The sequence below is a fragment of the Chamaesiphon sp. VAR_48_metabat_135_sub genome, from assembly GCF_031418915.1.
GTDB lineage: Bacteria > Cyanobacteriota > Cyanobacteriia > Cyanobacteriales > Chamaesiphonaceae > Chamaesiphon.
Map to the genome: position 1 here is coordinate 1 of NZ_JANOJV010000110.1, position 49,182 is coordinate 49,182.

Consider the following 49,182-nt stretch of genomic DNA (forward strand, 5'->3'; position numbering starts at 1 on the left):
AGCGGTCTTATCATCCTCTTCCAACTCCTAACTTAAAAAAATTGCCAGGAACATTTACATCCCCAGCAATAGTTAAATTTATTTCGAGTTGATGGTGTAAACCCGCCCCGATGGGTTATCTCAGATCTGCTGCAAGATGTGTGTGATTACTGTTTATTTTCCCAGAGATCTAGTAATGTGGCTTCACTAGTTTGATTGACGTAGTGAGGATAGACAATCTCTTTAAAGAGCGTTTTGGTATGGGGAAAGATTTTAGCTTGTACGATCGGATTATAGTCTCGATCGAGTGTCGCTTTCCGCATGGCTTGGCGTTCGGCTTCAGGATATTTCCCGACTTGTAGTTCGGGAATCCAGGTGGAGTGGATTGTCAATCCTAGGCTGATATCGGGATGGCTCAATCGGTAAATTGGCTTCCCTGTAAAACTATCTGCATGGAATACCCAGACTTCATCTTTAGCCACGCTATGGGGATTTTTTGGTTCGGCATCGGACATGATTATACAGACAATATAACCGTGAGTAGCGGGATCTTTGTCTGGGGGACAAGGATCTTTACTGGGGATAAATTGGGGACTGCGAGCCAAATAACCGATGGGAAATTCAAAACTATCGACGATTTCCATCTTTTCTGTATCGAGACGGAGTAGACTGATGGGCATATCAGTTTTCGGTAAACCCTCGATCGGAATGACATGATTGTCTCGATCGCGGTATGCTCGATAAATACGTTTGGGGATGACTTCCCACGAGAAACCCCAACCCATCCAGTACAGACTGGTGATTTTTTCGCCTGTCTCAGCTTCACTATCGCGGTTGAGATTGCGGTGAGTATTGACAGATAACGACCAAGTATTTCGTTTAGTAGGATTATCACCAGCATCGCTGAGGAAATTTGCTTTCAGAACCGCACCTGTTTTACCATCGATCGTATATCGTGCGACGCTATTGAGATCGACTGGTGCGGGTTGCATTCCCTTCAGTTCTTTGCGGAGATGTTTTACCTGCGGCAGCTTGTCTAAGCCTTTATTTACTCCTGCTAACATTTCAATCCCTCTGGTGATTGTTGAGGTATTTTCGTCAGGATTAGGATTGACAGATTCATCGTATTCACCAATCCATTCGGTCACATCCCAACCACCATTATGGGCAGACATTAGGGTAATTTTATCATCGGGATTGCGATAATTGGTGACAAAGTGGGTAACTTCGCGAGGGAGGACGATTTGAATTGCGGTGAGCGTTCGCAGTTCGCCTGGATCGATGGATTTGTCTAGATCCGATCGTTTAACCAGATATAAGTTAGCATAGGGCAATGGTTGAATTAATTTCAGGAATACTAGCGATAACCAGTAGCCAATTTGCACCGAATATTTACGGATACCACCAAACAGAAATGGGGCAAAAATTTGAGATAGTTCGATCTTAAAAGCAATATCACCGACAATAATATAATGCTCGGTCAAAGCCATCTGGTGAACTGCTTGTTGAATAATTACAGGTTCGCCATTGGGTAAAATTAACCGCCACCGCTCGAAGCTTTTACTATCGAACTGATACCGCACGATATAAGTAAAAGCACCCCAGGGATTGGTGAGGACAATTCCATCTTGAGTTAGTTTATTCTTATACCAGCGACGGAATCGATCGATCCAACTAAGTAAACTCAATCCGGCGGAATAATTGCTGGTCACAAATTCGCCTGCTGGCTCTGGATTTAGCGGACTGAGCGATTTTAAATGATCGCAAACGGGGTGAGCGGGGTTAGAACAGGGTTGAAAAACTTGAGTCAGGAAAGCAGGTAATCTCGGTGCTAATCCATCCCAATTACTTACCGCCCCAATCGGCTCTAACAGCTCCATCGAGTCGGGGTCAATGATGTGCGGTCGTGCGGCATCAAAAGTGACTAAAAGATGCTCTTTAGTCGCCATAAAAGCTGTATTCATCTGGTTGCGAGTGCCTAAAAACAGACTGTGACGCACCATGCCGCCATCGAGAAAACGGTAGCCAAATTTATCGAATTTCGGGACTAATTGCGCGGCAAGATCGGCATAATAACAGGGCGTTTTCATCATCCGCGTTTTGAGGATCGCTCGTCCATCCTCAAAACCGAGCCGATAGAGCATCCCATCGCCATTGAGCACCATTCTATCCCCTCTGGCATATTGATCGGGGCTGAAGGTCGTTACAGGGGGCAATGGACAGGCTAAAAAGGCATATCCCCAGATATCGGCGGGAAGTTTCCAGTCGGTGGGAATTTGTGCCTGAATTTCTGGAGGTAATCGATCTCGATATTTTGCTAGAGTATTAGCATTAGTATTTAATAATGTGCCATATACAGGCTGCGTATCTGCACTCAATTCAGCCAATACTTCAGGAGCTAATGCAGCGGCTATTTCTGGCTTCAGATACCAACATAATTGCAGATTGAGGTCAGTCGGATCGTGTTCTCGTCGGCGTTTGCGAACATCTGCTAAATTGGTACCGATCGATGAATAGGGAATAAACCCCACATTGTCTGAATTAGTTACCGCTTGGACTTCGGGCATTGATAAAACCTCCGCAGATGAAATAATCCGGCTTGAGATCTGTCGTTCAACTTTTGAGATGTTTGTTGTTTTTAATTGTAAGTTATCGGGGTTCGGGATTCGGAAAATATAGCAACCGCTATAGCAATTAGGGCATTTCGACCATTACTGCAATACCTTATCGATTAGGAATGGAGATTGCAACAGTTTTATTTTTAAAAACTAGCATCGAACCCCGAACCCCAACAATTCATCCCATCGGATTAGTTAAATTAGTTGGCGGATCTGCTTCAATGGTCTGAGTCTCAGTTCCAGCATTGGCTAGTTGCAAAAAGGTATTGAGCGGGCCAAAATTTGTAGCATGAACGATCGCCGGAACATCATAACCCTTGAGTTCTACCGAGCATTCTTTAAATACTCGATGTTTGCCCAGTACAGGTGCCAAATATCGATAGGTAGAAGATCCAATGGCAATTTCGGCGTTAAGTTCTTTGGTAATTGATTCGAGGCGAAAAGCTGCATTTACAGTATCGCCCAAAGCAGTATAGTCAGGTTGATCGCCACTACCCGCATTACCGATCATCGCGTGTCCAGTATTGATTCCGGCTCCAATTTTTAGCTCAAATGGTAAGGGATACTGTTGGCTCAACTCTTTAGTCATTTTATTGAGGTCGTCCAACGCCAAGAGAATATTGATCATCTCTTGTTTGGTGACAGTTTCCCCATTGTGGAACCACAAAGCCATCAATGCATCGCCAATATATTTATCTACCCAACTGCCCCGATTGCGGATGATCGCGCCTGCATTGCGGAACCAGGTACTCATGACCTCAGATAGCAGATTTTCATTAGTTTGACGAGTCAGAATTGTAAAGTTCCGCATATCTACCACCATCACCGACATCAACTTGCGGAGGTGGAGAATTGAGGTAACTGTACCATCAAGTGTGCCTTCTGGATCTAACCCAAGCGGATCGTCGCTAGCACTGGGACAATGAAATTCAAATTCAGTTTGGCCGAAAGTAATCGTATCGCCATCATGAATAGTGACAGGAATACTGACTCTACGTCCATTTACAAACGTGCCATTGCTACTACCTAAATCAATTAGGTAGCGATCGCCAGCATCGGTATATTGAATCATCGCATGGTTGCGAGAAATACAACGGTCTTTGACGACAAAATGATTGTCATCACCTCGACCGACAGTCCAGCAGTTACCATCAGTTAATGATAGCTGGCGTTGACCGTTGTCAGTTTTCAGGAGTAGATAAGGCGATATTCCCTGGTTCACGGTTGGGTAAAAATATGACGGTGAACTAGTATGTGATGGATGGGGAGGTGCTAACTAACTTTAGATAATTCATGCACAGCTAGCAAACCATAGAAACAAACTATCAACGACGATAGTGGTTAAGACTGCGCCACTAAAAGCATACCAGTGCAACTGTTTCGTTCCTAAAGACATTATACCCACACCTAAGAGTAAATTGACCAGTACAACTGCCCATGCTGTTCCCCAAGGGGTACGAACTTGAGCGATCGCTTGCTGTAAGATAGGCATGGCTAAGGTTGGCTCGACCTCCATCAATTGTCGCCAGTAGTCAATTAAGCCAACTTGATAAAAATATAAGTCAGTAATTGCTGTCCCCAGGAGGGAACCGAGGTAGAACAGACTACCAATTTTGCTGACACCCTTCCACAGTGCCCATAGCGCAAATGGTACACCGATCGACTCGATCGGTAAATGAATCGCTGGTTCCCACCTAAACCAACCCCAATAAATCGCTCCAGCCAACCAACTCCAACTAAATCCCAGGAGCAGGTCCCCCCAAATTTGGCTGTGGGGACGTTGAATCAGGATTAACCCCAGACAAATCCAGAGCAGCGTACTGACGACACTGAGAACTGGATAATGCCGCACTAGCGGAGCTTCGATGAAGACAGGAACAGATACCAAAAATGCTGCTGCTGCAAATGTACCCCAAGCTCCTTGAAGTTGCCATTGCCACGCACCGCTAGTTTCACTGGATTTATAGCTAGGATTAACCAAAATAATTATTGATATTGTTGACTTAATGTTTATTTATATAAAGCTATTATATGGGTTCCTTGTCGATCGAGCAAGCCAGTAAACCTTGTAGAATAGGGATTCTGGCAGTTAATTTTGGCTCTCGATCGATTGCTGTGATTATGAGAGGCAACTCTTTCGGGCATTAATATTTGTTACATGGAACGGTAAACAGTGAGAAAATATCGCTGAAAGATTTATTTTTTCGATCGAGTAAAATGTTACTATCCTTCCGCAAATCTCTGACAAAACTCACTGACAACCTTTTCGAGTTAGGGCTTGCACTAGGCAGTGGCATTTTGATGGGAATCACCCTCGCGCCATTAGAAGCTTGGTATTTTGCCTGGATTGCCCTCGCACCATTGTGGTACTTAGTCTGCCGAGATCGTCACTCTCCCGCAGTTCTCTATGGCTTATGTTGGGGTATTGGTTTTTATGGCTTAGGGTTAAGTTGGATCTTTGGAATCCATCCGATGACGTGGATGGGAGTACCTTATTTAGCGAGTTTAGGAATTGCTACTTTTTGCTTGACTTTTATCACCTTGTGGGGAACTAGTTTAGCTATTCTGTGGTCGATTTGTTTGAAGTTTATTAATTATAAACCTCAACTAAATCCCTCTATCCGTGTAATTTTAGGTACAGCTTGTTGGTGTGGATTGGAGGAATTGTATAGCCTGACTGACTTATGGTGGACATCACTAGCACTGACTCAAAGTCCACACAATTTAGCCATTCTCCATCTCGGACAATTATCAGGGCCGACTACTGTTACTGGATCGATCGTTTTAATCAATGGTTTAATTGCTGAAGCATATTTAGCATTTAGTCGCAATCGTCACCAGCTTAAACTGATGAAAAGAATTCGACCAGCAATACCTTATATTAGTACGGCGATCGCGTCAATTATCATTTTACATCTAATTGGATCTAATCTAGCCGATCGACCATTGATACAATCGATCGAATCCAGTCTGAAGATCGGGATTATTCAAGGAAATATCGGTAACGAAGTCAGACATTATCGATCTGGATATGACCTTGCGATCGATAATTATACCAAAGGTTATTTAGAATTAGCCGAGCAAAGTGTAGCTGCTGTTGTCACTCCAGAAACCGCTTTCCCCTATCGAGAAAGTCAAATTAAGCGCACACCCTTTTATCAAGCAATTTTAGCTAAAAAAGTTACTGCACTAATTGGTGGGTTCGGAGAAGTACCCAGTGGAATCACAAATAGTATTTTAACTATTAATGGTAAAGGTGAAACTATCAGTCGCTATGACAAATGGAAATTAGTACCACTAGGTGAATACATTCCCTTCGAGCAGTATCTCGGTAAATTAATCGATACAATTTCACCCCTAGACTCACACTTAGCCGCTGGTAAATTTGCACCGTCAGTAATTACCCCATTCGGAAATACAATCTTTGGAATCTGTTATGATTCCGCTTATCACGAACATTTTCGCCGTCAAGCACAGACGGGAGATCTAATTATTACTGCGGCGAATGATGCCCATTATGGCAGTGCAATGCCCGCTCAACATCATGCCCTAGATTTGATGAGAGCAATTGAAACAGATCGCTGGGCTGTTCGTGCTAGTAATACTGGTTATTCGGCAGTTATCGATCCACATGGGCAGACACAATGGATTTCTAAACTCGATGAATTTGCCGCTCATGCCCATCAGGTTTATCGTAGACATACTCAGACATTATATGTTCGCGTTGGTAATTGGCTGACACCTTTGTTGTTTGCGATCGGGTTAATCTTATTTTTCAGATCTTATTCATCGATAAAAAGTGAAGTCTAAATTGCTACGATATCCCCGACTTCTTGAAAAAGTTGGGGATATGCGACTACTTAATTTATAAACACATTATCTGTCCAACTTCCATGTAAACCATAGGGAATATAATGAGTCAACCATAAAGTCGCGACAGCCCCCTTTGTCAGATCTGCAGCATCGAGAATGACCACAGCCGATCGATCTCTAGATCCATCATAAATCATCGCCATCAACCAGCCATCGTCTTCCTGAGTGCCCCCAGGACGCGGCACGAAGACAGGTTCGTTGACGTATCCTGTCGGTGCCGCCGTCCATAATTGCTGTGAGCCAGTTTCTCGATCGAGTTTGATGATACTTTGGAGTGGAGCATTACCGTCCAAAGTTTGAGCCGCACCCATGTAGACATAGCGATAGGGATTGCCAACATTTGCGGGGTTAATTGTCGGAAATTCACAACAGCGGGGTTCGACGAGATTGCTATTTACCTGTTGAGTTTTGAGATCTAATTCAAATCGCCATAGTTGCCCTGGAGTGAGAGAATTAAAATCAAGATCGCGAAAATCTGTATCGGGTTCGGGTTCGGGAAAAGTATCGTAGGCAATTGAATCGATCGATATTTTATCATCGTGCTCGAAGGCATTAGCATGGTGGAAGACAAATCCCGATTTAGTTTCAAAAATTTGGATACCTTCGCCACTGCGAGGATTGCGGGGAATAAGGATAATTTTTGTCGGCTTTTCGGGTTCAAATTTAACGCATTCAGCCGCACCTTTCAATCCCAAGAGGAAGGGAACGGGATTAAAACTGACAGGGTTTTGGAAGAAGATACAGTAGTTAGGTGTAATCGCAAAGTCATGAATGAACGCAAAGCCAGAAATTAGATGTGAATGCTGTTCGACGACTTCGCCATCTAGATCTAATTCATAGACAGTAATTTCAGTTAAGAGTCCAGTTCGATCGAATTTACCAGCCTTTAAGCCAAAGTTTACCATTCTCCCTTTGGGGTCGAATAATGGATGAGCGGCAAAGGCATCGCCAGGTTTTAAGGTATTATTTAGATACTCTATACCTAATGTATCTAAAGTTTTGGGATCTAAACGATGGGGTTCGGCTGCTTCCCACAATGCGAGTAATTTTCCACCCCAGTAGACTACTTGGGTATTGGCAATATTTTTTAAAGTGACATCAAAAGCATTACTCAACCAACCCCCAGTTTTCTTGGTACCAAATACGCCGCGATAGAGAAATTTACCAGCAATTTGTTCGGCGAGGTAGGATTCAGTTTGCACGAACCGATTGAGAAAATATGCTCGACCATCTTGAAAGGTAATTCGACAAATCATCCCATCGCCATCAAAAGGATGACGGACTGATTCATTATTTATATCTAGCAATCCTGGGCCATTTCTAAATAATGTACCCGTTAAATCGTGAGGTATTTGTCCTTCGATTTCAGTGATTTGATAATCATATTCTTGTTTTTGCGATCGATATCCCTGTTTCCACTGGGCTAGATTATAGGGAAGTTCTTTAATTTGAGTTTTCATATTATATAAAAATAAACTTCGATTGAGATGAAAAATCCCCTCCTAGGAGGGGTGCTCATAGGGCGGGGTGGGTAGAATCTACGCAGCACTTACTCAAATTTTTGGCTTAGTTTCTAATAATTCTGGAGACATATTGGGAATAAAAGATTGATTCCCAACTATACCAGTTTGTGGATGTTCAAGCGCACTAGCTGGCGGAATCGATCGGTGGGTTTCTGCTGCTAATTGAGGATCTTCATTCGGCAATAACTTGATAAACACTAATGGCAACACACTACCGAGATTAGTAATCAAAACTAACAACCATAACTTATCGAAATTAGTATCAGTTACTCCGAGTAAATGTGTAAGAATCGCGCCGCCTTCCTTGGATACCAACCCCGATAAATTCAGCACCGACATCAACATCGCAAATAGAGTCGCCTCAATCCCTGGCGGACATAATCTTGCTGCTAATATGAGTACAGGCATAAATGTTAATTGTCCCATCACAGTCAGAATTAAACTATCCCCTAATGCAAACCAATGGTCGTCAATGCCTAACGCTCGATTAGTATGAGTAACTAATAATAGTGCTGTCAAACCTAATAGGGATGAGAATAATGTCGTCCAGACAAAAATTTGCCGAAACGGAATGGTTTTTAAAAAGCGTTGGAAAAACCACACGCCAAATAATGATGCCAAACTCGTCACTAGTCGCACCCGCCCTAAAAATTCGGGCGTAAATCCCAACTCATTAGTACTAAAGTAGAAAAAAGCTGACTCGGCTGTCGGTGTGCATTGCCACAGAAACAGAAATAATGTCGGCATCCAGATCGCTTTCTGGCTTAAAGCCGCCCACAATTGCTGGATTTGATCTGTGACAATTGCTTTGCGTTCGCCGTCGGCTGAGGTAACTGGTTCCTCTGAAATTAACCAAGCTGCAGCCGAAACGAGCAGCGGGAAGACAGCGGTAATTGCAAAGACAGTGCGGGTACTGAAGTGTTCTAATAATAAACCACTAAAATAGGCGGTGAGTAGCCCCCCAACGGCTGCTGCGCCCCAGCAGAGAGATTGAATTGAACCAGAGTCAACTAATGATTCGCTCCTGGCGCGTTCGACAATCAGAGAATCGACAATGACATCACTAACCGCTACCGAAAGTGATGTCATCACAATTGCGAATGTAGCAGCCACCGTTGTATGTACGAGACCTGCGAGACTCAACCAGGCAAACACACCTAGTAAACCTGATAAAATTAAATAGGGTCGTCGTCGATAGCCGAAAATTGGTAAGCCATCGGAAATAAAGCCAAACACGGGCTTAATGACCCACGGTAAGGCGGCTATTCCCATCAATGCAGCTACTTCGGCTGGCGATAGTGCTAGTTCATCCTTGAGGAAAAAACTTACCGCCAACCTGGAGATTCCCAAAATACCCTGTACGGCGTATACCAGCAAAATCGCTAGCAATTCGGGAGTAGGCTGATGTCCGAACAGAAGCTTGGTGAGGAAAGGATGGGACTCGATTTCTGATGACTCGGAACGATCGGTCAGCATTGTTAAAAAATGTTACGCAGTATCCAACTCTATGTTAATCGATGATAGGTGTTTTAATCCAATCCCCGAGCTACTCGATTCTGCGACACAGAGGCTTTGCCAACGAGAATCCAGTGACTCTCAAGCGAATCTAACGGTTGTCAGAGATAATATCCATGCCTAAATTAACAACTTTCCATGGTGGCTGTCACTGTGGAGCAGTCCGCTATCAAGTCCAAATCGCAAAACTCGAAGCAGTTGAATGTAATTGTTCGATTTGTGCTAAAAAAGGCTTCATTCATCTCATCGTTCCCGCAGATCGATTTACGCTACTTCAGGGACAAGATACGCTTAGTACTTATACCTTCAACACAGGTATCGCCAAACATCATTTTTGTCGCCATTGTGGAATTCACTCTTTCTATCGTCCGCGATCGCACCCAGACGGATATGATATTAATCTTCGTTGTTTAGATGGCAATTCAGTCGATCTATTTGATATCACTTTGTTTGACGGCAAACATTGGGAAGAACAGATCGACCAAATTCGCGATCGATATAGCTGAAATATAATGAGCAATACATATGTTATTCTGCTCGATCGATCAACTCCGATACCAAGTACTCGAAACTCCAGCTTTATCAATCACCACAATCTTATCTTCGGTCAATTTAGCGCGGATGCGATCGCTTGTGGCAAAATCTTTATTCGCTCTGGCAATTTGACGTTCGGTTAATAATGCTTCGATCTCCGCATCGCTCAAAGTATCCAAAGCTTTACTGATATTTTGATTGATTGCAGTACTACCTAATTCATTGGGATTAACTTCCAAACCAAATACTCCTGCTAATTTTTCTAAAGTTTGCCACTTGTCTCTTAGTAAAATAGGGTCTACGTTTTGCTCACTATCATGAGTGATAATATTGCCTACTTTTCGCAATTCTTTGGCGAGTTCAAATACTACCACCAAACCCTCTGCAAAGTTGAAATCATCATCTACCGCTGTATTAAACCGTTCTACTTCAGTAGCTGTGGATGCTGGAAGTTCTGATGAAATAGGATCTAAATTATCCCAGCCTAGTTTCTTACCGAACTTATCACTAAATATCAATCCATCTTTGATTGTCTGCCAGCTTTGTCCAGCCGCAGTAATTGATGCATCGCTAAAATCCATCGGTTTACGATATTGGGCGGTGAGGACAAATAATCGCACCGTCATCGGATCGATTTGTTGGTCATTTCCATCGCGATAATCGTCCAGTAACTTGCGGATTGTGATAAAGTTACCCAATGATTTGGACATTTTTTCACCACTGAGCTTGACCATGCCATTGTGCATCCAGTAAGTGGATAATGGTCGATCGTGAGCACACTCAGATTGAGCGATTTCATTTTCATGGTGAGGGAAGACTAAATCTCCGCCGCCGCAATGGATATCGATGGTTTCGCCCAACTGTTTTTGGATCATCGCAGAGCATTCTATATGCCAGCCTGGACGACCATTTCCCCACGGAGACTCCCAGGAGGGTTCGCCTGGTTTTGCTGCTTTCCACAGGGCAAAATCGAAGGGATCTTCTTTCTTGATTTGGTCGGGATCTGCGGCTTCGACACGTTCGCCAGCACCAGCGCGGAGATCGTCGAGGTTGCGTTTGGAGAGTTTGCCATAGTCATCATCTTTCCGCACGCGGAAGTAGACATCGCCGTCTACTGCGTAGGCAAATCCTTTGGTTTCGAGATCGGCGATTAAGTCTTGGATCTCTTGAATATGTTTGGTGGCGAGGGGATAGCTATCTGCATCGCGGACATTAAGACGGTGAAGATCCTCAAAATAAGCATCGGTATATTTCTCGGCTACGGCTGTCATCGAGCTTTGTTCGATATCGGCGCGTTTGAGAATTTTGTCGTCGATATCGGTGAAATTTTGGATATATTCGACAGCATAGCCGCGCCACTGAAGATAACGCCTGACGGTATCCCACACAATATACGATCGAGCGTGACCGAGATGGCAGTAATCGTATACAGTCACCCCACAGCAGTACATTTTCACCTGATTGGGTGTCAAGGTTTGGAACGGCTCTTTTGTTCTGGAGAGGGTGTTGTATATGGTTAGGCTCATTGTGCGATTAAATTAGGGGAAAATTGACTTCGACTGGAATGGCGTTACCCCCAACCCCCTTTACAAGGCGGCAGGGTGGATTAATTGTCAGGGAATAAAATCTAGAACCCTAGTATTTAGTCTTCACCCGCCCTGAAATGAATTTCGGGCTAACGGCAAAAGTCCATTGAAATGGACTGAAGAAAATTTTCTAGCGACAATTAATCCACCCTGCCCAACCCCCTTTACAAGGGGAGGGCTGGGGTGGGGTGAAGATCTACGCAGCAACTCAAACAGACTTATAGCAGGCAGGAAATTAGACTCCCGAATAAAGGTTAAAATGACTAGTGGCTCGATCTGCTCTATTCTAAGTTTGCCATCTATTGACTGCGAATTCCCGTACAATCCCAACTCATACTTTTATGACTTCAACTACAATCGCTCCCACTCTCGAAATCATCGATGTAGACCAGAAGCTAGTACCTGTGACGATTATCACGGGGTTTCTCGGTAGTGGGAAGACTACGCTGCTCAATCATATCCTCCAAAATCAGCAAGGGATTAAAACTGCTGTCCTCGTGAATGAGTTTGGCGAAATCGGTATCGACAACGATCTGATTGTCGCGACTGGCGAGGATATGGTGGAGTTAAATAATGGGTGTATTTGCTGTACGATCAATGAGGATTTAGTTAATGCGGTACATAAGGTACTGGCGCGATCGGAACAAATTGATTATCTTGTTGTTGAAACTACGGGTTTAGCAGATCCTTTACCTGTCGCGTTGACTTTTTTGGGTACGGAACTGCGCGATTTGACGCGGCTTGATTCGATTATTACTTTGGTTGATGCAGCGAATTTTAGCCTCGATCTTTTCAATAGTGAAGCTGCACAAAGTCAGATTACTTATGGCGATATTATTCTGTTGAATAAGACCGATCTTGTCGATGAAGCAGATGTCGATATATTGGAACTGCGCCTGCGAGATATGAAGGAGGGTGCGAGAATTATTCGGACGACTAAATCGCAAGTATCCTTACCAATGATTCTTAGTGTGGGTTTATTTGAGTCTGATAAATATCTGGAGGCTCCAGCTATTCATGATGAACACGAACATCATGACCATGCTCATGAAGACCATAGTAATTGCGACCACGACCATAATAAGTGCGAACACGATCATCACGGACACGACCATCACAACCATTCACATCATTTAGATAATGATGGTTTTACGTCTATGTCGTTTGTGAGCGATCGACCATTTTTATTGCGTAAGTTTCAGCATTTCTTGGACAATCAATTGACTGTAAATATCTTCCGTGCTAAAGGATTTTTATGGTTTGATGAAAGCGATAAATGTCATGTCTTTCATCTCTGTGGTAAACGCTTCTCGATCGATGACGAACAATGGAAAGGCGAGCCTCAAACTAAGTTTGTAATTATCGGTCAGGATCTCGATAATGATAAAATTCTCAAGCAGTTAGAAAAATGTTTAACTACTGATAAAGCAACTGCTGGAAAAGGATTTGGCAAGTAGGGATTTGTTTTCTCGATCGCAATAAGTAGCTAGAAATACGATCGATCCTCATAGGTTTAAGGTGGTGCCAAATACCCATCACCTTAAATGATATATTGAATAATTGAACGATCGAATCACCATGCTAGACACTGCACTTGAATTTCTCCAAGCTGAATTAAAGGTTTATTTGCTCACCCAGACAGGCTCAGAAGTCAAGGTAGAGATGAGCAAACTGGCAGATGAAGCTGGTAAATATGCATTTGAGCTAGATAGCATTGCAGTGTCTATCATCAATATCGAACAGGATTGCACCTTTAAAGCCCAGGTTCCTCACCACACTTATACCAAGGGGCAAAATGTCAGATTAGAGCCTGAATTGAAACTCAACCTATACGTGATGTTTGCGGCTAACTTTAAACAATACAACCTGGCATTAAAATATATTTCCTATGTGTTGACATATTTTCAGTCACATCCCTCATTTACTTCAGTAGAATATCCAGCACTCGATCCACTAATCGAGAAACTAGTACCACACTTACAATCGCCCAGCTATGAGCAATTAAACCAGATCTGGGGATCGATCGGCGCAAAACAATTACCATCAGTTATTTACAAGATTCAGATGGTGTCCATCCAAAGTATGGTACCAACGCTGATTCAGCCACCAGTCCTGGAAGTCAACACAAATCTTCACGGTCAATGACGCTGTAGTGTAGTAGAATTGCTGACAACAAGCCGAGTGTCTGTCTACTATCGTCGAGTCTTGCAGGCTCGTAGCGACCATGCAGTTTCGCACACTATTTACTGTCGATATATCCCACACGTACTATAGTCAGGGCTGCAAAGATTTCGATTTTATTATTCCTGCTGATACAGCACAATTGCTCAAAAACGGCAAACTAATCGCCAAGATCCGCGAGGGGAAATTATATATATTGTTTGCTGTGGATGAAGCTGGCGGTGCTGTGGTGCCTCTGACAGGGGAAACTCTCCGCATCGGATTGAAACTGCTCAATCCGTTCTTTAGCAACTTCACCAATTTAGATTTCGATTTCCATTCATCCCACGCTCTGTATCGAAACTCACCCAACCCAGCGGTACTAAATCCGGCGCAAGCTGTCACCTTGGTGGGGCAAAGATTCAGCCATTCAATTGTCAACAATACACGACCGCTAACCGTTACACTCAAAGATGCTAGCGATCGAGTAGTGCAAGTAGACTCGATCGACACTCTGAACGATCGATCGAGTCTAGCTTACGATCTCCATGGGCAAACCGCAGGTGTCTATACTGTCACAGAAGCTGATGCTGTCAGTACCAAAACCGCCAGTTATTATGCCGATCTCGAATTACAGCAGCAATCAATTTTCGGTTTAATTGAAATTGCGATCGACAGTAGCTTTTATACAACACCCCCTGAATTTACCATCTCATTTGCAGCCCAGCAAGAAACACTGAAATATTACCTGGTTGTCAAAAATTACCTAGATCCTGATTTCGATGCACTGTCTGTTTCAGATGCTGGAGAAGATGGGAGATCGACGATTAGTTTCATAAAAGTTTTACCTGCTGCCTTCACAAATAAAGATATTTCACCCAATCTGCTCGGCGGTAGTGGCGATACCAAGATTGTGATGTTTCGATCTCAGACAGCCGTGGTGCGACAGGAAAAAGCCCGACAGAAAATTCAATTGAAAAAAAATGGGGTTACGATAATTCCACACCTGCCGAATCCTGGGATCGATCGAGCAAATGCAGATTCGATCGTTCAACTTGCTAAACTAAAACCCTAAACAGCTAAACTTATGCCAACTTACAAAACCCCAGGCGTATACGTTGAAGAAATTTCGATCTTTCCCCCTTCAGTTGCAGAAGTAGAAACAGCGATTCCAGCTTTTATTGGGTATACACAAATTGCCAAAAAGAATGCTGACAATGACCTCAAGCTGAAACCGACTAAAATTTATTCACTCAAAGACTACGAACAATATTACGGCTATCCCAAAGAAGATACTATCGACCTGACCGTTATTAATGCTAGTACTGGTGGATTTGCGGTTAGTTTATTTACCGAACCAACTGTAAATTACTTGCTATATTACAGCATTAAAATGTTCTTCGATAACGGGGGTGGACAGTGCTATATCATTTCAGTAGGTGGCTACCCATCGAACAACACCACCAAACCGCTAGGTTCCGATCTAACTAAAGGTTTAAGTGCGGTAGAACTAGAGGATGAACCAACGCTGATTGTCATCCCTGAAGCAGTGCAAATGACTTCAACCGAGTATGGGAATTTAGTGAAAGCAGTACTCAACCAATGTAACAAATTGGGCGATCGATTTGCTATTTTCGATCTCTACGACGGCAAAGGAGATACTAGCTCCACCGAACCAATCCACCTAAATGATACCCAACTCAGTACTAATCGGGACTACTTTGGCAACAATTATCTGAAATATGGTTCTGTTTACTATCCATTCCTGAAAACCACATTAAACTTTCATGTGAATGATGGCGAAACCAATGTGAATGTTACTCCTCCCGCAGGTTCGGGTGCTATAGCCACAGCCACCGTATCTGGAGCTGGTGTAATTACGAGTATCGCTGTCGATTCAGGCGGTACAGGCTATACCGCCGCGCCTAATATTTCTTTCTCAGGTGGTGGTGGAACGGGTGCTGTAGCCACAGCCACCGTATCTGGAGCTGGTGTAATTACGAGTATCGCAGTCACTCCAGGCGGCACAGGCTATACTGCTGCTACTAAGGTTGTTATTACTCCTGCTGCTGCTGTTGCGGGCAATCTTGCCAGTTTCAAAACACCGAACACAGCACTTTACAACTTTGTCAAGAGTGTGCTAAAAGAACATTTTGTCATTTTACCTCCAAGTGGTGCAATAGCGGGCATTTATGCGGCGATCGATAGTAACAGAGGCGTGTGGAAAGCTCCAGCTAATGTGAGCCTTGCTAATGTCATCGAGCCAGTTGTCAAACTTGACGATACCAGACAGGAAAACCTAAATGTTGATGCGACGACGGGTAAATCTATTAATGCCATTCGTGCCTTTATGGGTAAAGGAACATTGGTATGGGGTGCAAGAACTTTGGCTGGAAACGATAATGAATGGCGATATATTTCGGTGCGTCGCTTTTACAATACAGTTGAAGAGTCAATCAAGAAATCTACTTTCTGGGCGGTATTTGAGCCGAATGATGCCAACACTTGGGTAAAAGTGCGCGGCATGATTGAGAATTATCTGACTCAAAAATGGCGAGAAGGGGCATTAGCTGGAGCGACTCCCAAGGATGCTTTCTTTGTTAAATGTGGACTGGGTATTACCATGACATCCCAAGATATTCTCGAAGGGAGAATGAATGTAGAAATTGGGTTGGCGGTAGTGCGTCCGGCTGAATTCATTATCATGAAGTTCTCACACAAATTGCAGACATCTTAACGATCGATTCAATTCAAGCAAACAGTAACAAATCCACATTCAAGCTAGACAATCATCATGGCTGATAAATTATATCCTCTTCCGGTCTTTCATTTCCGTGTTCAGTTTGGCACAGAGCAGCTTGGATTTACAGAGGTGTCTGGATTAACCCAAGAAAGGCAAGCAATCGAGTATCGTGCGGGTGACTTTCCTGAGTATTCTACGATCAAATATCCAGGTATGGCAAAGTACACTAACCTCGTTTTCAAGCGTGGTGTTATGGCAAGTGACAATAAGTTTTTTGAATGGCTTAATAGCGGTATGAAGCTGAGTAAAGTAGACAGGAAAGACCTCACAATTAGTCTGCTAAATGAAAATCACGAGCCAGTGATGACTTGGAAAGCCATTAGAGCTTTCCCTGTCAAGATAGAAGGTCCCCAGTTAAAAGCGACAGGTAACGAAGTTGCGATCGAATCGATCGAAATTGCCCATGAAGGACTAACAATCGAGAATCTCTAATGTCAAATTATTATCCCCCAGTTGGGTTTCATTTTAAAGTTGAGGTGCAGAATGTGCAGAATGCTGATGATGTAAGGTTCTCGGAGGTAAGTGGACTATCGGTAGAAATGGGCACGGAAGAAGTAGCTGAAGGAGGTCAAAATCGATTTATTCAGAAGTACCCTACTCGAACTAAATACCCAGAGTTAGTTTTAAAACGTGGATTGCTGGTAAATTCCGAGATTCTCACTTGGATTCGCCAGTGCTTGGAAGACTACCAGATTCAGCCCAAAGATATCTTTATCAAGCTATTGAATGAAGAACATCAACCTCTGCTGACTTGGAATATCACCAAGGCTTATCCAACTAAATGGTCGGTGAGCGATTTCAATGCCTCAAATAATGCCGTCGTTATCGAAAGTCTCCAGTTTTTTTATCAATCTTTTACCCTAGTTAAAACTTAAATTATGCCCATAGTTATCGATGAAGTCGTGATTTCTGTCGAAGTTACCAATCAAGCCTCAGGCGGTGCTACCTCCGCACCTAATCCGACTGAGGATAAGCAAACCATCATCAATGAATGTGTAGAAAGAGTGTTGGACATCTTCAAACAACAGGAAGAACGTTGAATTAATTGAGAATTGATAATTGGGCTAATTAACCATGAGTGAGAAGGGAACGCTGGAAAAACTGACGATTTTATCGTATCAAAATGCTGATTATTCTGACCAAACACCAATTGAAAAACTTCCGAAATTTCAGGCTTATGTTAATCCCAGCGAAATTACTATAGCTTATGAAGTTGAATATGATAGTACACAGGGTGCGGGAACGACTAATAGTCGGATGAACTTTAAGAAAGCCAAACCTGGCGATCTTGCGCTGACATTTTTTCTGGATGGAACGGGTGCAAATGGTTACTTAATTGATGTTCAAGATAAGATCGAAGAGTTTCAACTTGCGACGGGTTATAACGGTGAAATTCATCGGACGAGTTATCTCAAGGTGATGTGGGGGACTTTACAAATTAAGCGTTGTGTGCTGAAGAGTGCCTCGATCGCGTACAAGCTATTTAAACCCGATGGCGTTCCGTTACGGGCGGTAATTACTGCCAATTTTATCGATAATTCTGATGATAAAACCCGACAAGCGATCGCTAAAGATAAATCGCCCGATCTGACTCGGATTCTATTAGTTAAAGCGGGGGATACATTGCCTGGTTTGTGCGATCGATTTTATGGCGATCCCAATTACTATCTGGAAGTGGCGAGGGCAAATCGGATCGACAACTTTCGCCGCCTCACCCCTGGTAGTAAAATTTTCTTTCCCCCTCTAGAGAAATAGGTGTTGGTGATTTGAGGTACGATTCTCTACTTTCACAATAAAATCATCTCCCCGCTCCCCGCTCCCCGCTCCCCGCTCCCCGCTCCCCGCTCCCAGCAACGCCGAGAAATAATCATGCCAGAAACCAGGACTTTACCCATTCCGATCGAACATCGTGAATTTACTATCAAAGTGAATGGTGTGGTAGTGGGGCGCGAACAGCAGTTGGTGGGAGTATATGTGACGAAAACGGTCAATAAGATCGCTGCTGCTCGGCTGGTGTATTTGGATGGATCTAGTGCTCCTGGTGACTTTCCCCTGAGTAATACCGATCTATTGATTCCTGGTAAGGCTGTCGAAATTCTGGCTGGTACGACCAAAGATCCGATCTCCATCTTCAAAGGTATTATCGTCAGGCAACAGTTGAAAGTGCGGGGTCACACGGCTTCCCAATTGACGATCGAATGCCGCCATCTCGCCGTTAAGCTAACTATCGGGCGGAATAATGCCTACTTTTTCGATCGATCTGACAGCGACATTATCAGCGATCTGTTTAAAAAAGCCAAAATTGAGGCAGAAGTAGAGAGTACATCAGCCATCCACAAACAGCAGGTGCAGTATTACAGCACCGATTGGGATTTCTTGCTGGCACGGGCGGAAGCAAATGGCAAATTAGTATTTACTGATGGCGATCGAGTGACTGTAAAAGCACCTAAATTTGACGGGAAACCAGTCTGTAACCTCTCCAGCCCGACGATTTTGGAGCTAGATGCCGAAATCGATGCCCGCCTTCAATACAGTGCCGTCACCAGCGTTACCTGGGATGCCGCCCAACAGAGTTTGGTGACGAAAGAGGCAAAAGACCCCAAACTCACAGAACCAGGCAACTTGAGCAGTGATAAGCTGGCAGCAGCGATCGGCTTGGATTACTATCGACTGCAACATATGGCTATCAGCGAAGAAGAGGCACAAGCTTGGGCGGATGCCCAGTGGCTCAAGTCCCAAATGAGTCGGGTCAGTGGGCGAGTCAAATGCGAAGGGATTGCGACGGTGAAACTGGCTGATATCGTGACATTGAGCGGCATGGGCGATCGATATAATGGCAATGTATTTGTCACAGGGGTACGTCACGATTTTGACCTCGTACAGGGCTGGAAAACCCATATCCAGTTTGGGAATGTCGAAAAATGGCTGACAGCAGAGCACCATATTGCCGCGCCGCCAGCGGCTGCTCTGTTGCCAGGGGTAAATGGCTTGCAGATTGGCGTGGTGGTTAGCAATGAAGATCCAGATGGCGAAGATCGGGTACGGGTGAAGATGCCCTTAATGGATCGGGAGGATGGCACTTGGGCGCGGGTGGCGACAATTGATGCGGGGAAAGATCGCGGCTGCTTTTTTCGTCCCGAAATCGGCGATGAGGTAGTACTGGGCTTTTTGAATGACGATCCACGACAGGCAATGATTTTGGGGATGCTCCATAGTAGTGCTAAAGCCGCACCACTCAAAGGATCGGATGCTAATCATGAAAAGGTGTATCAGACTCGATCGAAAATGAAACTTTACTTCCATGACGAAAAGAAAGTGATGCGATTGGAAACACCCGCAGGTAATAAATTGACATTAAGTGAGGAAGACAAAGCCATCAAAATCGAAGATCAAAATGGTAATAAAATTACGATGAATTCAGATGGAATCGAAATCAAAAGCAGTAAATCGATCGTGCTCAAAGCCACAACAAAATTGTCGATCGAGTCAGGTACATCATTAGATATTAAAGGAGGCACCAAGCTAACATTAGCCGGAAAATCTGGCGTAGAATTGTCCAGCACCGCCATGACTACCATCAAAGGCAGTCAAGTTCATATTAACTAAATTGGAATCCACGCGAGTCTATTTGAATTGTTGCATAGATCTTTACCCCACCCCAGCCCTCCCCTTGTAAAGGGGAGGGCGCCGGAAAGCCCCCCTTTATAAGGGGGGTTGGGGGGTACACCATCCCCGCAGAAATCTAGCCAACTTGTGCATACACCCTATCCTCTACCCTCCCTAAATTATGCCAGCAGCAGCCAGAGTCGGCGATCTCAGCAATCATGGTGGCACCATTTTGGGGCCAGGAGTCAGCAATGTTTTAATTGGGGGCAAACCTGCGGCGGTGGCGGGTGATAGCCACGTTTGTGCGTTACCGCCGATCGGTCATCAACCCACCGCGAGTATTTTTCCGGTCGGTAGTCTGACGGTATTAATCTCTGGCAGAGCTGCGCTACGGACATCAGATACCTGTCTGTGTGGCGCAATGGCAGCGATTGGGGAGCCGAGGGTCATGATTAATTAATAAAAGTAATCAGTAGGGTGTGTTATCGCGCCAGCGTAACGCACCATCCAAAGTAATCAGTGAGTGCGATCGTCATGTTAGAACGAACCTATACATCTTTCCTGGGCAATGGCTGGAGCTTTCCGCCTGAATTTGTGCTGGAAACAGGCGAGGTGGTGATGACAGCAGATGAAGAGGATATTCAAGCCAGTCTAAAAATCCTATTTGGCACGGCAATCGGCGAACGAATATTCGAGCCTAAATATGGACTCGATATGCAAGAAATGCTATTTGAGCCGATTAGTACCACGATAAAAACCTACCTGATCGATCGCATCAAAATAGCCATCCTCATCTACGAACCCAGGATCGATTTGTTGTCTCTAGATCTGGATACGACGATGCAAAATGAAGGCATCATTAGAATCCTCCTCGAATACAAAGTACAAGCGACAAACTCACGCTACAACCTCGTCTATCCATTCAGCACCACTGACGGCAACGAAGTCAGGGGCACTCTCAGCAATTTGTAAAATCGGTAACATAACATGGCTGAACAAGATATCATTCAAAATCTCATCTTCCAACTGGGGCAAAGCCAAAACGATCGATTGCCCAAAGAGTTGGGGGTGCATTTTGCTGATATTGATGAGCAGTCAACGGCGGATCTGCTGCGGATGACTAAAGCATTCGCCAAATTTGTTAATTACTACCGCAATAATCCGACAACTCCAGTTGGTGATTGGTGCCATTTTTTCCCCGACAATATTAATATTGAGTCACTGCTTGAGAGCGAGAGCGCGAATACTCCCCCGCATCTAGCTCTATTTCTGACATTTCTAGAGCTGTACAAACAGCCTCAGAGCGTTATTAATAATATTACGGCACGCCATCTCGATTTTTATTACCGAGATATATTGCGGCTGAATAAACAAGGCGCGATCGCTGATAAAGTCCATCTATTACTCGAACTCAAAAAAAATGTCGCCCCAACGCTAATTTCACCAAAAAATTTATGCTCGGCGGGAAAAGATGCAACTAATGTGGAATTAATTTACACACCAACACGGGAGACGATCGTTAATGCTGCTAAGGTCGAATCATTGCGATCGATCTTTTTCGATCGACAGGGACATGGTACGATTCGTTGTGCCCCCATTGCCAATTCCGCCGATGGATTGGGTGGAAAGTTGGTAGGAAATGAGCCGAAGTGGTTGGGGTTTGGCAATCCAAATTTACCACCAGCTCAGATTGGATTTGCGATCGCGTCTCCCGTACTGCGGATGCAGGAAGGTATTCGCAAAGTAACAGTATCTCTTCAATTAAATAACCTCGATCCACAGATCGATCGAGTCGCACTAATTAATGCCTTCGATCTATTTATTACAGGTGCCAAGAGTTGGATTCGTCCGAATACAGTCTCCCCTAATTTGAAGGTAGGCATAAATGAGTTGTCATTCACTTTTACTATCCCTGAAACTGAAGCAGCTATTATTGACTACGATCCAGCAATTCATGGTTATGCCTATAGTGCGAAAACACCGATCGCTCAGGTTGTACTAAAGGCAAATAATGCCAGTATTGGCTATGAAGATTTTAGAAATGTCACTCTGCAAACTGCGACTATTTCAGTCGATGTCTCGAACATCACTTCACTACAATTAGAGAGTGATAACGGCAGTCTCGATCCGACCAAAGCTTTTCTACCATTCGGTTTTCAACCAACCAAAGGTTCACGCTTCCTCGTCGGGTATGCGGAAGCACTGAATAAAAAAATGTCGGCAGTAAGTATTAAAGTGAAATGGAAAGACATACCTGTTAATTTTGCAGATTACTATCATGAATATGGAAAAATTGTCAACATTGACGGCGGTGAAATTTCCGTAAATAATAGCTACTTTACCGCAAACGTTGCTTTCAAAGATAACGGCAGTTGGGAAAACACCAGCTTAAAACAACCGCTATTTGAACCGAACAACGCATCATCAGAACATACTTTTACCTTTGCCAAAAATAGTTCTCTCACTAAATCTGCAAGTATTAGTGATGCTATAAAATTAATCGCACTCAATCAGGCTGGGAGTATTTGGTCGATCGATGCAGCTAGAGAATATGTACTAAGAAAACCAATGTCAAGGTCGTTTCCAGTTGCTGAAAAAATTGTACTCGATCGATCTATCGATGCTGACATCCGAGCAGGCTTTATCACATTTACTTTAGAACAAGATTTTTTACATGCTACTTACCGCAAAGAATATGTGAAAAATGTGATGAAATATAGCAAGGAAGGCGGCACTCTTTCGATCCTAAACGAACCATATACGCCAACTATTCAAAGCATTTCACTATCTTATCGAGCATATTCCGACACCGTAAATATTGCTAGTACTTCACTCAATGATTTTGCCAATCCCGACATTCAATTCTTCCAGATAACCTGCTTTGGACAGATGCGGGAGCATGGCTATCAAAGACAACAGATCGAGGCACAGATTCAAGCCGGAATCAGTAGAGCAGTGCCGCTCCTACCCAGCTACAATCATGCTGGCGAACTACTGATTGGTTTGAACCAATTAACTCCTGGCGACAGTGTGAGCGTGTTATTTCAGGTAGCTGAAGGCAGTGCTAATCCAGATTTGCCCTCTGAAGATCTCCAGTGGTTTGTATTGTGTGATAACTATTGGAAACAACTGAGTCGGGCGGAAGTAATCCTAGATACGACGAATCAACTGCTCACTAGCGGTATTATTCAATTTGTGATTCCGCTAGTCGCGACGACTCACAATACAATTTTGCCGAGTGGATTTATCTGGATTAAAGCTGCAATTAAAATTCACCCAGCAATTCAAGCCAATGTAACCGCCGTCAGCCAGTTAATTGATGTCGCCGCCAATGCGATCGAAGTACAGTTTGTAGATCGAAATAACGATCCCACCCATCTATTGACAGCTCTAGCACCTAATAAAATCGCCAAATTCACCGACGGAGTAGCGGCAATCAAAGCGGTGAAACAACCCTATGCCTCCTTTGGTGGAAAACCTGTCGAAACTGACAACACCTTCAATACCCGCGTCTCAGAACGACTGCGCCACAAAAACCGCTGTATTACCCCTTGGGATTACGAGCGGATCGTTTTGGCAGCCTTTCCCAAAGTACACAAGGTAAAATGTATCCCTCATGCCAAGGAAAATTCATGGCTGGCACCTGGACATGTACTGATTGTAGTCGTTCCCGATCTAAACAACAAGAATGCCGCAAATCTCCTCGAACCAAAAGTAGATGCTGATACCATTAGTCGGATCGCTAACTATGTCCAACAGCGGGCAGGAATGCAAGTAAAAGTAAAGGTTAAAAATCCTAACTATCAGCAGATTCAGCTTGATTTTAAGGTGAGGTTTTATCCAGGCTATGAATTTAACTATTACAAAACTCAATTAGATCGAGAAATCAACCAATTTCTATCGCCCTGGGCTTATCGATCGGATCGAGATCTTGTATTTGGTGGAAAAATTTATAAGTCTGTTTTGCTGAATTTTGTTGAAGATTTAACCTATGTTGATTATATAACTGATTTTAAAATGTATAGCTCGATTGAATCGACTATCAACTATACCGATCTCAATTTAGCACAGCCTGACACACCAGATACAATTCTTGTTTCGGCGACAACTCATATTATTAACCCTGTGCCCTAGTAAACATCGTTTATCAATCTAGGTAGGTAAGAATGCTTTCTCAACTAACTATTCCCAAACAGAACGATCGATTATTGGCATTCGATCGACAACAATTGTATGCGATCGGACTCAAGCATGTCCAGCAATTATCCAGTCGAATTTGGACAGATTATAATGTCCACGATCCAGGTATTACTACCCTAGAGTTATTAGCTTACGCGCTGACAGATTTGAGCTATCGGGCTTCATTTCCTGTCGCCGATCTTTTGGCAAGTAACCCAAATCAGCTAGAAGTAGAAGTAAAGAACTGCCTATTCACAGCAAGACAGATCTTGCCCAGTCGTTCGCTTACATTACTAGATTATCGAAAGCTGCTCATCGATATCAAAAATGTCAAAAATGCCTGGTTGTACCCAGCTAGTACAATCTATTATGCAGATAAAGTTAAAGGGAAATTATTGCGGGAAAAGCCACCACAGCCAGGTATTGTCGATGTTAACTTAGCTGGATTATATGAGGTGAAAATCGAGTACGTAGATGAAATTACCGATGCTGATAAACAGACAGTAATGCAGCTTGTACAGCAGAAATTGCAGACTAACCGCAATCTCTGCGAAGACTTTATCAAGTTTACAGAAGTAGAAACCCAATTATTTCAACTCTGTGCAGAACTAGAATTAGCTCCTGATGCCGATGTCACAAAAGTGAATGCTGAGATTCTAACTTTAGTAGCAGAATATTTGTCTCCATCGATCGAGTTTCACACGCTGACAGAAATGTTGGCACGTAAGCACCCAGATGGCACGCTATACAGTGTTGATGAAATTTTTGATGGCCCCGCACTCGATCGCGGTTTTATCGACGATCGTGAGCTAGCACAAGCAGATTTACGGACTGAAATTCGCCTGTCGGATATCATCAGTATTATCATGGATATTCCAGGGGTGCAAGCGGTTCGAGATATTGTAATTAATCCCCAAGGCGGATCGGCTGTAGTCAATAAATGGGTGATTCCAGTTGAGGTTGGAAAAAAAGCCAAATTGATGAACCAAGAACCAAAAGGATCGCGATTGGTTTTCTATAAGCGCAATATGCCTGTGGTGCCTAGTCTAAAAGCTGAATCATTAATTAGCAAACCCGATCGAACTAATGTGGTAAATGATCTGGAAACTCCAGTAGGAACATACCGAGATTTAGCTAGTTATTATTCATTCCAAAATCATTTTCCAGCAATTTATGGGCTGAGTGAAGTGGGTTTGAGTAGTGGATCGGATGACGAGCGAAAAGCATTAGCTTATCAACTAAAAGCTTATTTGCTGTTCTTCGACCAAATCATGGCAAACTACTTAGCTCAACTCAGTCATGTCAAAGAATTATTCTCGATCGATCCAAATCTTTCACATACATATTCATCTCAATTAGTCAACTCTTTTGTTGATTATCATCAAATTTACACTGATAACATCGAATCATTCCATAATCAGAATAGCGATCGCGAACAGGCTACGGGATTCGATCGACGTAATCGGTTTCTCGACCACTTAATTTCTCGCTTTGCCGAACAGTTTCATGATTTTGCTGATACGATGTATTCTATCTTTCATGAAAGTCCTAAAAGCATTATCCGCTCTAAGTGTGAGTTCTTAGCAAGTTATCCGAGTGTTAGTCAAGAGCGATCTTTAGCATATAACTATAGCCTCACAGCAGATCGAGATTTATGGAATACAGATAATATATCTGGCTTAGAACGGCGATTAGCTAAACTATTAGATATTCGTAATCATCAACGCCGAAATCTGGGTGAAATTACCGATGATGCCGATACAGAAGTAACTGAAACTGCGGCGAATGAGTTTCAATTTCGCATTCGCAAACGAGATTCTCAAAAGACCATCCTTAGCAGCAACATAAGATATGCGACATCGGAACTAGCAAAAATAGCAATGGTACAAGCGATCGATGCTGCATTGTTGGATTCAGGATATCAACGAAAAGTTGCGACAAATAACAAATATTATTTCAACATTATTAATAATACTGGACAGATTCTCGCTCGACGGATTGAATATTTCGATACTGAAATAGAAATGAACAGCGAGATCGATCGAATCATGGAATACCTGAGGATGAATTATAGTAATGAAGGAATGTATTTGATTGAAAATATTCTGCTGCGCCCAGAGCCAAATATCGATCTATTTCTGCCTATTTGTCCTGCTCCAAACTGCACCGATTGTGGCGAATTAGACCCCTATTCCTATCGCCTCAATATTATCTTGCCCGCCGATAGCAGTCGATTCAGGAATATGAACTTCAGGCGGTTTGCTGAACAAGTGATTCGAGAAGAAACTCCCGCTCATATCCTGCCGAAAATCTGCTGGGCAAGTAAGCAAGATACGATCGCGATCGAACAGCTTTATCGTGATTGGATCTATCTAAAAGCTGGTGTAGACACGACAGAAAGTCAAGCAAAACTGAGTAAATTTATCACGCAATTGTTTGCCGTCAAGAACATTTATCCATCGCAAAAATTATCTGAGTGTGATGCTCCTGAGAACCAACCAAAATTTATCCTCGGACAGAATACTTTAGCTACCAGAGAAAATATCAACCTCTAAAGATTGCTAGATCCACGATCGATTTAACAGGACAGAAATATGACAGACATCCTCAAAACTCTTCAAAAAATCACGACTGGTTACAGCATTTTTGAAAAAGATCAGGTATTGACAGACAGCCAACTCAATAGCATTACAGACTATCTGAACGATCGAACTGGATTGACGCGGGTTTATTTATTAGGAGTGGGAATTGTTTCTGGCTTACGAGTCTCACTAATTGAAACTTCGGGATTCGGAACTAAAATAGTAAAAGTTACCACAGGAATCGGCATTACCACTGATGGCGACTTACTATTTTACGAGACAGATAAGCTATTCGATCGATTTGTCCTCTACGATCAATCTAAACCAAAGTATCCTCCATTCTATACGAGTGCTGTCGAAGGAGAAATGATCCCTGTGTATGAGTTGATTTCTGTGCCCGTAGCAGATCCAGCAAACCCAAATTCTACAAATCCTGATTATTTGCCTTTGAGTGAATTCACCACCAAAACCACTAAAAAACTGGAAGACATGGTGGCAGTTTTGTTGATGGAAAGCTATATTAATGACCCCGATATTTGTACGGGAACTGATTGTGATAACTTGGGAAAAAATTGCATTAATATCCTGAAATTGTTGATGGTAGAAAAAACATTTATTGGTTTATTGTCAAATTCAGCAATTTCAACACCTGCTCAAGCTTTTAATAAGCTTAATGAAATTATCGCAGATCGCCCCATCATTAGCCAATCGATCGATTCTATCGATAATCTGGCGACGCAATATCGCAATACTTGCACTAACATCCACAACAAATTAATCACAGAATTTTCCAATACCTATGCTAACTGTGGTGCCTTTATCTCAGACGTATTTTCATCCGATCCTCAAGCTAGCTGGAAAGGAAAACTTGAAGAAATTCAGAATAATTTCAGCTCAAATAATCTAGGCATCCAATACTATTACGACTTTCTCAAAGATATTGTAGAAACTTATAATCAGTTTCGAGATTTGTTGTTTGGCGATAATACTTGGTGCTGTCCCGATCTTGATTTATTACCTAAACATCTACTACTGGGAAATCTACGTCCAAGTCCCAATCTAGATGAAAATCGCACCACTTTTTATCCCGCTCCAGTTGTCAGCCAAACAGCAGAATCTTTAAACCATGCTAAATTTCTAATTCGCAAACTTGACACGCTGATTCAAACTTTTAAAATTCCGACTGCTGCTAATGCTCCAATTCGGATCGTGCCGAGTTTATTTGAAGATCGAGATTTAGAAGAACGGGCAATACCTTACTACTATACAGTCGATCTAAATCAACCTAATCCAATTCATCAAAGCTGGAACTATCACCTGAGTCAGCGTGATATGGCAAAACGCAATTATTCATATCATGCTGCTGATTATCAAACACAAGCCACGGTGGTAAATCCACTCAGTTCCCAAATTGGACGATTCTCATTCTTTCGGATTGAAGGGTACTTAGGTCAATCGATCGGCACCGTAGTTAGTACTATTTCTAGTATGATTAAATCTTATAATCTCCCATTTTCCGTGTTTGTAGCCAAATTTGGGCAACCTACTCAGGCTAATCCGGCTCCCCCTGAAGATTTTTTAATATATCCATATTTAGGATTAGAGCATTTTGGTGGTGTTGTGTCTGGTGGAACATTTGTGTTATTGACAGATGCAAATGGTGAAACTGTCATCGCTGATTTTATGTTGCCTTATTACTTGTCTCCACCACGCAATAATATTGTCGCTGCTAATGGACTAAATAGTAAACAGGCGGAATTAGTCAGAATTGGATATCAGGCAGTTTTTGGCTCTTCTCCCATCCACAGTGCCCGTCAAGCCGCCGCCTGTCTACGGGATCTGAACTATTATCTTGATGCTATTATCGAAAGCTGTCGCCAAGACAGCACAAATTATTTAGATGAATTTATTTTAGGTATTAAGCAGACAAACAAATCACTCGGTTATTCTAATAATTGGTTTATTATCTTTTATCAAGCTGTTAAAGGTAATCATGGACTCATTGGGGATGCTCCAACAGTTGCAAATTATTACCTCGATCGGGCAATTGATGCTTTATATTCTTACAATATCGAAGCTGCTGATGGCCTCAAAAATCAACAAGAGAGACTACTCACGATTGGATATCAGGAAGTTTTTGCTTCGGGTCCAAGACACACTTCACGTCAGGCTTCTGCCTGTCTACGCGACCTGAACTATTATATTGATACTATTGTTGAAAGCTGCCGCCAAGACAGCACAAATTATTTAGATGAATTTATTTTAGGTATTAAGCAAACCAATGATTCAATTGGTTACCCTAATAGCTGGTTTATTTCCTTCTATCAATCGATTAAGAGTAATCATCAGCTCACAGGTGAGGTCGCAAAAGTTGCTAATTCTTACCTCGATCGTGCGATTAGTAATCTTCAATAACTGAAATCCCAATCGGTCAATGCCAAATCTCCCCCATCGCATTCGTAGACTGCGCTGTATGATTGCTACAAATAGTCAAACAGCCGCTTTTGCGATGCGTAAATCCTTGCACGATCGATGGCAAGATACAATTATACCTGCTTTTGAAAGTGCGTTTGACGAAATTGCTAATGACGATCGAGTCATCCATATTCCCAAGCTAGAACTCCATCTAAAAGTAACTTCCGAACAGGAACTTCTCGAAGTATTACCTGAGTTAATCCGACAGCAACTCACAGAGCAATTGTCAGCGATCAATCAGCAAACAATTCCCCCAAATCAATCGGAGCTAGTTTGGCAAACAGCGACAGCCGCACAAAACCAGTTTGATATCTTACTGCACTACTTACAAACAGGATCGCTCCCCTGGCAATCGCTCGATCTTTCCCCGTCTGAAATTGCCATTGAGTTAAAAGCAACCTGCCACCAACAGCGATCGCAACTCGTCAATTATCTATCCAGTCAAGTGGCGACAGTAGCTGTTTATTTTCGACTACTTCAACTCCTGTCAGAATCAGAATTTGTTGCTTTTGTCAACGATCTACACGATAAATTTTCACCAGCATCGAGAACGGCAATTGTTGAGTCGATCGTGTTCGTACTCGATCGAGGTAAAAACCATTTTAATCGTGATACTCAATGGCAATTAGTGGCTACTATCCTGTCAGAATGTTTGAATCGATCGCCAGAATCGCACGGCTCGCCGTCTGCGCCAGCAATCGAGCCGGATTTCCGCCGGATAATAAACAGTGTCGGAATCGATCTCGATGCGATCGTTCCCTTCATGCCAGCGGTGGCTATGAGCTTGTTTAAACCACGATCGAATCTCGATCGACCATTTACTTCAACTGGGACTAGATCGGCATCCACACCTGGATTAGAGGGTGCAGATGAGCCATTCGATCGACCAACTGAGTTATCGAAAATTGACACATCCATGCCTGTAGTAGAGGGTGGAGATGAGCGATTCGATCGACTAACTGAGTTATCCAATCGACGGCTAAATCCCGTGGGGAAAATTGACATAACAGCGGAAGAATTCCCGATTGGGGTTAACTACGCTGGACTAATTTTAATTCACCCATTTATTGGCACATTTTTTCAGGCTACAGGGATAACAGACACTAATAATTCGATCGAGCCAACTCAACTCCCTCGCGCCGCTACCCTGCTCCATTTCCTAGCCACCGGACGAGAAGAAGTGTATGAATACGAACTAGGCTTAATTAAAATCTTATTAGGACTATCACCCGAAACACCCTTATTAGTAGGATCGGGATCGATCGAAGAGCAAGATCGATCGGAAGCTGAGGTAGTATTACAATCTATCCTCAATTACTGGACTGTCCTCAAGAGTACATCAGTCGATGGACTGCGCTCCTCATTTCTACAACGTTCGGGATTGTTGCGAACCACCGAGCAGGGCTGGAGTTTGCACGTCGAACATCAATCTTTTGATATGTTGCTCGAACATCTGCCCTGGAGTATCAGCATCATCAAACTAGCATGGATGAAATATCCCCTCTACACCGAATGGCAGACGTTTTAACTGATAATGCCCAGGATTTAGAGCGGGAGCTGACTTGGTTTACCGAAGTCTTAGATGTTCGGCTGCGGTTATATTTCCACCCAGAGCAGGAGCGCGAAGATCCGCTAGAGTCTATTTTCGATCTACCCCCGCCCGATCTCAGCCGGAGTAATTCCGCTTACGCTCGATCGATCCGACAGTATCAGTTTTCCAGTGGCGAACGGTTAACGATCTTATTGGCACTAATTCCCCAGATTCGTCCCCAATTACTGGATGTACTCTGGACTAAAAATGAGGAGATCGATCGATGCTTCACCGAATTTGGCGGACTCCAAAGCACCACCCACTGCGGCTTTATCCCCACAGGTACAACCGTTGCGTTCCTCTTAGCTGGTGACGATTTGTCCGCATATTTCCAAGTCATGCGCCTATTTGAAGGAGATCGCCCCTTCGCCCGCGATAACATCCTCCAACTCGCTCCAGTTGCCCCTGGCGAACCCCTGCTCAGTGGTGCATTGATCCTCTCGCGGGAGTATTTGTACCAATTGACGATCGGGATCGAACGCAAACCCAATTTTAACAGTGACTTTCCCGCTCGATCGATCGAAACAGATCTCGATTGGCAGGATCTAGTATTACCTGCTGCGACACTAGAACAGCTAGATGAAATTAAACATTGGATTTTTTACGGACACACATTATTGCAAGACTGGGAAATGTCCTCCAAACTCAGACCTGGTTTTACCAGTCTATTCTATGGCCCTCCAGGTACGGGCAAAACTTTTTCCGCTTGTCTACTGGGCAAACACTGCGGCTGCGATGTGTACAAAATCGATCTCAGTGCGATCGTTTCTAAATATATCGGTGAAACCGAAAAAAACTTAGCTAAAATCTTCGATCTGGCAGAGCATAAGCAGTGGATTCTCTTCTTTGATGAAGCCGATGCCCTCTTCGGTAAACGCACCAAAGTAGAGGATTCACACGATCGATATGCCAACCAGGAAATTAGTTTTCTACTCCAACGAATTGAAGAATTTAATGGCGTAACCATCCTCGCCTCCAACCTCAAGGGGAATATCGACGATGCCTTCATTCGTCGCTTCCAATCGATCGTCTATTTCCCCATGCCCAAAGCCACCGAACGTCTAAAATTATGGAACCAAGCGTTTTCGCCCAAAGCTGGATTGGAACAGAAAATCGATCTCGCTAAAATAGCTGATAAATACGATCTTTCCGGTGGTATTATCATGAATATAGTGCGTTATTCTTCGCTCAAAGCCTTGAGTAGAAATGAGAGTATTATTTTGCTCGAAGATATCGAAGAAGGCATCCGCCGCGAGTTGCTCAAAGAAGGAAAAACTATTTAGAGGCTACCCTGTACACAAGTCGGATAGACTTCGTTTCGAGATCTAAATCCCCCAAACCCCCTTAAAAAGCTTGCTCAGATCCGGATCTTAGTCCCCCTTTTTAAGGGGGATTCACACCAATTTCACTTTTCCCCAGAGAGGTCTATTTGAAAACCCTCCAACACAAGACTATCAGCCGTGCGGCGATCGTTCAAAAGCCAGCCGCCCCGAAGGGCGTGCAGCGCAAAGCAGTGGCGGCAAAAGGTTTAGTACAGCTTCAATCCTCAATCAAAGTATCGTCTCCCACAGATCCAGCGGAAAAAGAAGCCGATACTACCGCCAAAAAGATTATGCGGATGTCAGCACCTGCCAGCTCTGGCTCCATGCACATGGGCAGTGGTATGGAACAGAAAATTCAGCCTAAATTGAGATCGCCCTACATCAGTCGCTTTGCCAATTCAGGCATCTTCACCCAGCGTCAACCAGAACACCCGATTTACCGCCAAGCAGAAGGAGGACAGCCAACTGTCACCTCCAATATGGCGGCAGATATCCAAAATAGTACCGCTGCTGGCTCACCCTTACCCCCCAGCGTCCGCAGCTTCATGGAACCCCGCTTCCAGGCTGATTTTAGCAATGTCAAGATTCATACTGGCGATAATTCAGCCAAACTGAATCGCCAATTGAATGCCCAAGCCTTTACAACAAGCAATCAAATCTTCTTCGGCAAAGACAAATTTCAACCAGAGAGCGAGGACGGCAAAGAACTAATCGCCCACGAACTCACCCACACGATCCAGCAGGGCGCGGCGATTCAGCGCAGTGAGGATGTGACTGTCACCCAGAGATCGCAACCCACGATCCAACGCTTGGGACTCAGCGATGCCCTCGGCTACTTCGCTGACAAAGCCAATCTCATCCCAGGTTTTCGGATGTTCACCATTATTTTGGGCGTGAATCCGATTAACATGAGTGCTGTCGATCGCAGTGCCGCTAATATTCTCCGCGCGATCGTCGAATTTCTCCCTGGCGGCGGACTGATTACCAAAGCCCTAGATAATTATGGCGTATTTGAAAAAGTTGGCAACTGGGTCGAGCAACAAATTAAAACCCTGGGACTAGTTGGCAGTAGTATTAAGCAGGCAATTAGTGCCTTCCTCGATTCCCTGAGTTGGCGGGATATTTTCGACCTTGGGGGAGTCTGGAATCGTGCCAAACGGATTTTTACCGAACCGATCGATCGAATTATCAGTTTTGGCAAAGGACTAATCACTGGCATCATCAAATTCGTCAAAGATGCCATTCTCAAGCCCCTAGCTGCCCTGGCACAAGGCACAAAAGGCTACGACCTGCTCAAAGCCATTCTCGGCTCAGACCCCATCACAGGCGAACCTGTCCCCCGCACCGCCGACAACCTGATCGGTGGGTTTATGAAACTGATCGGACAGGAAGAAGTTTGGGAAAACATCAAAAAAGGCAACGCGATCGCCCGTGCCTGGGCTTGGTTCCAGGGTGCGCTTGCGGGTTTAATGGGCTTTGTCAATACTGTGCCGCGCAAGATTATTGACACGATTACCTCCCTGACGATCGAAGACATCGTTACTATTGCCAGTGCTTTTACCAAAGTAGTCGGCACATTTGTCAACATCGCCACGGATTTCATCAATTGGGGTCTAAAACAAGTTATCGCTCTGCTGGAAATTCTGTTCTCGGTGGTAGCACCAAACGTCATTCCTTACATCAAGAAAGCCCAAGCTGCTTTCACAACTATTGTCAAAAATCCCGTTGCCTTTGTTGGTAATTTGGTCAGAGCTGGCAAACTGGGATTCCAGATGTTTGCAGACAACATTCTCCAACATTTAAAAACAGCTTTAATCAAGTGGATCGTGGGGCCATTGGGTGATGCGAACGTCTATATTCCCCAATCTTTTAGTTTGTTGGAAATCGTCAAATTGGTGCTGTCAGTGGTGGGTTTGTCCTGGGCAAACATCCGCAGCAAATTAGTAAAAATCATCCCCGAACCAGTATTAGTCGCACTAGAAAAAACTGCCAGTATTTTGGTCACATTAGTCAAAGATGGCCCCGCCGCCGCCTGGGAACAAATCAAAACCGAATTGAGCGATCTAAAAGACCAAATGATCGCTCAAGTTACCGAAATGATTACCACCGAGGTTGTCAAGGCAGCGGTAATGAAATTAGTAAGTATGCTCAACCCAGCGGGTGCCGTTGTACAAGCGATCCTTGCAATTTATAATACCGTCTCTTTCTTTATCGATAAAATCAACCAAATTGGTGCTGTTGTTGCATCCTTTATTGATTCTATTTCAGCGATTGCTAATGGTCAGGTGGGCGATGCTGCCAAAAATGTCGAGAGCACAATGGCAAATATGCTAACGATTGTTATCGGATTTTTGGCTAAGTTTGCTAGCTTAGGCAATATCCCGAATAAGGTAGTTGGGATAATTAAGAAGATTCGATCGCCGATCGATAAAGGTCTAGATAAGATCGTCGTTTGGCTGGGGAATATACTGAAGAAAACCGGAGGATCTTTGATGGGTACTGCGAGTAAGTTATTCGCCTGGTGGAATACCAAAAAAACATTCAAAGCAGAAGACGGCAATCAACATAAAATATATTTTGAAGGAGAAGGCAATAATGCAAGTCTAATGGTCGCATCAACAGTAATGGCAGTAGGTTCTGCTATTAGTGCGGCTAAGTCTAAGACAACTAAACAATCAGAAAAAGATGCTGTCTCTACAGCGAATGGGTTGAAGAAACAGGCAGAAGATGTCATTAAGAGATTGCAATCAACAGCTCCTGGTGCTTACGATCCAAAAGACATCGATTTGGTGAACAATATTCTTAATCAACTTGCGGATCAGATGAAAATATTATTGCCACTAATTGCTCCTCAATCTGCAACAAGTCCTTCTAATCTTTCTGTAGTAGTAGGCGATCTAATTAATTATAACGGCAGATACTGGGTAATCACCGTTGCGACTTCTCCCCTGGTGAAATATAAGCGACTCTTGCCCGTAATTAAAAGCAGTAATGCCGATGGTAGAGATATTCAGGCTTTTGAAAAGGATTTTAAAGCTGGACTCATAAGTAAAATAAATGACAAGTTGACTAAGCGTCAGTTATACCTAGGATCGACACCTTCTAAAACCTCCAATGTTGGCAAAGAAGTTCAGAAGAGAATGATTGCTATGAATAAGTTTAATGTTACAAGCAATCAGTTTTTAAACTCACGAAATGGTAAGTGGTATTCTTTCAGTCAGGCAGATATGGGACACATTATTGATGCTTCTTCATGGTGGAATAGCAATGGAAGATTTAAGGGGCCACAATCGCCAGAAGTCTTTCAGTTTATGAAAGACCCTGATAACTACGAATTTGAAGAAAGTGGTCAAAATAGTTCCCGTGGTGCAAGTGCTCCCAATTATCTCCCCCCAGCTACGTAAATTTGCACGCACTATTGCCTCCAAAAAGAACTTATTACGACGTTTGCGCTCGCTAGATCCCCGACTTCTCTGAGAAGTCGGGGATCTGAATATGTCCTAACTAGTGCGGCAGTTGCTATCATTAATCATCGAGATCGAGTTTTTTTACTCTAATTCGATCGAGCTAAAAGAAACGCCATTAAATCGATCGAATAACCAAATTTTCGTCATAATTATCATCGATACAAGCCCGAATTAAGAACATACAACCCGTACTAGTCGATGGTGCGTGGATTGAATTGGGATACGATCGAATATAGTCCCCTGCGAGATAAACTTCCCCGTCAAGAACTAGTTCTCCTTCCAACATATAGATCTCTTCAATCCCGTGATGTTGATGGAGTGGATAAGTGACTCCAGCAGCAGCTTTGACTAGGAGATTTCGCATCCGATTTATTTCATCGATAAATAAAACCACAACTTCTACGCCCTCCATCCGGTGGGGCTTCCATTGCATATTCTCAGCTTTGATGGCAAACATCTTGAGAGCTGGTGTCAATGCTGGTGGATTTTCAGGGACAGATTCAACCGGATCTAAACCCAATCTGTCGAATAATCGATCCTTGAGATCTGTCGCCATTGGCATCGGTTCGGCACCATAAGGGATCGTGCCTACCGCAGTTTGGTAGCCTGCCAGTTCTTCAGCCAAATCTGGACACTCCAGTACTTGGGCTTCTACCCAGAGTCGTTCTTCCAGATCTAGTAAATTGAGTGCGTATAGTGGCGCAAGTTCGCAGAAACAGCGATGGTCATCTTTCATCATACAGATAGGGTTCGGGGATTAATTATTGTCTGAGTTTTGCCTGCTCACTATTTAAGATTCGCCTTCAAAAGTTACTTTTAGTTTACTTAATCCCAACCGCAACCGAGTTTTTACCGTTCCGAGTGAAAGTCCAGTAGCTGCGGCAATTTCGGTATGAGTAAGACCTTGATAATAAGCCATCTCAATTACCTGGCGTTGTTCTGGCGGAATCCGACTTAAAGCAGCGAGTACTTGTTGTCGTCGTTCAAGAATTTCGACAGCTTCAATTGGATCTACGCTAGCAGTTGGAAATTCGATCTCTTTCCCAGTAGAAATTGCCTCATGAATTTTATTGAGTCGTTGGAATTTACGTAACCGATCCAGAATTCGACTGCGGGCGAGGGTGAAAATCCACTGTTCGACAGAACCTTTATCAGAGTCGAACCTGTCGGCAATCTTCCAGATTTGGGCAAATACATCTAAGACAACTTCCTCACAATCCTCTACTGAGTTTAGGCTCTTCCAGGCGATCGCGTAAATCATGCGGGAATATCGATCGTATAGCTGAGATAGTGCAGTCCGATCTCCCTCGGCGATTTTTGTGAGTAAATTTGCTGCTTCAACCATTGACTGCAAAAGACCGAGAATGCTGTGATAGCTCCAGTCTATCCGACGATCGTGACATTCCCTTTCTCGATCGCAAATTTTTTCGCTCGTCCAGAGATCCGTTTGCGAAATGGGCGCGTATAACTATACAGATTGGCAGATTGAGATGAAGTCTCATCTAAAGATCGCTAACCGCTCGATTTATAATGGCAAAAGATTAAATATGTCACTTTCAACTTTTAAACTCCCCCAACTTAGCTGGAAAAAATCGCTAATTCTCAGTGGAATCTCGATCGCAGCTCTCCTAGCTGCAACTAGTTTACCTGGATATCTGATGGCTTCCGATCACGATGATGGCGAAGTCGATGCCAAAGGTCGGAGTTTAAATTTAACCGACTTATATGCATTTCGAGAAAAAGATCAAAATCCTGGTGCAAAAGATGGCGATTTAGTATTAATGATGAATACTAATCCTCGATCGGTTGCTCGTCAACAATACTTTTTTAGCACTAATGCTCGCTATGAATTTAAACTGAGTCGGGTTGCTGATAAAGAGGCTACACCTACCGGACAAGAAGATGTTACCCTTCGATTTGAATTTAGCCCGCCTAACGAGAGAAACCACCAGCAAATTAAATTTACTGTTATCAAAGACGGTAAAGAAACCTCTGCTACAAATTTGCGGACCACGGCTCTAAATGAGAAACCAGTTGTCAATCAATTAGGTGCGAATGGCTCCAAAATCGCCGTATTTGCTGGGTTGCGAGAAGATCCCTTCTTCTTTGATGTCGAACAGTTTTTCCGCGTCCGTGCGGGCGCATTAGGCACAGGGCCAGCCGTTGGTTTCCGTCCCAACAACCAAGCGATCGATTTTGCTAAAGGTTACAACGTGAATGCGATCGCCGTGCGGATTCCTCAGCAGTTTCTTCAAGGCAAAACTGGTAGCAATGTCTATGATATCTGGGAGACAATTTCGCTCCGAGATCCCTCAACTGGCAAATACCAGCAAGTCGAACGTTTAGGTCGTCCTGGCATTAATGAAGGCTTAATTACCAGCAACAATTTACTCAATATCTTCAATAGCGTACCACCTACCGCAGATCTCAGTCCTGCGGCTGGGCCAATTGGGGCAGAAGCCGCTCGGACGCTTAAAGCCTTGGGAAATAATCCCGATCGAACTAAAGCGTTATTAAATGCCTTTTTACCAGATGTCATGCGGATTGATACTACTGGAAACAGCGGTTATGCCAATGCGCTTAATGCTAAAGGTAGTCCTATTCGCGGTCGGATGCTCAAGGATGATGTCATCGATATTACGCTGAGTGTACTCACCAACGGCGCAGTAAAAGGCGATAACGTTTCTTATGATGGCCCTGGCGGTAATGCCGCCCAAGGGCATAAGGCTCTGGAACCAAATTTTCCCTATTTAGCGTTACCAAATTAGTTCCGTAGGGTGTGTTAGGCGCAGCCATAACGCACCCGATCTTGTTTGTTTTGGTGCGTTACGCTGTCACTAACGCACCCTACGAAATCGATCGCCAGAATTAAATAAATGATTAAATCGACTCTTGCTATTCCTTGTGCTGACAATGATTATCTTCAAGAACATGTCTTAATTATGCTAGAGAATTTAAAAAAATGGACGGGTTTCGATCTGATTAAAGAGTATGGATTTTCATTAGATAAATTAGGCGAACAGATATTTAATGCCGACTTTTATATTTTGAGCCACGATACTGGGGCAGATCCAATCTTGAACTATGGCAACGATCGAGTCCTCAAACAATGGGAAGTTTCCTGGGAAGAATTGACTAATATGCACTCCAGAGAGACTGCAAAACCAGTCGATCGATCGGATCGATCGACAGCAATGGAGCATGTCAAAAAGTATAACTATATCAGTGGATATAGCGGCAAGCGTATTAGTAAAACAGGTAAAGAGTTTCAAATATTAGACGTAACAATTTGGAATCTTTTTACCAATAATGGCGACTCTTATGGACAGGCTGCTTGGTTTCGCTCGATCGGCAAATGAATATTGTAGCTAACTGTCATGAAATATGCCCTATTTTCCACTCTCATCATCCTAGGGATGACAATAATCACATCTCCCGCTTCCGCTCAATTTTCTTCTTTTCCATCAAGCTCCGACAGTTGTTCCAATCTATGTGTGAAACTCGATCTTGGTTCGGCAAATAATGACAGTTCTTTCAGTAGTGGTTTTAATAATGGTTTTAATAGTAGTACTAGTACTGGTGCCAATAATCTCCGGTGGCAGGTAGGTGTTACTTGGCGACCGAATCCGCCTGAAATTATCCAAGTAGAAGGGGATAAAGTCAAACAGCGATTAGACGATAATCGCAGTTTAATGATTTCCTTAGCAGAGGCAATTTCTCAAAACAGAACGGAAATGGCGCGTGGTTTAGCAATACTTTTAGCTCCACGATTGGGCTATACCGATCCGCGCAAACTACTGGCAGAGATGAAAGAAGGAGCTAGCAATATTCGTCCAGCTCCAGTCGAAATTACCAAAGAATCGACAAATATTAATCCACCAACTATCGATCGAAAAGAAGGGTTGCCAAATACTATTCCACCTACTATCGAGACTCCCAAAGGAACTATAAATACTAACCCAGTTCCAGTCGAAACACCAAGTTCACCCCCCATCGAACTTCGATAAATTACGTTGCTGAATTGATGTATGATTCACCATTCTCCCAACAAATAGTTATCCTTTCCCTCCCCGCTCTCTTCCCTAGTTTTTCATACCTGAATTTAGCAACGCCCGATAAATTACTATTTAAACTAATTAATTACCATGCAACTTTCTGCCCCCAAAAGATCGTCTCAACATAAATTAATCTCGATTTTGGCGATCGTGGGAATTGGGATCTCGATCGGATCTTATCTCGTCCTTTCTGCTCCCCGTGGCAATCCAGCTTGGCAATATCGCTTTCAGCGTCCAGAAGTGGGGACGATTACCAAAAATATCCAACGGGAAATCGCCTTTCACCAAGGGCGGATTCAACAACAACCGACTGCCGGATTGGAGCGAGCAGCACTGGCACAATCCTATCTAAAAATGGCCCGAGCCACTGGGGAGAGCAGTTGGTACCTACTCGCCCAACAAACCGCCCAGCAGTCGCTCGCGCAGCTATCAATCGATAATCATGGTGCAACCCTAGTGCTCGCCAAAGTAGCGGTATCCAAACATGAGTTTCCCGAAGCCTTAGCCCTGCTCGAAAAACTTCCTCCCCAAGCTGAATCTTTATCCCTATTAACTACGATCCATCTTGCCTTGGGCAATGTGACAAAGGCGCGGCAAACGGCAGATATTTTAGCCCAAAGAATGCCGACACTAAATAATTTCGCGCTCAAAGGCTTGGTAGCAGTTGCGCAGGGACAAGATCGAGCGGCTATTAATAGTTTTGAAGCGGCGATCTCGGCGGAAGAGCCTGACGAGGCGGGAAGCTCGGCTTGGGTGCGAACATTATTAGGGCGGCTATATTATAAACGGGGACAACTCCAGCAGGCAGAGGAGCTATATCGATCTGCTCTAGACATTTTGCCGAAATATTCGCCAGCATTATTAAATATGGCAGAATTAGCTGTCAGACGATGGCAGAGCGATCCGACTCGAACGGCTGACAGACAACAGGCGATCGAATTATACGATCGATTCTTTCTGACCGATCGACAAACGCCGACGACCTACGATCATGTCGCGCTCAGAGGATTGGCGCGGGTACAAAGATTGCAAGGAAATACTGCTCAAGCTAACCAAACTTGGGAGCGGGCGGTAGCTAGATTGCGATCCGATCTGACTGGTTTCGGACATCGGCGGGAGTTGGCTCAATTATTACTAGAACGCGGACAGGAAGGAGATCGCGCCGAGGCTCTAGCCTTGATGCAAGCCGAACTTAAAATTCGCCAAGATCCGGAAACTTGGGATACCTTAGCCACTGCTTACTTACAAATGGGACAGCTAGCAGCCGCACAGCAGGCGATTCAATCGGCATTGAAATCGGGGATTAAAGATCCAGGTTTATTCGATCGAGCAGCCGCGATCGCCCAAGCGAGAGGGCAATCGGCGCAAGCACAAAAGTATCGAGAATCGATGGGATCGATCGATCCGCTATTTGATGCTGGAGCGAGACAAGCTCTCGGTTTGGGCGTAGGATTATCGGGATTAAATTAACGTGACTTCGGGATAAGGAAATAGCTACAAGCTTTTGTCAGGGCAAATCTTGATCGAATAACTTCCAGCTAAAATCCAGAAATGGAGTGAATGCCGCACCACGCTAGCGCACAAATCGACCATACGCAGCGACTCGCGCACGCCTTTGTTCCCCGACGGTTTAGCGGCGTTTTTATTCGGGGGGAACCCCCGAATAAAAAAACGACAAGACAGCGAGTCAAGACAGGAGAGTTTGAGAGGCGGCGATTTGCGCTCCTCGGGTTCCCCGAGGGTTTAGCAAATCAAGACAGCGTTCCGCCTTTCAACGGGGGGACTGGGGGTCGGAACCCCCAGATCCGGGTTCTGCCCACACTAGGAAAATCGAAACCCACTGATATATATCGTTTATCGCTCCGCTTATTACAACAACTTACGGATCCTTCTCCGAACTCACATTATGAAAGCTCGTTTTATCATCAAATTGGTAGCTGTGACACTACTATTTTCACCATCTAATTCTGCACGTGCTCAATGGTTTCCGAATCCTGCTCTCAATGCCATCCAGCTAGATGTTAATGGCGAAGCAATTCGTAGCCAAGTTCGCAATCAGAACAGCCAAGATAGGGTCAATAATGTCAAACCGATCGCCAAAACAGCTAACACTAAAAATTTCGCTTACCGTCCTTCTGTGGCTGTTAGCAACCGTAACCTCAAGAAATTTGTTGAAACCGCTCGTAAAGTAGATCCGGTAATAGCCCAAAATCTAGAACGCCTATTTGCCTCAAAAGATGTACTCGGTCAAATCCAAAAAAGCATGGTGGTGTCAGGTTTAAACTCTAATAACTTAGCTGATGCTTACGCCGTCTATTGGACTACGGCATGGTTTTGCGCGCAAGGTCGTCTTAGTGATGATTTACCAAAAGCTCAGATGGTTGCTGTCCGAAATCAGGCAGCAAATATGCTGCAAGCAATACCAAAGTTTGCAAATGCGACTGATGCCAAAAAGCAGGAAATGGCTGAAACAATGCTGCTTCAATCTGTGCTGATTTCAGCTTCGATCGACAAAGCAGAATCCGATCCAGTATTACTCGCCAAGACACAAGCGGAGATCGATCGAGAAGCAAAAAGTATAGGGCTTGATTTCGATCGCATGACTCTTACTCTCCAAGGATTTCGATCTACTAAATAAACTTGTGAAAAATTATAAAATCTCATCAAGCTTGTTACTATTTGATAAATATCACCATTCGGATTAAATTTGGAATTTTAAAATGAGACAAGTTCATCTAATTATCAGCTTATTAACTATAACAATACTATTATTGCCATTTGATTATGCCAATGCACAATTTGGCACAGGTAATTTTACTTCTGGGTATGCAACTCCGTTATATATTGGCAGAGAGTGGGGTTCTTGGACGCAGTCCCAAAAACCAAATGGAATGAATAGGAACTTCATCAAATCATTAGATCCAAAAAAGAGAAATCTGTCTGCTGCACCATCAATATTACTTACATTTAAAGTATCCAGTACCGTTCGTCGTCGTAATCTTGCTCGATTTGTTGCAACAACTCGCAAGGTCGATCCCGAAGGTGCGACCAAGATGGAGCAGCTATTTGCCTCAACCGATGTAATTGGTCAGATAAGTAAAGCCATAGCACCTTACGGATTACGCACTAACAATGTTGCTGATGCTTATGCAGTCTATTGGACTAGTGCTTGGCTTGGTTCGCAGGAGCGCAGTGATGATTTATCCACTAGACAGATGATTGCAGTAAGGAATCAGGCGGCAGAGGCTTTATTGGCAACGCTGCCCTTTAAGTCAGCAACTGATGTTCAAAAGCAAGAATTAGCCGAAGCAATGCTGATTCAGGCTGCTCTGATTGACTCTTTCTTAAACAGTGCTAAATCCGACCCAGCACTGATGGCAAAAGTAAAAGTGGCTATCACTCAAGGTGCCAAAGGCATGGGCTTAGATCTCGATCGAATGACGCTAACATCTCAAGGCTTTGAATTTACTAAATAAACTAGGAGCTTCTCTCATGCAAAATTATCTCACCGCAAATCTAATTGCTAAATTTCGGTTTTTTCATAAGTCTGGGAAAGATAATATACGGCAATGGTTTCCCGATTCAGAATTTAATCTAATTAAGCTATGCACCATACCTATTTTTGCCACTATTGTTTTAGTTGTACCAAAAATTGCCATAGCTGACTCATCCGATTATGGTGGTGGTTGGGCAGTCCCTTCATTAGATACAGCTATTTCGATCGGTAGAGATGCAATTAATCGGGCTAATTTCGATCGGGAAGTTTTAAAGAATAGCGGTTCTACAAGCAGCTCGAATTCTAATAATAATAATCCTCAGCAAAGTACGATATCTAGTTCGTCAAAAAAATTAGCTAGTTTAGAATTCAAACCATCTGTCAAAATTCGCCAGCAAAATATATCTCGATTCCTGGCAAAATTGAGTGCTAATAATCCCTCAACAGCCGGAAAAACTGCTCAGATACCCTCTGCAAATGCTGTGATGGTGCAGATCGATAAAAACATGGCATCGGTTGGCTTAAAGTCGAATAATGTTGCCGATGCTTATGCCGTTTACTGGACTAATGCATGGCTTGGTTCGCGCGGTCGGAATGAAGATTTACCTAAAGCACAAATGATTGCAGTGCGCAATCAGGCTGCAAATGCTTTGCTGTTAAACCCTAAATTTCAATCTGCAACTAATATTCAAAAACAGGAACTTGCCGAAGCACTAATTCTTCAGACAGTACTGATCTCGGCTTTTGTCAGCAATGCGAAATCTGACCCCGCGTTGATGGAAAAAGTGAAAGTTGCCATTTCTCAAGGAGCAAAAGGAATGGGGCTAGATCTCGATCGAATGAATCTCACACCTCAAGGATTTAAACCTATTAATTGAAATATAATAGTCAATTGACAGCCACATGTATTTCTTGCAAAGAATGAAAAAAGTCAATCCAAAATATTTATTAGTTTCGCTATTAATTATCAGCCTCTTTAACACTCGATCGGCGATTTCGCAAAGCGAACGTTTCACGAACGCCCAAGAACGCAAGACAGTTAAAGATTATTTTTTAAATTTGCCAGCTAACTATATCAAAATTACTCCTGGGGGTAGACAGATGAATCGCCTCGATCGAACCCAGCTTTTACAACGTGGTGGTACGATTGTCGATATTAATAATGGTTATTTACGAACTACTGGCGATACCTGCTTCCACGAAATAGTGATATTTAAAAGATCGAAACGAAGCCCATTCATTGCTATAAATACAGCCTGTACGATGGGTGATTCGATCGCGATTGTAGACCCCGATCGTAACTGGAAAGATATTACCATCCAAGTTTTCCCGATGCAAACACTCAAAACGAACAACGACATGGGAGTAACGATTAAACTACCGCGTCAAGGCAAAGTAATTACTATAAGTGAAGGCGATCCTACCGTGCGCTGGCAAATAGAATTTAAAAACGATCGCTTTCAATCTACGAAAACTTTTTAGGATTAATTATGATTTTTATCAACTTGAAAAATATTCTACGTTCTCATGCTCAATTTCATAGATATATGAGGATTTCGATCGCCTTATTATTAGGATTGGGGTTAAGTTTATCCCTGTCCACACCGAGTCAGGCTCACTGGGCAGATTTAGCAGTGGCAGATATTCAAATTAAGCAACAGCATGTTAGTGTTAATTTGACAGTACCAACAGGATTAGTCGCACAGTTCGATGATGACAAAAACAACCAATTGTCAGATTCAGAACTAACTAAACATCAAACAGCGATTCAAGATTTTCTCAATCAAAAAATTCAGTTAACATCAGCAGGACAAAAACAAAATAGTTTGGTAATAAAATCTGCTACAGCTAAAAAAATATCAGCTAATATTATTCCAACTCCTGACACCCATAGCAATTTATTATTGCAATATCAGTGGACAGCACCCTTGAGCCAATTAGAAATGAAGTACGATCTATTCGTACCAGGCGTAGATACAGCCAGGTGTCTAACCCAGGTATTCCGTGATGGTAAAGTTGATAATATCGTGTTTACACCGACATCAAAAACTGCGGCTTTAATCGATGCGCCCATTAGTCAACAAATCACTAGTTTTATTGGATTGGGAATCGAGCATATTTGGACTGGCTACGACCACATTCTATTTCTAATTAGTCTACTAATGTTAGGTGGAGAACTAGGCTATTTACTCAAAGTAGTGACCGCTTTTAGTCTGTCTCATTCAGTCACTTTATTTTTAGCCGCTTTAAATATTGTCTCTGTACCTAGTCGCTGGGTGGAGATTGCCATTGCTTTATCGATCGCGTATATTGCCTCCGAAAACTTGTGGAAGAAACAACCTCAAGCTAGATGGCAATTAGCTTTTGGTTTTGGTTTAATTCACGGGTTGGGATTTTCTTCGGTTTTGCAGGAGTTAGATTTACCTCGAACTAATTTACTCGCTTCTATAGCTAGTTTTAGTGTCGGAATTGAATTAGGTCAATTCGCGATCGTTTTAGTTGTTTATTTCCTTTTATCCTATCTCCGTAAATTCCCCTGGGATTTAACTATTCGGCGGTTAATCTCAGCCGGAGTAATTGTCATGAGTGCAATCTGGTTTTGGGAGAGAGCTTTTATGGGCTAAAGCGATCGAAATAACCCTGAATTCTGGCGATGCTCTTGCTCCAGAGGCTAATTCGACTACGCTCCCTTCGACAAGCTCAGGGCATCGCAGTACGAGTACGCCAACGAGCGGAAATGTTAAAATCCTTAAATATACTCTTGCCAGAGGTGTAGACATGACAGTTGCGATCGAGAAAATGAGTCTAGAACAATTCCTTGCCTATGACGATGGCACGGATAAGTTATATGAACTGGAAAATGGAGAGCTAATTGACATGCCATCTGAAAGCGAAATCAATCGTCGCATTGCAGCCTTTTTATTCATATATTTCAGCCAGTTGGGTATTCCAGCATATCGGTTGACGATGAAGACTGAGGTGGCGGTAAGTGGTTCGCGAGTATCTGTGCGGGTGCCAGATTTGCTGGTATTGTCTGAAGAATTAGCCACGGCAATGGATAGAGCGACTAGATCGATTGTGTTGATGGATATGCCACCACCACTATTAGTCGTTGAAGTTGTTAGTCCGAATCAAGAGAAACGAGATTATCGTTACAAGCGGAGTGAATATGCAGCGAGGGGCATAGCCGAATATTGGATTGTCGATCCGATGCAGCAAAAGGTGACAGTATTGGAATGGGTTGAGGGTTTGTATGAAGAGAATGTATTTGCAGGAGATAATCCGATCGAATCGAGTGTATTGGAAAGTGTGGATTTGACGGTCGATCGAGTTCTCCAAGGACGTTAATTGCGATTTTCACCGATCGATCTGAGTACTCTAAGGTTAGTCGATCGACAATAAATCGATCGCCTCGAAGCTGACGATCTCATTTAGCTTCGAGCCAAACCTGGAAATCTACCAAGACAATAGTACAAATGCAAGAAAAATTTCGGATTAGGGCTAGCTACTCTAGCTCTATCGATCGCTCATGCCTCAACTGCTCAAGCAGCACTAATTACTGGTGTGACTGCCACAACTGATATGGGATCGAGTTTTGCAAGGATGTTAATCGTGTTAGCAATAGTATCGATAATTTCAGGTTAAGATCTACAGTAGGCGATTCTCGTTCCGAGCAACTGAGCCAACGACTAGCAGAAATATGAATATCACACTGACTCCCGAACAGTCTCAGCTCGTACGACAAAAGCTCCAAAGCGGTCGCTATCAAAATATTGACGATCTCTTTGTTCAAGCATTCCAGCTTCTCGATGACTGGGAGGAACATAGCCTGACAGAATCCCCTGATTGGATTGCTACCACTCAGACCAAGGTTGATGCCGCGATCTCATCTCTAGCTGCTAATGGCGGTAATGATGGAGAAACAGCGATCTCTGAGCTACTCGATAAATTCCGCCAAGCGCGGGAAGCATCACAATGAATCGATACATCATTGCCGATGAAGCAATCCAAGACCTTCAGGACATTTCAGACTACTTTTTGAAAAATAATCTAGAGGCTGGCGAACAATTTCTTCAGGCTTTTAATGCCAGATGTCTCCAACTCATCCGCTTTCCCAACTTGGGGCGCAGTTATGCTCATCTTCGCCCAAACTTACTCGGATTATCCTTGCGAGGCTTTATCATTTTATACAAGATTAGTAATGATAATGATGCGATCGGGATTGAAATTCTCCGAGTTGTGAATGGCAGAAGAGATCTAGAACATATATTTGATGGGGTGAACTAAATCTACACAAATCTATGACTTGTATAAAAGTGTCTCAGATTACTGTTTTCCATCGATCGGGTAAATCGAGTAGTACTACTCTCCCCGATCGAGGCTTAAACAAAGCGCACACCCCGTGCGCGTCAAGATAGAAAGAAATACTTTTACTATCAAAAGTTGAGCCAATTTATATGGATGAAAGCAACCCCTTTCGGTAAAGCAATTATCGATCCGATCGATAAGATCTGCCCAACAATTACTTGCGATGCTCAATCAAAACTCAGCTTTGGCTTGGATACTAAGTTTGACGACCTTGACTGATTGTATTCTACCAATTTTGCAAATCTATAGCAATACCTAATAAGCATGAGTTTCGTGAAGATTTAAGCATGTTTAAGCCATTCTGTTCAACCGCTGAAAAGTGGGGGAAATGTCGATCGAGTTTTATAGGGTCATTAAATTGCGATCTTCACAGATCGATCTGGGTACTTTAAGGTTAGTCGATCGACAATACCTCGATCGCCTCGAAGCTAACAATCTCATTCAGCTTCGAGCCAAACCTGGAAATCTACCAAGACAATAGTACAAATGCACAAAAAAATTTCGGATTAGGGCTAGCTACTCTAGCTCTATCGATCGCTCACGCCTCAACTGCCCAAGCAGCACTAATTACTGGTGTGACTGCCACAACTGATATGGGGAATTTTAATAATCCTGGGGTCAGTATCAATGGTGTTGCTAATGGTTCTGGGTTGTCTTCCCTAAGCTTGAACGCCACTCATGCAGCAGCAGATTTGGGAAATTCTTGGGCTAGTGATAATGGCATTACGACAGGCATTATTACATTTAATTTGAATGGACTATATAACCTAGCTGGTTTTAGTCTGTGAAATTTTAACGCTGATACTACTATATTTTCATGGGGTATTAATGGCGTAAATATTCAAACCTCAACCGATGGCACAAATTTTAGTACTACGTTAGCAGGTGCGCCCAGTCAGTTTGCAATAGCAAGTAGCACCACTCAAAACGCAGAACAGTTCAATTTTGCTCCAGTAAATGCCGCCTATGTGCGTTTCCAGGTATTGAGTAACTATGGTGGTGGTAACAATACTGGCTTATCAGAAGTTCAATTTAATTCAGCAGATTCAGCGACATCCGTACCCGAACCGTTGACGATTTTGGGTACATTAACTGCGATGGGTGGTGATGCTACATTGAAGCGGCGACTCAGAGGTGTTAAGTCGAAATCTGTGTAGATATACTAAAAATGCTTAGAAACTGGACTTTCTAGAATTACCGCAGATCCCCGACTTCTCGAAGAAGTCGGGGATCTGACATCTCTCCAATCGATTCACAAAGTCCAGTCTTTAGCCGTTTGCACTATAGTGCGGTAGATATAGCACGATTAAAACCGCACGATTTCAATCGGCGGCGGTTGAAGACTAAGCAATATTCGATTGTAGTGTTAATCTCGATCGATATCGCAAGCAAAAAAAGAGGTAGGGGCAATTCATGAAGCGGCGGTTTTATTCGGAGGGAACCTCCGAAT

General features: G+C 43.4%; 42 protein-coding genes. 34 read left to right on the forward strand and 8 right to left on the reverse strand.

The features are described from left to right. Positions 1 to 146: 146 nt before the first annotated feature. The 3 genes from RMO55_RS07920 to RMO55_RS07930 form a co-directional block, all read right to left on the reverse strand. Complete coding sequence (locus tag RMO55_RS07920; protein ID WP_310425591.1) at positions 147 to 2,546, reverse strand: carotenoid oxygenase family protein; 2,400 nt, start codon at positions 2,544 to 2,546, stop codon at positions 147 to 149. Between the two features lie 229 nt (positions 2,547 to 2,775). Further along, positions 2,776 to 3,819 (reverse strand): adenylate/guanylate cyclase domain-containing protein, encoded by a 1,044-nt coding sequence (locus RMO55_RS07925; RefSeq protein ID WP_310425592.1) that lies wholly within the window; start codon positions 3,817 to 3,819, stop codon positions 2,776 to 2,778. Between the two features lie 69 nt (positions 3,820 to 3,888). Then, complete coding sequence (locus tag RMO55_RS07930) at positions 3,889 to 4,578, reverse strand: DUF3120 domain-containing protein (protein ID WP_310425593.1); 690 nt, start codon at positions 4,576 to 4,578, stop codon at positions 3,889 to 3,891. 236 nt (positions 4,579 to 4,814) lie between these two features. Here RMO55_RS07930 and lnt point away from each other — a divergent pair, with 236 nt between their 5' ends. Then, positions 4,815 to 6,407 carry an apolipoprotein N-acyltransferase gene (gene lnt / locus RMO55_RS07935; RefSeq protein ID WP_310425594.1) on the forward strand — a complete coding sequence of 531 codons (1,593 nt, stop codon included), beginning with the start codon at positions 4,815 to 4,817 and terminating at the stop codon, positions 6,405 to 6,407. Between the two features lie 50 nt (positions 6,408 to 6,457). Here lnt and RMO55_RS07940 read toward each other — a convergent pair whose 3' ends face one another. Both RMO55_RS07940 and RMO55_RS07945 read right to left on the reverse strand, forming a co-directional pair. After that, the gene (locus RMO55_RS07940; protein ID WP_310425595.1) at positions 6,458 to 7,930 is read right to left on the reverse strand and encodes a carotenoid oxygenase family protein; all 1,473 of its coding nucleotides are present in this window, start codon (positions 7,928 to 7,930) and stop codon (positions 6,458 to 6,460) included. 93 nt (positions 7,931 to 8,023) lie between these two features. After that, the gene (locus RMO55_RS07945; protein ID WP_310425596.1) at positions 8,024 to 9,469 is read right to left on the reverse strand and encodes a folate/biopterin family MFS transporter; all 1,446 of its coding nucleotides are present in this window, start codon (positions 9,467 to 9,469) and stop codon (positions 8,024 to 8,026) included. Between the two features lie 155 nt (positions 9,470 to 9,624). Between RMO55_RS07945 and RMO55_RS07950 the strand changes: the two genes are divergently transcribed. Then, positions 9,625 to 10,014: a GFA family protein gene (locus tag RMO55_RS07950; protein WP_310425598.1), complete on the forward strand. Its 390-nt coding sequence runs from the start codon at positions 9,625 to 9,627 to the stop codon at positions 10,012 to 10,014. Positions 10,015 to 10,053: 39 nt separating this feature from the next. Here the strand turns inward: RMO55_RS07950 and cysS are convergent, their stop codons facing one another. Beyond that, a complete protein-coding gene (gene cysS / locus RMO55_RS07955) occupies positions 10,054 to 11,568 on the reverse strand; it encodes a cysteine--tRNA ligase (protein WP_310425599.1) in 1,515 nt (504 codons plus the stop codon). A gap of 401 nt (positions 11,569 to 11,969) precedes the next feature. Here cysS and RMO55_RS07960 point away from each other — a divergent pair, with 401 nt between their 5' ends. The 17 genes from RMO55_RS07960 to RMO55_RS08040 all read left to right on the forward strand — a co-directional run bounded on the left by RMO55_RS07960 (position 11,970) and on the right by RMO55_RS08040 (position 35,750). Further along, positions 11,970 to 13,085 (forward strand): GTP-binding protein, encoded by a 1,116-nt coding sequence (locus RMO55_RS07960; RefSeq protein ID WP_310425600.1) that lies wholly within the window; start codon positions 11,970 to 11,972, stop codon positions 13,083 to 13,085. A 121-nt stretch (positions 13,086 to 13,206) separates the two neighbouring features. Beyond that, positions 13,207 to 13,773, forward strand: coding sequence for a DUF4255 domain-containing protein (locus tag RMO55_RS07965; protein ID WP_310425601.1), 567 nt, complete (start codon positions 13,207 to 13,209; stop codon positions 13,771 to 13,773). A gap of 79 nt (positions 13,774 to 13,852) precedes the next feature. Further along, the gene (locus RMO55_RS07970) at positions 13,853 to 14,863 is read left to right on the forward strand and encodes a hypothetical protein (RefSeq protein ID WP_310425603.1); all 1,011 of its coding nucleotides are present in this window, start codon (positions 13,853 to 13,855) and stop codon (positions 14,861 to 14,863) included. Positions 14,864 to 14,875: 12 nt separating this feature from the next. Beyond that, positions 14,876 to 16,525 carry a phage tail sheath C-terminal domain-containing protein gene (locus RMO55_RS07975; RefSeq protein ID WP_310425606.1) on the forward strand — a complete coding sequence of 550 codons (1,650 nt, stop codon included), beginning with the start codon at positions 14,876 to 14,878 and terminating at the stop codon, positions 16,523 to 16,525. A gap of 57 nt (positions 16,526 to 16,582) precedes the next feature. Continuing rightward, positions 16,583 to 17,023 carry a phage tail protein gene (locus tag RMO55_RS07980; protein ID WP_310425608.1) on the forward strand — a complete coding sequence of 147 codons (441 nt, stop codon included), beginning with the start codon at positions 16,583 to 16,585 and terminating at the stop codon, positions 17,021 to 17,023. After that, entirely contained in the window at positions 17,023 to 17,466 is a 444-nt protein-coding gene (locus RMO55_RS07985; protein ID WP_310425610.1) for a phage tail protein, read from the forward strand. The genes RMO55_RS07980 and RMO55_RS07985 overlap by 1 nt, the downstream gene beginning before the upstream one ends. A gap of 3 nt (positions 17,467 to 17,469) precedes the next feature. Continuing rightward, positions 17,470 to 17,631: a DUF5908 family protein gene (locus tag RMO55_RS07990; RefSeq protein WP_310425611.1), complete on the forward strand. Its 162-nt coding sequence runs from the start codon at positions 17,470 to 17,472 to the stop codon at positions 17,629 to 17,631. Positions 17,632 to 17,665: 34 nt separating this feature from the next. Next, positions 17,666 to 18,346 (forward strand): hypothetical protein, encoded by a 681-nt coding sequence (locus RMO55_RS07995; RefSeq protein ID WP_310425613.1) that lies wholly within the window; start codon positions 17,666 to 17,668, stop codon positions 18,344 to 18,346. A gap of 114 nt (positions 18,347 to 18,460) precedes the next feature. After that, complete coding sequence (gene vgrG, locus RMO55_RS08000) at positions 18,461 to 20,197, forward strand: type VI secretion system tip protein VgrG (protein ID WP_310425615.1); 1,737 nt, start codon at positions 18,461 to 18,463, stop codon at positions 20,195 to 20,197. A 181-nt stretch (positions 20,198 to 20,378) separates the two neighbouring features. Beyond that, the gene (locus RMO55_RS08005; RefSeq protein WP_310425617.1) at positions 20,379 to 20,657 is read left to right on the forward strand and encodes a PAAR domain-containing protein; all 279 of its coding nucleotides are present in this window, start codon (positions 20,379 to 20,381) and stop codon (positions 20,655 to 20,657) included. Between the two features lie 74 nt (positions 20,658 to 20,731). Further along, a complete protein-coding gene (locus RMO55_RS08010) occupies positions 20,732 to 21,169 on the forward strand; it encodes a GPW/gp25 family protein (RefSeq protein ID WP_310425619.1) in 438 nt (145 codons plus the stop codon). Between the two features lie 15 nt (positions 21,170 to 21,184). Continuing rightward, positions 21,185 to 24,331 (forward strand): baseplate J/gp47 family protein, encoded by a 3,147-nt coding sequence (locus RMO55_RS08015; RefSeq protein ID WP_310425620.1) that lies wholly within the window; start codon positions 21,185 to 21,187, stop codon positions 24,329 to 24,331. Between the two features lie 32 nt (positions 24,332 to 24,363). Continuing rightward, positions 24,364 to 26,931, forward strand: a complete 2,568-nt coding sequence (locus RMO55_RS08020; RefSeq protein ID WP_310425622.1) for a hypothetical protein — start codon at positions 24,364 to 24,366, stop codon at positions 26,929 to 26,931. Between the two features lie 39 nt (positions 26,932 to 26,970). Then, positions 26,971 to 29,373, forward strand: a complete 2,403-nt coding sequence (locus RMO55_RS08025) for a hypothetical protein (RefSeq protein ID WP_310425624.1) — start codon at positions 26,971 to 26,973, stop codon at positions 29,371 to 29,373. A 19-nt stretch (positions 29,374 to 29,392) separates the two neighbouring features. Beyond that, positions 29,393 to 30,961 carry a contractile injection system tape measure protein gene (locus RMO55_RS08030; RefSeq protein WP_310425626.1) on the forward strand — a complete coding sequence of 523 codons (1,569 nt, stop codon included), beginning with the start codon at positions 29,393 to 29,395 and terminating at the stop codon, positions 30,959 to 30,961. Further along, positions 30,946 to 32,307: an ATP-binding protein gene (locus RMO55_RS08035; RefSeq protein ID WP_310425627.1), complete on the forward strand. Its 1,362-nt coding sequence runs from the start codon at positions 30,946 to 30,948 to the stop codon at positions 32,305 to 32,307. Before RMO55_RS08030 ends, RMO55_RS08035 begins: the two co-directional genes overlap by 16 nt. A 146-nt stretch (positions 32,308 to 32,453) precedes the next feature. Then, complete coding sequence (locus RMO55_RS08040; RefSeq protein ID WP_310425628.1) at positions 32,454 to 35,750, forward strand: DUF4157 domain-containing protein; 3,297 nt, start codon at positions 32,454 to 32,456, stop codon at positions 35,748 to 35,750. Positions 35,751 to 35,928: 178 nt separating this feature from the next. Here RMO55_RS08040 and RMO55_RS08045 read toward each other — a convergent pair whose 3' ends face one another. Continuing rightward, positions 35,929 to 36,552, reverse strand: a complete 624-nt coding sequence (locus tag RMO55_RS08045) for a cupin domain-containing protein (RefSeq protein WP_310425629.1) — start codon at positions 36,550 to 36,552, stop codon at positions 35,929 to 35,931. Between the two features lie 51 nt (positions 36,553 to 36,603). Continuing rightward, positions 36,604 to 37,158 (reverse strand): sigma-70 family RNA polymerase sigma factor, encoded by a 555-nt coding sequence (locus RMO55_RS08050; RefSeq protein WP_310425630.1) that lies wholly within the window; start codon positions 37,156 to 37,158, stop codon positions 36,604 to 36,606. A gap of 202 nt (positions 37,159 to 37,360) precedes the next feature. Between RMO55_RS08050 and RMO55_RS08055 the strand changes: the two genes are divergently transcribed. The 15 genes from RMO55_RS08055 to RMO55_RS08125 all read left to right on the forward strand — a co-directional run bounded on the left by RMO55_RS08055 (position 37,361) and on the right by RMO55_RS08125 (position 48,889). Continuing rightward, the gene (locus RMO55_RS08055; RefSeq protein ID WP_396134222.1) at positions 37,361 to 38,581 is read left to right on the forward strand and encodes a DUF4331 domain-containing protein; all 1,221 of its coding nucleotides are present in this window, start codon (positions 37,361 to 37,363) and stop codon (positions 38,579 to 38,581) included. A 108-nt stretch (positions 38,582 to 38,689) separates the two neighbouring features. After that, positions 38,690 to 39,172, forward strand: coding sequence for an MEKHLA domain-containing protein (locus tag RMO55_RS08060; protein ID WP_310425633.1), 483 nt, complete (start codon positions 38,690 to 38,692; stop codon positions 39,170 to 39,172). 135 nt (positions 39,173 to 39,307) lie between these two features. Next, a complete protein-coding gene (locus RMO55_RS08065; protein WP_310425634.1) occupies positions 39,308 to 39,820 on the forward strand; it encodes a hypothetical protein in 513 nt (170 codons plus the stop codon). 138 nt (positions 39,821 to 39,958) lie between these two features. Beyond that, the gene (locus tag RMO55_RS08070; RefSeq protein WP_310425636.1) at positions 39,959 to 41,338 is read left to right on the forward strand and encodes a tetratricopeptide repeat protein; all 1,380 of its coding nucleotides are present in this window, start codon (positions 39,959 to 39,961) and stop codon (positions 41,336 to 41,338) included. Positions 41,339 to 41,774: 436 nt separating this feature from the next. Continuing rightward, positions 41,775 to 42,506, forward strand: coding sequence for a DUF6683 family protein (locus RMO55_RS08075; protein WP_310425638.1), 732 nt, complete (start codon positions 41,775 to 41,777; stop codon positions 42,504 to 42,506). A gap of 82 nt (positions 42,507 to 42,588) precedes the next feature. Next, positions 42,589 to 43,344, forward strand: a complete 756-nt coding sequence (locus RMO55_RS08080) for a DUF6683 family protein (RefSeq protein WP_310425640.1) — start codon at positions 42,589 to 42,591, stop codon at positions 43,342 to 43,344. A 16-nt stretch (positions 43,345 to 43,360) separates the two neighbouring features. After that, positions 43,361 to 44,242 (forward strand): DUF6683 family protein, encoded by an 882-nt coding sequence (locus tag RMO55_RS08085; protein WP_310425642.1) that lies wholly within the window; start codon positions 43,361 to 43,363, stop codon positions 44,240 to 44,242. Between the two features lie 43 nt (positions 44,243 to 44,285). Further along, positions 44,286 to 44,846 (forward strand): hypothetical protein, encoded by a 561-nt coding sequence (locus RMO55_RS08090; protein ID WP_310425644.1) that lies wholly within the window; start codon positions 44,286 to 44,288, stop codon positions 44,844 to 44,846. 8 nt (positions 44,847 to 44,854) lie between these two features. Further along, entirely contained in the window at positions 44,855 to 45,988 is a 1,134-nt protein-coding gene (locus RMO55_RS08095) for a HupE/UreJ family protein (RefSeq protein WP_310425646.1), read from the forward strand. Between the two features lie 154 nt (positions 45,989 to 46,142). Continuing rightward, positions 46,143 to 46,712: a Uma2 family endonuclease gene (locus RMO55_RS08100; RefSeq protein WP_396134223.1), complete on the forward strand. Its 570-nt coding sequence runs from the start codon at positions 46,143 to 46,145 to the stop codon at positions 46,710 to 46,712. Between the two features lie 352 nt (positions 46,713 to 47,064). After that, a complete protein-coding gene (locus tag RMO55_RS08105) occupies positions 47,065 to 47,343 on the forward strand; it encodes a hypothetical protein (RefSeq protein WP_310425648.1) in 279 nt (92 codons plus the stop codon). After that, a complete protein-coding gene (locus RMO55_RS08110; RefSeq protein WP_310425650.1) occupies positions 47,340 to 47,651 on the forward strand; it encodes a type II toxin-antitoxin system RelE/ParE family toxin in 312 nt (103 codons plus the stop codon). Before RMO55_RS08105 ends, RMO55_RS08110 begins: the two co-directional genes overlap by 4 nt. Before the next feature lie 174 nt (positions 47,652 to 47,825). Then, positions 47,826 to 47,951, forward strand: a complete 126-nt coding sequence (locus RMO55_RS08115; RefSeq protein ID WP_310425652.1) for a hypothetical protein — start codon at positions 47,826 to 47,828, stop codon at positions 47,949 to 47,951. A 356-nt stretch (positions 47,952 to 48,307) separates the two neighbouring features. Further along, complete coding sequence (locus tag RMO55_RS08120; protein ID WP_310425654.1) at positions 48,308 to 48,520, forward strand: hypothetical protein; 213 nt, start codon at positions 48,308 to 48,310, stop codon at positions 48,518 to 48,520. Between the two features lie 180 nt (positions 48,521 to 48,700). Beyond that, a complete protein-coding gene (locus tag RMO55_RS08125; protein WP_310425656.1) occupies positions 48,701 to 48,889 on the forward strand; it encodes a PEP-CTERM sorting domain-containing protein in 189 nt (62 codons plus the stop codon). The last annotated feature ends 293 nt before the right edge of the window (positions 48,890 to 49,182 follow it).

What these genes read in the sequence shown, in the direction of transcription:
- RMO55_RS07920 (WP_310425591.1), bottom strand. Translation starts at nt 2,546, where the DNA reads ATGCCCGAAGTCCAAGCGGTAACTAATTCAGACAATGTGGGGTTTATT.
- lnt (WP_310425594.1), top strand. Translation starts at nt 4,815, where the DNA reads ATGTTACTATCCTTCCGCAAATCTCTGACAAAACTCACTGACAACCTT.
- RMO55_RS07940 (WP_310425595.1), bottom strand. Translation starts at nt 7,930, where the DNA reads ATGAAAACTCAAATTAAAGAACTTCCCTATAATCTAGCCCAGTGGAAA.
- RMO55_RS07945 (WP_310425596.1), bottom strand. Translation starts at nt 9,469, where the DNA reads ATGCTGACCGATCGTTCCGAGTCATCAGAAATCGAGTCCCATCCTTTC.
- RMO55_RS07950 (WP_310425598.1), top strand. Translation starts at nt 9,625, where the DNA reads ATGCCTAAATTAACAACTTTCCATGGTGGCTGTCACTGTGGAGCAGTC.
- cysS (WP_310425599.1), bottom strand. Translation starts at nt 11,568, where the DNA reads ATGAGCCTAACCATATACAACACCCTCTCCAGAACAAAAGAGCCGTTC.
- RMO55_RS07960 (WP_310425600.1), top strand. Translation starts at nt 11,970, where the DNA reads ATGACTTCAACTACAATCGCTCCCACTCTCGAAATCATCGATGTAGAC.
- RMO55_RS07965 (WP_310425601.1), top strand. Translation starts at nt 13,207, where the DNA reads ATGCTAGACACTGCACTTGAATTTCTCCAAGCTGAATTAAAGGTTTAT.
- RMO55_RS07970 (WP_310425603.1), top strand. Translation starts at nt 13,853, where the DNA reads ATGCAGTTTCGCACACTATTTACTGTCGATATATCCCACACGTACTAT.
- RMO55_RS07975 (WP_310425606.1), top strand. Translation starts at nt 14,876, where the DNA reads ATGCCAACTTACAAAACCCCAGGCGTATACGTTGAAGAAATTTCGATC.
- RMO55_RS07980 (WP_310425608.1), top strand. Translation starts at nt 16,583, where the DNA reads ATGGCTGATAAATTATATCCTCTTCCGGTCTTTCATTTCCGTGTTCAG.
- RMO55_RS07985 (WP_310425610.1), top strand. Translation starts at nt 17,023, where the DNA reads ATGTCAAATTATTATCCCCCAGTTGGGTTTCATTTTAAAGTTGAGGTG.
- RMO55_RS07990 (WP_310425611.1), top strand. Translation starts at nt 17,470, where the DNA reads ATGCCCATAGTTATCGATGAAGTCGTGATTTCTGTCGAAGTTACCAAT.
- RMO55_RS07995 (WP_310425613.1), top strand. Translation starts at nt 17,666, where the DNA reads ATGAGTGAGAAGGGAACGCTGGAAAAACTGACGATTTTATCGTATCAA.
- vgrG (WP_310425615.1), top strand. Translation starts at nt 18,461, where the DNA reads ATGCCAGAAACCAGGACTTTACCCATTCCGATCGAACATCGTGAATTT.
- RMO55_RS08005 (WP_310425617.1), top strand. Translation starts at nt 20,379, where the DNA reads ATGCCAGCAGCAGCCAGAGTCGGCGATCTCAGCAATCATGGTGGCACC.
- RMO55_RS08010 (WP_310425619.1), top strand. Translation starts at nt 20,732, where the DNA reads ATGTTAGAACGAACCTATACATCTTTCCTGGGCAATGGCTGGAGCTTT.
- RMO55_RS08015 (WP_310425620.1), top strand. Translation starts at nt 21,185, where the DNA reads ATGGCTGAACAAGATATCATTCAAAATCTCATCTTCCAACTGGGGCAA.
- RMO55_RS08020 (WP_310425622.1), top strand. Translation starts at nt 24,364, where the DNA reads ATGCTTTCTCAACTAACTATTCCCAAACAGAACGATCGATTATTGGCA.
- RMO55_RS08025 (WP_310425624.1), top strand. Translation starts at nt 26,971, where the DNA reads ATGACAGACATCCTCAAAACTCTTCAAAAAATCACGACTGGTTACAGC.
- RMO55_RS08030 (WP_310425626.1), top strand. Translation starts at nt 29,393, where the DNA reads ATGCCAAATCTCCCCCATCGCATTCGTAGACTGCGCTGTATGATTGCT.
- RMO55_RS08035 (WP_310425627.1), top strand. Translation starts at nt 30,946, where the DNA reads ATGGCAGACGTTTTAACTGATAATGCCCAGGATTTAGAGCGGGAGCTG.
- RMO55_RS08045 (WP_310425629.1), bottom strand. Translation starts at nt 36,552, where the DNA reads ATGATGAAAGATGACCATCGCTGTTTCTGCGAACTTGCGCCACTATAC.
- RMO55_RS08050 (WP_310425630.1), bottom strand. Translation starts at nt 37,158, where the DNA reads ATGGTTGAAGCAGCAAATTTACTCACAAAAATCGCCGAGGGAGATCGG.
- RMO55_RS08055 (WP_396134222.1), top strand. Translation starts at nt 37,361, where the DNA reads ATGTCACTTTCAACTTTTAAACTCCCCCAACTTAGCTGGAAAAAATCG.
- RMO55_RS08060 (WP_310425633.1), top strand. Translation starts at nt 38,690, where the DNA reads ATGATTAAATCGACTCTTGCTATTCCTTGTGCTGACAATGATTATCTT.
- RMO55_RS08070 (WP_310425636.1), top strand. Translation starts at nt 39,959, where the DNA reads ATGCAACTTTCTGCCCCCAAAAGATCGTCTCAACATAAATTAATCTCG.
- RMO55_RS08075 (WP_310425638.1), top strand. Translation starts at nt 41,775, where the DNA reads ATGAAAGCTCGTTTTATCATCAAATTGGTAGCTGTGACACTACTATTT.
- RMO55_RS08080 (WP_310425640.1), top strand. Translation starts at nt 42,589, where the DNA reads ATGAGACAAGTTCATCTAATTATCAGCTTATTAACTATAACAATACTA.
- RMO55_RS08085 (WP_310425642.1), top strand. Translation starts at nt 43,361, where the DNA reads ATGCAAAATTATCTCACCGCAAATCTAATTGCTAAATTTCGGTTTTTT.
- RMO55_RS08090 (WP_310425644.1), top strand. Translation starts at nt 44,286, where the DNA reads ATGAAAAAAGTCAATCCAAAATATTTATTAGTTTCGCTATTAATTATC.
- RMO55_RS08095 (WP_310425646.1), top strand. Translation starts at nt 44,855, where the DNA reads ATGATTTTTATCAACTTGAAAAATATTCTACGTTCTCATGCTCAATTT.
- RMO55_RS08100 (WP_396134223.1), top strand. Translation starts at nt 46,143, where the DNA reads ATGACAGTTGCGATCGAGAAAATGAGTCTAGAACAATTCCTTGCCTAT.
- RMO55_RS08105 (WP_310425648.1), top strand. Translation starts at nt 47,065, where the DNA reads ATGAATATCACACTGACTCCCGAACAGTCTCAGCTCGTACGACAAAAG.
- RMO55_RS08110 (WP_310425650.1), top strand. Translation starts at nt 47,340, where the DNA reads ATGAATCGATACATCATTGCCGATGAAGCAATCCAAGACCTTCAGGAC.
- RMO55_RS08115 (WP_310425652.1), top strand. Translation starts at nt 47,826, where the DNA reads ATGAAAGCAACCCCTTTCGGTAAAGCAATTATCGATCCGATCGATAAG.